The sequence below is a fragment of the Streptomyces daghestanicus genome, assembly GCF_020521275.1.
GTDB classification, from domain to species: domain Bacteria; phylum Actinomycetota; class Actinomycetes; order Streptomycetales; family Streptomycetaceae; genus Streptomyces; species Streptomyces griseoviridis.
Genome location: NZ_BNDX01000002.1, coordinates 1,303,423 through 1,358,618, shown reverse-complemented (window position 1 = coordinate 1,358,618; position 55,196 = coordinate 1,303,423). Strand labels below are relative to the sequence as shown.

Here is a 55,196-nt window from a genome sequence, read left to right as displayed (position 1 = left end):
AGACCAGGGAGGCGTGGGCCGGCTGGTCGGGATGGTGGTCGCCGGTGCGGACCAGCGCGTGCGCGGGGGTGCCGGGGACGGTGCGCAGTTCGAGGTCGTTGCCGTTGCCGGTGCGGTCCCGGAACACCGTGCCGGCGGTGACGTCGGTGCCGGGGGTGCCCTCGTCGAACCGCCAGTAGGCGAGGGTGCCGGGCAGCAGCATCCGGCGGGCGGGGCGTGCCTTGCGGGGTGCGACGGGGGCGAACCCGGAGAACCGCTCGGTGAAGTCGATCTCCATCGAGAAGCGGTCGACGGCGGAGGTCAGCTCCAGTTCCCGCGCGGCCAGTTCGTTGAGCTGTCCGGCGGCGGCCAGTTCACGGACCCACGGGGAGAAGGTGGCGACGTCGATCCGGCCGCGGTCCAGGTCGAAGCGGTAGGAGCGGACCATGCCGGCGCCGCCGTAGTACCGGTCCTGGTAGTTGGTGATGTGCAGGTGCACGTCGTGGCCCGCGTCGTTTGTCATGACGGTGCTGCCGGGCGGCCAGTAGTGGCCGTTGAGGGTGAGGAAGATCTGGTCGTTGCCCTTGATGAGCCGGTCCCACATGCGCTGCCCGTACTCGGACAGGCCGGCGGTGCCGTCGTCGCGGGAGCCGACGATCTCGTGGGTGGTGACGATCACCGGCAGGGTGGGGTTGTCGGCGATGACGGCGTTCGCCCAGGCGAAACCGGCTTCCGACAGCCGCCAGTCGAGGGCGAGCAGCAGCCACCGGCGGCCACCGGCCGTGAAGATGTGCGCGGTGTTGTAGCCGTCCGGGCTGGAGGCGTGGTGGCTGGGGCGCTTCCTGGCGCGGGCGACGCTGAAGGTGTCCAGGTACGGGGTGGCGCCGCGCTGGTCGTCCTCGCCGACGTCGTGGTTGCCGGCGAGCACGCCGTAGGAGGCGCCGGCGCGGTCCAGGAGGCCGAACACCTCGGTGGCGGCGGCGTACTCCTCGGGAAGGCCGTTGTTGGTGACGTCCCCCAGGTGGGCGAGGAAGACGATGTTCTCGTCGTTGCCGCCGGCCCGGCCCTCGGGGTCCAGGACCCAGCGGAAGGACGCCTCGACCGGGGCCGGGTGGATGCGGTCCTGGTCGAACAGATACTGGGTGTCGGGCATCACGACGACGGTGAACCGGGGGCTGTCCGGGTCCGGGCGCCAGGTGCCGCGCCGGCCCCGGCCGGTCGTGGCGCGGCCGTAGGGGTCGTCGTCGCCCCGGTCCGTCCGGGCGGCGCCGGCCGCGTGGGCGGGGGTGGTGAGGGCGGGAGCCGCGAGGAGTCCGGCCGCGCCCGCGCCGACGCCGAGCGCGCCCGCCCGCTGGAGGAAGGCCCGGCGGCCGGCGGCGGCCGGCCCGTCACCGTCGGGGTCCGCGGTGACGGGGCACGCGCAGCCGGCGGCGGCCGGGTCGCCGGGGGTGTGGGCGTCGAGGGGTCCGTGCATGGTCGCTCCCGTACTCGTCGTTCGAACGGGCGCACGCTAACGACCGCGGGAGAACGCGGAGCCGTGGATCGGGTACCGGATACCGAACGCTCCCCCAACAGCGACGGCACCTGCCCTCGCGCGGGCCTCAGGCCGGGGTCGCCGTGCCGTCGTCGACGGGGACGCCGAGCCGGGCGGCGACGGTGGTGAGGGCCGGGCCGAGCGGGAGGGCGACGCGGGTGACGGCGTGCTGGTCGCCGCGGGTCGGGTCCCGGTTGACGATGAGGACGGGGGTGCCGGCCCGCGCCGCCTGCCGGACGAAGCGCAGTCCGGACATCACGGTCAGCGAGGAGCCGAGGACCAGCAGCGACGTGGCGGCGCGGACCAGTTCGCGGCAGTGCTCGACGCGCCGGGGCGGCACGGCCTCGCCGAAGAAGACCACGTCCGGTTTGAGGATGCCGCCGCAGATCTCGCAGGGCACCACCCGGAAGTCGCCGACCTGGTCGTCGGTGAGGTCGGCGTCGCCGTCCGGGTTGATCCCGGCGGCCACGGGGGCGAAGCCGGGGTTCGCCTCCTCCAGGCGCCGGGCGAGGTCGCGGCGGGCGCTGCGGGCGCCGCAGGAGAGGCAGACGACCCGGTCCAGGCTGCCGTGGAGTTCCACGACGTCCTCACTGCCTGCGGCCTGGTGCAGGCCGTCGACGTTCTGTGTGATCACCCCGGTCAGCAGGCCCTGCCGGCCGAACGCGGCCACCGCCCGGTGCCCGGCGTTGGGGAGGGCCCGGCCGAAGGTGCGCCAGCCGAGGTGGCTGCGCGCCCAGTAGCGGCGCCTGGCCTGCTCGCCGGCGGTGAAGTCCTGGTAGGTCATCGGGGTGTGCCGGCTGAGGCTGCCGCCCTCGCCCCGGTAGTCGGGGATGCCGGACTCGGTGGAGAGGCCCGCTCCGCTCAGCACCAGCACTCCCCCGGCGCCCAGCAGGTCGGCGACCGGTCGCGGGTCCGTGGTGCCCGGTGGAAGTTCGCCGGCCGGGGTCCAGCTCAGGGTGGGGCGCATGCGCATGCCTGCCAGGGTACGAGACCGCCCGGCGGGTCCGGGGTGCGTGTGTGTCCCGGCCCCGCCGCGGTGGGCGGGGCCGGGACCGGCCGGCCGGTCAGCCGGTGAGGCCGGCGGCCCGCACCACGGTCTGGGTGACGGTGTCGCCCCGGCTGTCCCCGGCGTGGACCCGCAGGGTCACGTACCGGGCGGACCGGGGGGCTTTCAGTACGGTGCTGACCTTGCCCTCACCGCGCCCGCTGAGGCGGGCGGTGGTCCAGGTGGCGCCGTCGTCGTAGGACACCTCGACCTTCCGGGTGTGCAGCGCCGCGCGGGGCCCTCCCGCGAGGTGCAGCGGGGTGACGGTGAGGGTGGCGCCCCGGGTGGCGGCGCCGCTGTCGTCGGTGGGCAGCGTGTAGTCGAGCTGGACGAGCGGCAGCCGGCCCGTCCCGCCGGGGTCGCGGGGTGCGGCCGAGGTGAACGTCCACTCGGTGCGGGTGGCCGTCGAGTACGGGAATCCGGTGGTGGCCGTACGGGTGGCCGTGTGGGTCAGCCGGTAGGTGCCCTGGGCGGCCGGGACGGCGGCGGCCACGCCCGAGGAGCCGGCGGCGAGCAGGGTGCCGCCTCGGTACAGCCGCGTCTTCTCGCTGGTCCCGGTGCTGCCGAAGGGGGTGTGGTTGGCGTGGTCGCCGCCCGAGTCGCCCCAGGCCGGGACCGTGACGTCGATGCGGTCGGCGGTGCGGGTGGGCGGGGCGGTGTCGGTGAAGCGCGGCCGGGCGACCGTGCCGAACCAGTGGACGTGGGTGGTGCGGCCCGCCGGGTAGCGGGCCGGGCCGGAGGTGCTGGAGACGGCCTGGTGGAGCAGTCCCTCCTCGGTCCAGGTGAAGGCGGCGTCGGTGGTGACGTAGTCGGTGCGGTGGGCGCCGGCGGTGCTCAGGCGGGCCGTGGCGACGCTGTACTCCGTCCACGGGTGGATGTCGTAGCGGTTCTCGTACACCTCCCGGCCCTCGGGGTTGCGGTAGTACGTCTCCACGCGGGCGAGCTGCTTCTCCCGGGGCGCGTAGGTCAGGTCGGCGGGGACGCGTCCCCGCCAGGTGCGGACCAGGTCGTAGAGGTAGTCGGTGTCGGGGTGGGAGGCGGCGCGCAGGGGCACACCGCCCGAGGGGCCGGCGTCGACGCGGGCGATCAGCTTCTCGCCCTCCGTGCGGGAGAGGCCGGCCACCTCCATGGTGGTCCGGATGACGGGCAGGCGCAGCCGTCCGTCGAGGTCGTGCACGAACAGCAGCAGTTTCACGCCCGCCGCCTGGGCGGCCCGGATCTGGTCGTCGGCGGTGTCCTCGTCGTCGGAGTCCCAGCGCACCACGGCCGCCTTGCCCGCCGCGTCGACGCCCGCGTAGTCCTCGGCCAGGCCCTCCCCGGGGTGGACGAGGTCCAGGTCGTGGCGGCCCTCGGGGAGTTTCGCCGAGCCGGGCAGGACCCACAGGTCGTCGAAGTCCTGCGCGCCTGAGGTCACCGACAGCAGGGGCTGCTGCTCGCGCCAGCGGGCCGTCAGGTACTGCTCTCCGTCGTCGCCCGCCGCCACCGGGGCCGTCCACATGCTGTCGTAGCCGTCGCCGATCTCGGCGCTGTCGGTCACCCGGGTGCCGTCGTCGAACCGGCGGTGGTAGTCCAGGCGGCGCGCGGAGTTCTCCGTCTTCTTCGGGGTGACGGCGCTGATCTGACGGAGTTTCGTGCCGTCGAAGGTGAGGTCGGTGTCACCGGTGACGTCCACCTGCGGCAGGACCATGCGGGCGTAGCCGGCCGAGGAGGCGCCGTGGGTGCCCTCCACGCGGAAGTCGGCGTGGACGGTGTAGCGGCCGGGCGGGAGGAGGTCGTCGGAGGCGCCGCCGCCGTAGAGGTAGGTGTCCGCGTACTCGTCGCCCTTGCGGTAGAAGGTGAGGATGCCGTCGGTGGGTTCGCCGGAGCGGCCGGTGACCGTGGTGCGGACGTGGACGAGGCGGTTGCGGGTGCTGACGCCGAGCAGGGTGCGGGTGCGGACGGTGCCGTCGGTGGCGGCGGTCAGCCGGCCGGTCCAGCGCGCCAGTTCGCCGGCTTTGCCGAGGTCGGTGGTGACGGTGGCCCGCGCGGTGCCGTGGGCGGGGATCTCCAGGCGGTCCCGGTCGGCGGTGAAGACGCCCGCGGGGACGCCGGGCGCGTCCACGGCCAGGTCCACGGTGACCGGCTCGTCGGCGGTGTTGGTCCAGGTGACCGTGGAGTCGACGGTGCCGCCGGTGCCGGGCGCGTGGATGCCGGCGTCCGCGGTGCCGGTGGCGGTGAGGGTGCCGGTGGCTGCCGCGCGGGCGTCGACCCGGCCGTTGCCGCCGTCGTCGGCGGTGATTCCGGGGGTGGCCTTGACCGTGCTGACCAGGGCGTCCTTGATGCGGCTGCCGGTCCAGTCGGGGTGCGCGGCGGCCACCAGCGCGGCGGCGCCGGCCACGTGCGGCGTCGCCATGGACGTACCGCTGAGGCCGATGTAGGGGCCGCTGCCCTCGGCGGCGTACCGGGAGCGGGCGGCCAGGATGCCGACGCCGGGAGCGGTGATCTCGGGCTTGAGGGCGTCGTCGCCGTAGCGGGGGCCGCGGCTGGAGAAGTCGGCGATCTCGTCGGCGGAGTCGACCGCGCCGACGGTCAGGGCCGCGTCGGCGGTGCCGGGCGAGCGTACGGTCCGCGCGCCGGGGCCGTTGTTGCCGGCGGCGATGGTGAACAGCGCGCCGGTCTCGTCGCTCAGCGCGTCGACGGCGCGGGCGAGCAGCGTGTCGCCGTCGGCGTTCTCGCTGCTGCCGAGGCTCATGCTGACCACGCGGGCGTGCGCCTCGCGGGTGGCCCACTCCATGCCGGCCAGGATCCAGGAGTCGTACCCGGAGCCCGCGTCGTTCAGCACCTTGCCCACATGCAGGTCGGCACCGGGCGCCACGCCCTTCTCCACGCCGTCGGAGGCGGCGCCGCTGCCCGCGATGGTGGAGGCGACGTGGGTGCCGTGGCCGTTGCGGTCGGTGACGTCCTCGCCGGGGACGAAGCCGGCACTGTCCTCGACGGCGTCCTTCAGGTCGGGGTGGTCCGGGTCGTAGCCGGTGTCGAGGACGGCCACGTCGACGCCCTCCCCGGTGTTGCCGCCGGCCCAGACGCCGGGGGCGCCGATCTGCCCGGCCGAGTCGGCGAGGGTGGCCTCCGCCCTGCCGTCGAGCCACACCTCGGCGACGCCGTTCCTGAAGGCCGGCTCCGCCGCCGGGCCCGTGCCACCGCCGGTCAGGGCGGACCACAGGGTGCCGGTGTCGTCCCGGTCCGCCGCCAGCGCGACGCCGTTGACGCTGGTGAGGGCGCGTACGCCGGTGATGTCGCCCGGGATGGCGCGGCCCCGTGAGCGCAGGGTGGCCGCGCCGGCGTCGGCGCCGCCGTAGGTGACGATCAGGGGCAGGCGGTCGAGGTGGGCGTCGTCGTAGCCGTCCGCCACGAGACGGGTCACGTTGAACAGCCGCTGGTCCAGGGCGCCGGCCGCCAGGTAGGAGCGGGCGGAGTCGGGATAGACGTAGGTGTCGCCGCCGACGGTCAGCACCCGCGCCCCGGCGGGCTGCCCGTCGGGGCCCTCGACGGTGACGGTGCCCGGGGTGTCGCCGGCGCGCGGGGTGAGGGTGACCTTGTCGCCGGTGAGCAGGGTCACCTCGGACGTGGCAACGATGTCGGCGGGGGCGGCGGGCGTCGCGCCGCCGGCCCGGGGGGCGTCCGCGGACGCGGCCACGTGCGGGGTGGCCGCGGTGACCAGGAGGGCGGCGGCGAGCACGAGCAGGCGCCGCCGTCTGCCGGGTGGCTGGTGTGTCAACGGGATTCCCTTGACTCGGGGAGCGGTGGCTCGGACGGGGAGGAGGACCGGATGGCCCCCGGACCGACGGAATGTAAGTCGCCGGCCGCGATCTTGGGAAGAGGCCGCGGTGCCGGTAGCCGACCGTCAACTCGCGCGATACACGGGCGACTTGTGGCCGTGGTCGGCCGGTTCGACGGAGGACCGGAGGAAGCGCGTGCGGGCCGCTCGGCCAGCGGTGGCCTGACTTCGGGGGGAAGGGGTGCCGTATACGGCCCGCGGCCGGTCCCGGGATGCGGACCGGGAGCCGTCGTCGCGCGACGGCCCGCACCGGCTGCGAAGTCTGCACGGGCGGACAGGGATCGTGCACGGACCGGCGGCCCTCGCCCGCCGTGCTCCGCCGGGTGGGCCGCGGGGCTGTTCCCTCAGGCGCAAACCCCCGTGCGTCCAGCGGCGATCCGGCCCCGCGGCGGAACCTAGGCTGCGCCGTGCCCGTCGATTCGGACCGATCGCCGCGAGAGGCTCATGGACCAGCGTTCCCGCACCGCCCCCCGTACGCCGCCGGCCGGCCCGTGCCTGCGGGCCGGGCGCGGCGTCCCCTCCCCCGGCGCGGAGGTGGCCTTCGTATGAGTACGCACACCGGTGGGGCCCACGACCGTGTCCCGGCCCGCGGGCAGGACGTGACGGCGTGTGTCCCGGCCGTCCTGGCGGCCGGTGCGTCCCGGGGGCGCGCCGTCTCCCTGCGCTGCACCTACGTGCCCAGGGACCCGTTCGCCGTGATGCTGGAGTTGCCGGGGGACGCGGCGGCGGACGGTCTGCGGTGGTACTGCGCGCGCGATCTGCTGCAGTCGGGCCTGCGCAGGCCCTCGGGCGAGGGCGACGTACGGGTCTGGCCGCCGTGCCGTCGCGGGGGCCGCGAGGAGGTGCGGGTCCTGCTGCGGGACGGTTTCGGTTCGTTCCTGCTGGAGGTCCCGGCGCAGCCGCTGCGGAACTGGCTGGTCCGCACCTGGGAGGCGGTCGCTCCCGGCCAGGAGGACGACTGGAGCGACTGGGACGCCTGGCTGCTGAGCCTGCTCGACGGGTGAACCGGGGAGGCTTCTTCCCCGGTTCACCCGTCGGCCGGCCGTTCCGGTCGCCGTCGGGTCCAGGCCGTCCTCAGGCCGTCCTCGGGTCCGTCCGCCGGCCCACGAGGCGGTCGCCCAGTTCGCTGCGGAGGTAGAGCACGGTCCGGCCCTCCCTGCGGCGCGTCACCAGGCCGCAGGCCGCCAGCCGCGCCAGGTGCTGCGAGACGGCGCTCGGCGAGACGCCCAGGGAGCGGGCGAGCGCGACCGTCGTCTCCGGGGCCGAGAGGGTGGTGAGGAGGGTCGTCTTGGCACGGCCGATCAGGTCGGTGAGCGCCTCGGGGGTGGGGGCCGCGACGTCGTCCCAGAGGGCGGCGGCGCCCCGCGCGGGATAGGTGATCCGCGGTCCCTCCCCACCGGGTGCCGTCCCGCTGGACGCGTGCTCGTCCGGCACGGTCGCCCGGAGGGCGAACACCGACGGGCAGAGGACCGGCGGGCCCGCCGTCCGGAGCCGGTGGACGGGTCCGGACGCCGACAGCCGGAGCGCGCCGGCGTCCCACTCGGCCCCGGGGTGCAGCGACGCGACGAGCCCGGCCGTGCCCCGCGCGGCGAGCACGCGGGCGCGGTGCGGCACGTCCGCTTCGAGCACGGCCCGGATCCGCGGCCAGTACGGCTCCATGACGGTCGTCCAGTACGTCTCCAGGGCGGTGACGAGCCGGCCGTGCAGGGCGGTCGCGTCGCCCCGCAGCACCGCCGGCGGGCGCGCGTCCCGGTGGGTCGCGCCGAGGTCCCGCAGGACCTCGGCCGGGTCGGCGCGGCGGACGGCGGACAGTTCGTCGCGTACGTCCGCGTTGCGTGTCCGCGGGCCCTCGGTCAGGAAGCGCGGCAGCCGGTGGCCGTCGCCGGTCAGGGCCACCAGCAGGTCGGTGTCGAGGCGGGGTGTGAGGGTCCGCAGCCGGCGCAGCCAGGGCAGGTGGTGCGGATAGTGGCCCGGGTCCCGCAGCGTCCACAGGCTGTGCCAGGTCTCGCGCAGGGGTGAGAGGACGAACCGGACGGTGCCGGGACCCTCGCCCTCGCCCTCGTGCACGTACTCGTACTCGTACGCGTACTCGTACTGGACCACCGTGTCGTTCCCGTGTCTCTCACTTGCCTCAGGACCCGATCGGAGCCTACGGGCGCGGGCCGGTGCCGGTCGCGTCGTCAGGGGTGGTTCTGCCCGTTCGGACAGCCTCCGGCGCTGACCGGGCGGCGGGCGGCACACCGGCCGGTTCCTCGTCCGGGGGCCCGGCCGTGACCACCGGTCCGGTGGCCGCGCAGAAGGCGTGGGGTCACCTCGGGCGCGGTACCGGGTGCGAGCAGCCGGCGGGCGGTCTCCTCGAAGCGGCGGTCGGTGGCCGTGGGCCGGGCGTGGTGCTGGGCCAGGTGTTCCGACCGGGAGGCGATCAGACAGTTCTCGACGAACCGGTCGGGGGCGCCGACGTCCTGATGCAGCACCCGGGTGAGGGCGCCGGTGCGGCGCCGGGACCGGGCGACGTGCCGCATGGCCTCGGTGACGCGGTCCTCTGCGCCGGGGCGACCCGGTAGGTGACGGAGACGAGTACCGGGCCGTCGGCCGGGCCGGGTTCGAACACGAGCGGCGGCGCCGGCCAGTGGTCGGACAGGACCGGGCCCCCTCGTCCGTGGCGAGGAGCGGCCGGCGCCGGAGGCTCAGGGCACCGGCCACCAGCGGCGCGGAGCCGGCCAGCAGGGAGACGGTGAGGCCCAGCCGGTCGGCCAGCACACCCCACACGGGGCGGTGAGCGCCTGTCCGCCCTGGAACACCACGAGGTGGACGGCGAGTCCGCGGGCCCGGACCCAGCCGGGCAACCGCTGCTGGAGGGCGGCGTCGAGGGTGGACAGCACGCCGATCCAGGCCAGGCCCGCGGGCAGCGGGGCGGCGGCCGGCCGGCCAGAGCGTGCGGACCGTGGCCAGCACCACCAGGGCCGCGGCGAAGACGGCGGCGCCCGCGGCGAGGATGCCGTCGGGGCCCGGCGCGCGCCGGAGCGCCGGCAGGGCGAAGGCGCCGCCCCACCGCCCCCGGGATCTCCTGGCTCGGGCCGGCCCTCGTCACCCCCGCCGTCATCGGGGCGTACCTGTGGATCTGGACCGGGTTCGCGATGGTCCTGATCGGCGCGGGCCTCGCCGCCCTGCAGGTCTTCGACCTCGTGTACGTCATCGCGCCCGGCCCGGTGCAGGAGGACGCCACCGTGCTCGCGACGCAGATGTGGCTGGTGTCCTTCGGCGGCGGCAACGACCAGGGCATGGGCAGCGCGCTGGGTGTCCTGCTGCTGCTCGTGGTCCCCGCCATGGTGTTCAACGTCCGCCGTTTCCGAAGGAGTCAGCGATGACCGCCGTACGACGCCTGCTGGGCAAGGGGCTCGTCCAGGCTTTCCTCGTCCTCGTCGCCCTCGTCTGGCTCACCCCGCTGGCCGGCCTGTTCCTCCGGGAGATGGCCAGTGACGCGATGGCCGGCTTTCCCACCGGCAGGATCAGCTGCGCGAAGATCCGCCACTCGCCGCCGCCGTCCGTCCGGGCCTCCTGCGGGTGTCCTCGGCGGCGGGGCGCCCGGCTGCCCCTGCTTCACCGCGCGAGGCGTCCGCCGGTTGTCCGGGCAACCGGACGTGCGCGGACCGTTGACGCCCGTCACTCGTCCACCTATGTTTCCGTCGACTCCACGAACGGCGTTCGAAATATCGACCTTAGGCCGTGCTCGCTCCGTGTCGGTGTACCACTCCCGCGTACGAGAGGATCACCATGTCCGAGTCCGTCAGCAGGAGGCGCGCCCTCACGCTCGCGGGTACCGCCGTCGCCGCCTCCGCCGCCGGTCCCCTCCTCGGCAGCTCCGCGGCGCGTGCGGCGGCCCTCCCGCCGGTCCGCGCCGACTTCGGGACCGAGGCGCTGCCCTTCGGCCTCGGCCAGGTGCGGCTGACCGCGAGCCGGTGGCTGGACAACCAGAACCGCACCGCCGCCTACCTCAGGTTCGTCGACGTCGACCGGCTGCTGTACAACTTCCGCGCCAACCACGGCCTGTCCACGAACGGCGCCGCCGCCACCGGCGGCTGGGAGGCGCCCGACTTCCCCTTCCGCAGCCACGTCCAGGGCCACTTCCTCACCGCCTGGGCGCAGTTGTACGCCGTGACCGGGGACACCGTCGCCCGGGACAAGGCCCTGTACATGGTCGCCGAGCTGGCCAGGTGCCAGGCCAACAACCGCGCGGCGGGCTTCACCGCGGGCTATCTCTCCGGCTACCCGGAGTCCGACTTCACCGCCCTGGAGGCCCGCACCCTGCGCAACGGCAACGTGCCGTACTACACGGTCCACAAGACCCTCGCCGGCCTGCTGGACGTGTGGCGCCACCTCGGCAGCACCCAGGCCCGTGACGTGCTGCTGGCCCTCGCGGGCTGGGTCGACACCCGCACCGGCCGCCTCACCGCCGCACAGCGGCAGGCCATGCTGGAGACCGAGTTCGGGGGCATGAACGCGGTCCTCACCGACCTCTGCCTGCACACCGGTGACACCCGGTGGCTCACCGTCGCCCAGCGGTTCGACCACGCCGCGGTGTTCGACCCGCTGGCGGCGGGCCGGGACGCCCTGACCGGGCTGCACGCCAACACCCAGGTGCCGAAGTGGATCGGCGCGGTACGGGAGTACAAGGCCACCGGCACCACCCGGTACCGCGACATCGCCACCCACGCCTGGAACCACTGCGCCGGCTCCCACACCTACGCCATCGGCGGCAACAGCCAGGCCGAACACTTCCGCGCCCCGCACGCCATCGCCGCGTACCTGACCGACGACACCTGCGAGAGCTGCAATACCGTCAACATGCTCACCCTCACCCGGGAGCTGTTCACACTGACACCGGACCGGGCCGAACTGTTCGACTTCTACGAGCGGGCCTGGCTCAACCACATCATCGGCAACCAGAACCCGGCCGACCCGCACGGCCACATCACCTACTTCACCCCGCTCAGGCCCGGCGGCCGGCGCGGGGTCGGCCCGGCGTGGGGCGGCGGCACCTGGAGCACCGACTACGGCACCTTCTGGTGCTGCCAGGGCACCGGCGTGGAGATCCACACCCGGCTGATGGACTCCGTCTACTTCCACTCCGGGACCACGCTCACCGTCAACCTGTTCGTGCCGTCGGTGCTCACCTGGACCCAGCGCGGCATCACCGTCACCCAGACCACCTCGTACCCGGCGAGCGACACCACCACCCTGCGCGTCACCGGTGCGGTGGGCGGCACGTGGGCGCTGCGCGTCCGCATTCCCGGCTGGACCGCCGGCGCCACCGTCAGCGTCAACGGCGTCGCCCAGGACATCGCCACGGCCCCCGGGAGTTACGCGACCCTGACCCGGTCGTGGAGCTCCGGCGACACCGTCACCGTTCGCCTGCCCATGCGGACCGTGCTGCGGCCGGCCGACGACGACCCGGGCGTCGCCGCCGTCACCTACGGTCCGGTCGTCCTGGCCGGCGACTACGGCAGCTCTGCCCTCGGTTCCCTCCCCGCCCTCGACCCCGCCTCGGTCCGCCGCACCGGCTCGACCGGGCTGGCCTTCACCGCCACCGCCGACGGGCGCGAAGTGGCCCTCAAGCCCTTCCACGACGCGCACGGCCACACCTACACCGTGTACTGGCGGACCGGCGGCCCGTCCTCCGTCCGCGTCGCCAACGCGGCCAGCGGTCTGGTGCTGGGCATCCAGGACATGTCCACCGCCGACGGCGGCCGGGCCCTGCAGTGGAGCGACAGCGGAACCGCCGACCACGACTGGGAGCTGGTCCCGGACGGCGGCGCCGTCCGCTTCCGCAACGTCCACAGCGGCAAGGTGCTCGGCGTGCTCGGCATGTCCACCGCCGACGACGCAGCCGTCGTGCAGTGGGCGGACAACGGCACCGCCGACCACCGGTGGACCCTGCTCGACCAGGGCGACGGCACCTGCAAGATCCGCAACGCGCACAGCGGGAAACTGCTCGCCGTCGCGGGCGGCTCCACCGCCGTCGGCGCGTTCGTCGTGCAGGCACCCGACGACGGCACCGCCGACAACCGGTGGCGCATCCTGCGCTGACCCCGGGCGGTACGCGAGGAGAGCGTGGTGCCGCGCGCCGTCAGTCGCCGAAGCGGCGGCGCGCGCCCTCGATGTGGCCGAGGTACTGGTGGGTCCAGCCGCACAGGGCGTCGACCGTGGCGCGCAGCGCCCGGCCCGGCTCGGTGAGGGTGTACTCGACCCGTGGCGGCACGGTGGGGTACACCTCGCGGTCGACCAGGCCGTTGCGCTCCAGCATGCGCAGGTTCTGGGTGAGCATCTTGTGGCTCACTCCCTCGACCTCCTTCCGCAGTTCGCTGAAGCGCAGGGTGCCCTCGCCGAGCGCCTCGATGATCAGGAGCGCCCACTTGTTGGCGACGTCCGAGAAGATCTCCCGCGCCAGCGAGTCCGCGCGCCTCAGGTCGGCGTCCTCGGGGAGGCCCTTGAGCAGTTGCTTGGTCACCATCAGGTTCCTCAGTCACCGAAAAGTGCGTTCTTCCAGGTCGCCGGTCACTCTCCTACAGTTTCCGAGTAACCACAAGAGAGCTTAAAGGAAGGGCGGGCCCATGGCCGTCATCGATGTCTTCCAGTACGGAGTACCGGCCGAGAGCGACTTCGGCTACGCGCAGGCAGTCAAGTCCGGCGAGCTGATCCATGTCTCCGGGCAGCTCTCGCTGGACGAGGCGGGCGAGTTCCGCCACGCGGGCGACTTCGCCGCCCAGCTCACGCAGACCCACGCCAACGTGGACAGGGTCCTGCGCCACTACGGAGCCACCCGGAACCAGGTCGTCTCGCAGACCCTGTACGTGGTGGACCTGCGGCAGAACGCCGCGGCGACGGCGGAGGGCAATCGCGCGTACTTCGGCGACCACCGCCCGGCCGCCACGGTCCTCGGCGTCACCGAACTGACCTTCCCGGGCCAGGCCGTGGAGATCAGCCTCCTCGTCGACACGAGGCTGCCCGCCCAGGGCCTGTCGTCCGGATCAGGTCGCGGGGAATCGGCTGCGCCTTCCTCGCGCCGGTGAGCGGGGCCTGGCGCGTGCGGATGCGAGGCGGAGGAGGGAGTCGACGCGGAGCGTCGGCGAGTGACGACAACGCGGCAGGTGCGCGCACCAGGCCCCGCTCACCGGCGTTATCCGAACGACAGGCCCTAACGGGCCGGTGCCGTGCGGACCGGCGCGCCGCCGTCATTCCGGCGGGACGCGGAATTCCAGCTCGGGGCGGTCCCACGGCACGGCGGGCGGGTTCGCGGGCACGGTCCCGGTCCGCACCGCGCCGACGCGGAGGTAGAAGCCTTCGGCGGGAGGGTGCGAGACGACCTTGACCCGGTCGAGTCCCGCGGCACGGGCCTCGGACCGCAGGTGCGCGACCAGCAGACGCCCGATGCCCCGTCCCTGCGCCGCGTCGGCGACGAACAGCAGGTCGAGCTCCGGCGGCACGAGGACGAGTGAGTAGAACCCGAGGACCGGGCCCGCGGGAGCGTCGGCGTCGACGGCCGCGAACACGCGGTGGGCGTCGAGGTAATCGGGACCGACCCGGTAGCCCGCGACGACGCTCGCGTACTGGCCCGCGTAGGCGCCCGAACCCCGCACGAGCCGGGTGAGCCGTTTGGCGTCCCGCGCGACGGCCCTCCGGATCGTGACCGGCCGGCCGGCCGGTGACGTGCGTGCGCTCATCCGGAGAGTATGTCCCACTCCGGAGGGCGCCCATGCGGGGGGGGCGGGCCGCTCCGGCGGCACACCCGCCCGCGACGCGGGGTGGGCTGCGTGCGCGCCCGAGCCCTCCGGCACCCCGGCCACCCGCTGACGGTGGCCGATGGGACGGACAGGTCAGAGCTTCCGGGCCGGCGCGCAGACGCCGGTGAGACGTTCGGCCTCGGTCCACAGACGTGCCGCGACGGTCTTGTCCCGGGCGCTGCGCGGCAGGGGCGTGGCCCTGGTGGGGCCGACCATCGCCCAGCGCGGTCCGTAGTAGCCGCGGGGTGCGGCGTCGGGGCTGGTGGCCGCGTACAGCAGGGGCTCCGCGCCCTGCTCGACCCCCTGGGACGGCACGATCCTGTACAGCAGTGATTCGATCCGGCCGGGCCGGCCGCCGTCCAGGGTCGGGCCGGAGGTCGTCAGGTTGGTGCGGGTGTAGCCGGGGTGCGCGCCGGCCGACAGCAGCGGCCAGCCGTGCTGTTCGGCGAGGTCGGCGAGGTGCAGCATCATCAGCAGATCGGCGAGCTTGGACTGGGCGTAGGCCCGGGTGGGGCTGTAGCCGCGGGTGGACTGCAGATCGTCGAAGTCGATGCGCGCCCGGTGGGCGGTGCCGCTGCTCATCGTGGCCACCCGCGGCGCGGGGGCCGCCAGCAGCAGCGGCAGCAACTGGGCGGTCAGGGCGAACGGGCCGAGGAAGTTGCTGGCCAGTTGGAGTTCGAAGCCGTCCGGGGTCTGGGTGCGCCGCGGCACGTTCATGACCCCGGCGTTGTTCAGCAGCAGGTCCAGTGGCCGGCCGTCGGCGACCAGGCCGTCGGCGAAGCCGCGGACCGAGGCCAGGTCGGCCAGGTCCAGGCGGCGGACCTCCACCTCGGCGCCGGGGTGCGCGGCGAGGATGTCGCCCCGGGCCTGTTCGCCCTTGCCCGGCGTGCGCACGGCGAGCACGACCCTGGCTCCGGCTCCGGCCAGCCGTTTGGCGGCCTCCTTGCCGGTGCCGCTGTTCGCGCCGGTGACGACGGCGAGTTTTCCGTGCTGGTCAGGAACCTGGTACATGACGAACCCCATAACGGACTGCCGGTATCTTGTCTCCCGTCACCGTAACGGACCACCGGTACTTAATCAAAGTACCGGTGGTTTGTAATATGGGGAGGTGACCTTCCAGCGAGCCCGCACCGACGAACAGCGCAGCCAGCGACGACGCCACATCCTGGACACCGCGGCCGCGATGCTGACCGAGATGCCGGTCGCGGAGCTGAGCCTGAACAAACTGAGCCGCCGCGTCTGCCTGGCCAAGGCGAACGTGCTCCGCTATTTCGAGTCCCGCGAGGCGGTCCTGCTCGAACTGCTCGACACCGAGACCCGGAGCTGGCTCGACGAACTGCGCGAGGAGCACGCGGCGAGCGAGGGCGCCGCGCGTGCGCGCGGGGACCGGCTGGCGGATCTCCTGGCCACCTCCATGGCGCGGCGGCCGGTGCTGTGCGACCTGCTCAGCGCGCAGGGCGCGGTCCTGGAACAGAACATCTCCACCGAGACCGGCATCCGCCACAAGCAGGCGGCCCGGCAGTCCCTGCGGGACCTGGTCCGGATCGTGCTGCGCCACCTCCCCGAACTCGGCCCCGACGGCGCCGCCGCGCTGGCCGAATCGACCCTGCTGACGGCCATGGCGGCCTGGCAGTGCAGCCGCCCCTCCCCGGCCATGCTGGCGGTCTACGCCTCGGACCCCGAACTGGCGGCCATGCGGCTGGACTTCACCGACCTGGTCCGGCGCACGACGGCGGTGACCGCCGCCGGCCTGCTGGCCCGGCGGACCGAACAGAGCGGCGCCGCCCCGGCCTCCTGAGCGCCGGTCGCGCGGCACAGCGCAGGAGCGTCCGCGGAACGGGCGGTTTCTTCAAGAGCCGCGCATGCGCGCGCCGGAACCGTGGCGCCCGCCCGTGCGCCATGCGCCACCGCGACGCCACCGGCCGCCAACGCGAGGCGAGCGCATGGAGAGCGGGTACGTGACGCGGCAAGCGGCACTCGATCGACTGACCAGAGGCCACGAAGAGAAGCGAACCACGCCCCGCGCCCAGGCCGATCTCAAGCGGGAGATCGGCCAGCAGCGCTTCGGGCACCACACCTCCACGCGGCCGACCCGGCAGCGTCACCATGCCCCGGGGAGCGCGCGCCCGGACACGCACGTACTCAACGGCCGGATCCTGACCCTCTCTCCGCATGGCACGGACCTTCGGTTTTACACACGGACAAGTGAAGCGGCCGAGGGCCGAGGCCGTTCGTCAGCGCGTCCGCAGGCAGCGGCCGAGGGATCAGGGGAGGCGGTGACGGCCGAGGGCCCGCACGACACTCCGGACGCGGTCATGGAACGGACCGGCCTTCCTTCATGCGCAGGATCAAGGTGATCGCGTCCTCCGAGCGGGTTCCGGGGGTCAGCACTTCCTGCAGGAGGAGGCCGCGAATCGCGGCAATGGTGGCGTCGGCCACATCGCGCGCTTCCTTCGCGCCGAGTCCCTCGCGTTCCGCGAGTGAGGCCAGCATCACGGTCAGGTCGCCGATCGAGTCCACGAACTCCCGGAAGTCCTCGGGCCCGTACGCGGCCAGTCCGACGACGTAGAAGAAGCCGCGGGCACGCGACAGCCGCTCCGGTCGGGTATAGGTGCGCCAGATCGCCACCACGAACTCGTCGAAGGTGCCCCGCTGGGCGGCCTCCAGGAGTGCCTCGTTGTCACGGGTCCGCTGCGCCGTGAGCAGGGCGGCCAGGACTCCCGAGAGGGACCCGAAGTGGTAGCGCAGCAGGGCGTGACTGGTCCCGATCCGGGCGGCGATCTCACGGAGGGACGTCTCCGGTGCGGGAAGGGCCTCACCGAAGGCGTCGAGAAGCCGCGCCAGGAGTCGCTCGCGCGCGCCGCCCCTGCGTTCCGAGGTTGACAACATCACTCCCACGGTTTATCCATTGGAAAAGAAGGATGCGGTTCGTGTTGCTTCACACATGGTCGCAGTCAGCTCGCAACGGCGAAGGATCGACCATGGGACCTGCTCATGTAGTCGGCGCGGCGGTCGTCGACGGCACGGGACGCGACCCCCGCAAGCTCGACATCAGTGTCGAGAAGGGCCGCATCACCCGACTCGGTGCCTCCAGCGCGCACGGCGAGCGTCTCGACGCCGGGGGGTTGACGATGACACCCGGCCTGATCGACGCTCACGTCCACCTGGGCCTGTCGAGTCCGATCCGGACGCACTTCTCGTTCGGGATGAGCGCTGCCGAGATCGCGGCGGACATCTTCGCCACGGCCGGCGCGGCGCTCGACGCCGGCTTCACCACCGTTCGCGACACCGGAGGGATCGACGGCGGTGTCGTCACCGCGATCGCGAGGGGCAAGGTCAGAGGGCCGCGTGTCCTGTCGTGTGGACCCGTTCAGTGCCAGATCGGCGGGCACGGCTACTACGGAGCCGAATGGGAACCCACCGAGCTGTGGAGCAGCCACCACATCCCGGGCCTGTGCGCCCTGTCCATGATGGCGGGCAACGCGGACGAGCTTCGGCACAACGTCCGGGAGGCATTCCGCCGCGGAGCCTCCTTCCTGAAGCTCTGCGTGACCGGCGGAGTGGTGGGCGCGCATGACCGTCTGACCGACACCCAGTTCACCGTCGAAGAGATCACTGTCGCCGTTCAGGAAGCTGCGGCACGGAACACCTATGTGACGGTTCACGCCCACAACAACGACGGCATACGCAATGCGGTCGAGGCCGGGGTGCGCTGCGTCGAGCACGGCACCAGCCTCGACGAGTCCACCGCGGCCCTGATGGCCGCTCGCGAGGTCGCCCTCGTGCCCACGTTCGCCGTCATCGAGCAACTGCTGCGCGACACCGCCGGGGCCGGCCTCGCCGAGTCGACCCGCGACCGGGTCGAGGGCGCACGCGAGCGGATGACGACGGCGCTCGCTGTCGCCAAGCACGCGGGAGTACGGGTGGGGCTGGGTTCCGATCTCATCGGTCCGGCCCAGGAACGTCGCGGCGAAGAACTCAGCCTGCGCGCGGCCCTCGAGACGCCGATGGAAGCGCTCGTGGCGGCGACCCGGACCAACGCCGGCATCCTCGGTCTGTCCGGCCGGGTGGGTGTCATCGCCCCCGGAGCGCAGGCAGACCTCGTTCTCTGGAACGGCGATCCGCTCGAAGACCCGGAACTGTTCTCCGACCCCACCAACGCCGTCCTCGTCATCCAGGCCGGCCAGATCGTGAAGGACCTCAGATGAGCACCATGTGGCAGGGATGCCTCGCCCACACCGACTACTTCGAGATGCGCTCCAGCGGCGGACACGACTACGGCGTCTGGGTCACCACACCACCGAACTACGACCGCGCCACGGCGCAAGCACCTGTCGTGTACGTCCTCGACGGCAACTGGACCGTGGGCATGACTGCCCCGCTCATCATCACGCAACTGGACCCCATGCAGTCGATCCAGCCCTACGTCCAAGTCACGGTGGGCTACGCGAGCGAGGAAGCGGAGCACTGGGAACAACTGCGCAACCGCGACCTCGTGCCTCCGGGCGAACCCGTCGCGGAGGAGTACATCGATGCGGTGGAGACGGCGGTCGAAACAGGCACGATGACTCGCGGACAGGCGGACGCCTACCTCACCGAGCTGAGCGACAGCCGCGCGGACATGTTCCTGAACTTCCTCACCGACGACCTGCACCCGCGCATCGAGAGCGACTACGGCACAGCCCCGAGCGGCCACGGCCTCTTCGGCTACTCCTACGGCGGACTCTTCAGCCTCTACGCCTGGCTCACCAAGAGCACCTTCTTCGACAGCATCGGCGCAGGCAGCCCCGGCATCGTCACCGCAGACAGCCAGGTCTTCGCCCTTCTTCAGGCCATGGGCGACACCCTGCCCGCCACCAAGCTCCATGTGACCTTCAACGACCGGGAGATCCTCGGAGACATGGCGGTCTACCAGAACCTCGCGAAGAACGCGGCCACGTTCCTTCATCACCTCACCTCACGCAACGGAGCCGTCACCAGCGCACTCATGCACGAGACCCACGTGACCGGATTGCAGGCATCGTTCCTCAGCTACCTCAGGACCTGCCGCGCCCGGTAGACCTGGACACCGCGGCGCTGCCCGACCGCCGTCCTGGTCGGCGGTGCTCCTGACCCGCACCGCCGCCCCGATCGCCCGGCACCACCCGCCGAACCCGACCGGTAGGCGTGCCGGGCCCGAACCGGTCGAGCCGGGAAGCGCGGCCCCCGCAGGGAGGAACGGAACGGGGCACGCACATCGTCCACGAACCGACTGCCCGGCAGCGCGGGCGCCATCGGCCGTCGTGTGCGTCAAGGGCACCGCCGAGGTCCGGACCGTGGTTCGTGCGTGCCTGGAGCAAGGCGCCCCGTTGGTCGCACGCGGCGCGGTATCCGGATTTCCGGGGGCGCCCATGCCGTCGAAGGAGGCGTGATCCTCGCGCTGGACGGCATGGATCGGGTGCTGGCAGTCATGGAACACCGCTTCACCAGCGAGGCCGAGTGGTGGTCGCGTCTGCCTGCCGACGCCGACGGGCGTGACATCCTGCGGGCCATGGTGGCCGCCGCCATCTCGCCGAGCCCGGCCTCATCAGACTGTTCGTCCTTACCTCCGCCGAGGCTGCGGACCCCACCAGCGCCGCGCACACCCTCTTCGCCGAGCGTTACCAGCGCGCTGCCGACGAGCTGGCCCAGACTGCCCTTTCGGTGCGCTGCCCGCTGATCGGGGGAAACTCCGCGCGTCGCCGTGCCGGTTGCGCCACGGACTGTGATCTTTGGTCGGGTCCCCCGCTTCTGGTGGCTGCTCCGGCGGCGTGGTCGTGCCCTGACACCTCGCCGTCGCCCGTCCTGGATACGGGTCCGCCCTTGCGGGCTGCGGTGCCCTGTCCGCGATGCTGAAGGAGCTGTGATGCCCGACACCACCGACCGACGCGCCACCGTTGTGGTGGCAGACGCAGACCGCTGGTCGGCACAGGACTTGGCCGAACGGATCGAGCGCTATTTCGCCGGTGCCTACGAAGTGCTGAGCGCGGCTACACGCGCTGAAGCCGAGCGGGTACTGGAGGGCGCTGCGTCGGCTGGACGGCGTGTCGCGGCCGTGCTGGCGGCGGAGGACCTGTCCGACGGGTCGGGCTTGGACCTGCTGCGGGAGACCGGCGCGGTTCCGCCGGCCGGGCGCCTGCTGTTGTCCGACCGCGGCGCCCGGGCCGGTGGTGAGGGCCGGGACGGCATGAAGGTGCTGCATGCCCGTCCGGAAGAGGACGACCTGTGGCCGCAGCTGGAGCGGATGCTCTACGACACGGCCCCCGAGGGTCAGCAGACGGTACTGGTCGTAGGCGACCGCCGTGAGGCCGCTGTGTACCGCGTGGTCCGATTCCTGCTGCTCAACCACGTAACGTTCGCCGTCCAGGACGGCCCCCCGGGGCAAACGGGGGTCATCGTGAGGATCGACGGGCGACAGATGCGGAACCCGCCGCTGATCTCCCTGGCCGAGGCGCTGCACCTGACCAGGTACAGCGGCGGCACCGACTACGACGTGGTCGTGGTCGGCGGTGGGCCGGCGGGGCTGACCGCGGCGATCAACCACGCCGGCCTGTTCGGCCACAAGGTGCTGATCCTCGAGAACGAGGCGCCCGGCGGCGCGGCCGGCACCGCCGTCAACGTCATCGACAACCACTTCGGCTTCCCCGACGGCATCGCCGCCGGGGTGCTGGCCCAGCGAGGACTTCGCCAGGCGCTGAACATGAAAGTGGAGTGGCTCCCCGCCTGCCAGGCCGAGAGTCTGTCGACGCTGGAGAACCGCGAGGCCGGCGACGGGCAGCCCCCGCTCAGACGACTGAAGGTGGCGGAGCGTCACGATGACGGCCGGTCGGTGGAACTGAGCGCTGCTGCCGTGGTGCTGGCCTGCGGAGTGACCGCACGCCGCCAGGGCGGGAAGCACGAGCGCGACTACGAGAGTCGCGGCGTCTACTACATGGCCCTGCCCGCGGACGCCGGGCAGGTCTCCAAGGACGATTCGATCGTGGTCGTCGGTGCCGGCGACACCGCAGGTCGCGCCGCGCTCATGTTCGCGCAGAAGTCCACCAAGGTCACCCTGCTGGTCCGCGGCACCCTCAAAGACTCAACGATGCTGCAGCCACTGAAGGACCGAATCAAGAAATCCGGCATCGCGGTCCGCGAGAAGACCGAGATCGCCGAGTACGTGGGCGCGAAGGGGCGGCTCACCGACGTGCGGCTGCGGACGCCCAACAAGCCCCTGGAGACCCTGCCGGTGCGCGCGGTCTACGTGCTGATCGGCGCCGACCCGGACACCGAATGGCTGCAGAGGGCAAACGTCCAGTTGACCAAGGGGTACGTGGCCACGGGTACCGACGTCGGCCCGGAGGTGCCGTCGTACGCCACCAGCGTGCCGGGGGTCTTCGCCGTCGGAGACGTGCGGTACCGCGGGGTGCGTCGCATCGCCATGGCTGCGGGTGAAGGAGCGGCGGCCGCGCTGGCCGTCCACAACTACTTCCTCGGCCGTGCCCAACTACTGCAGATGGACGGCGACACGGCCAACGCGGCGCTGAGCGCCTACTACGCCTGACCAGGCCCGGACTCCCGTCGGACGCGGCATGGCACGGCTGGAGTCCTGGCGGATCTTCCGCAGGTCACGCATCAGCCCCGAGCGTATGACCGTCAACGCCAAAGCCGCCCTCACCCTGGTGAGGTAACGCCGAAAAGGCGCACTGATTACGCCCGAACGGTGGATTCACCGACAAGATCCTCAGTGCGGCAGAGCGCAATGGCCGCCTCTATGCAAGCCTCGTACTGAGGCCCTTCCCTCGATCCCTCGCGGATCAGCGAGCGGCGTCAGATCTGTCAATCGCAAAGCGGAGGGTGATCCTCGTATGCGACGTACACGGACGTTCCGACGACGCGGCGAGTGGCCGCGGTTGGCGGCGGGACCCGCTGGGATCACGGGAAGCCCTCAGCGGTTCATCGGTGGGCGCCGCGATGCTCGCTTGCCTTAGTTCTCCAGCTTGAACCCAAAGCCCGAGCTGGTTCTCTTTGCTGGTGGCAGGGGCGGCCTTCGGCAGTCATTCGATCACCGTCCGTTATCGCGGCTGGTCAGATCTGTCATCGGCCTGTTCTGCCCATAACCGGGGTGAGGTCACCCCCAGACGCGACAAGGGGCATCAAAGATGTCTTACGACGATACGGACCAGGTGATCTTCCCGGCCGGTGCCGCGACGCAGACCAGTGCCGCAGAGGCTGCGCAAGGCGAGTGGGATGCCGTGGTCGTCGGTGGTGGCATGGCAGGTTGCATCATCGCCGAGCAGTTGGGCCAGGCAGGCTACAAGGTGGTGATTCTCGAAGCCGGCCCAGGTAAAGACATGGACCTCGCGGAGTACGAGTCGTACCTGTCGCGGTTCTACGGCGCAGTCGTCAAGGACAACCAGTCTCCCTACCCGTTCAACCCGAATGCCCGGATGCCCAGGAGCACCGATACCATGCCGGTGAATCCGGGAACACCCCGGGACGACTTCTACCTCGTGCAGGAGGGAAAGTACTGCACGGATACCACCTTCACCCGGGTCCTCGGCGGCACCTCCATGCATTGGGAGGGGAAAGCGCTGCGCATGCTTCCCGAGGACTTCGACCTGCGGACCAAGTACGGCCAGGGCCTGAACTGGCCGCTCAGCTATGACGACCTGGAGCCCTATTACCGCAAGGCCGAGGCCGAACTGGGCGTAGCCGCCGAAGTCGAGGACCAGGCGTACCTGGGCATGCATTTCCCGAAAGGACTGGCAACTCGTTGACGAGGACACTCTCATCAGTCCTGTTGAGCGTGTGGACGGCACTACGTCCTGAGGCGCGATGACACTGAGACCGTGTCCTACGTGGTGAGGCGGACGAGTCGTTTGTAGCAGCACAGGCCGGCGGCGAGGCCGAGGAAGGCCAGGTAGTTGCGGGGGTTGCGCTCGTAGCGGAGGCTGAGCCGGCGGTAGCCGGACAGCCAGGACATGGTGCGCTCGCTGACCCACCGGCGGCGTCCCAGTCGCTCGCTGGACTCGATTCCCTTGCGGGCAATGCGTACGCCGATGTGCTTGCCCCAAAGCCATTTCCGCAGGTGGGGAAGATGGTACGCCTTGTCCGCGTGCAGTTTCTTAGCCTTGAAGTGCCGTCCGCGGTAGGGGTCGTGTTGCGTTTGGTGGCCCTCGACCCCAGGCTTCAGCCCTTCGCTGTCGTGGACGTTGCCGGCCGGGACACCGACGACGAGGGGCAGTCCGTTCGCGTCCGACAGGATGTGCATCTTGGAACCCGGTCTGCCCCGGTCCACGGGGCTCGGACCTGTGTGTTCGCCCCTTTTTTTAGCGCGGACGTGCGCGGTGTCCAGCACGACGCGAGAGACATCGACGAGGTCGGCATCGTCCAGCCGGTGCAGTACGGCCTCGTGCAGCCGGCCCCAGACGCCAGCTCTCGACCACATCACGAACCGTCGGTGAGCCGTCGACTTCGATATCCCGAAGCACGGCGGCAACGCGCGCCAGGCGCAACCGCTCACCAGGACATGGACGATCGCCGCGAACAGCGTCTCATCGGGTGTGTCCTGGGTCCCGCCACCCTGCGGCCGTACCCTCGACGGCGGGATCAGCGGCTTCGCGATCTCCCACAGCCCATCCGGAACAACCCAACTCCAGGTTCCCCGCCCCATACCCGGGTCAACGTCCGCCTCACCACGTAGGACACAGTCTGAAGGTCGGCGTCACACCGCGGCGCTCAGGGGAAGGCACCTCGGATAGATCTCGCTTCCTGGGCTACCGTCGATGCAGGCGCGGGGCCTTACGCGGTCGAGGATCGACCGCACGCGAGCCTGGGAGGACTCATGTCTATAGGCCGCGTCAACGCAGCCGAGTTCATCTCGCGCTATCTCGGCGAACCGCACGACAGCGATGTCGGCGGCGAGGCGGGCCATCAGCTCTTCAACGCGGCCCACGCCGACATCTGCTGCCCACCGACAGGACATCGCATCAGCTGGAGCGAGCGACTGCTACAGCGGTACCGACATGTTGCCCCTGACGTCAAAGGCTGCTCTGTTCATGGAGTCCGACGGTGAGCCGAGCCCACTGCCGCGCCACCTGACGGAGAAGCATCGGGACCGGGCGCTCAGGGCGCAGAAGCTGGCCACATGGATCCGGCACGAGGCCCACCGACGGAACATCCACTAGAGGGCGTCTGAAAAGCCGGTCAGCGGCCATGTGTCTGATAGCGGGGCGGTGGCGCACTTTCGGGAGTTGGGGTGTGCGGGCTGCGTTCCCGTTACTCGACGGACCTGTCCGATGCGGAGTGGGAGGTCCTTCATCCGTTGGTTCCGGCGGTCAAGTCCGGTGGACGGCCGGCGATACACGCGCGGCGCGAGATCCTGAACGTGTTGGCGTACTGACTGCGGGCCGGCCGCGCCTGGCGACTGCTGCCGCGTGACCTGCCGCCGTGGCAGACGGCCTACCACTACTGGCGGCGATGGCAGCAAGAAAGTGTGCGGGAGCGGATGCTGACGGCGCTGCGCGAACGCGAGCGGGTGCGACTCGGCCGGGATTCCGCTCCCAGCGCGGCCATCGTGGACAGCCAGAGCGTGCGGACCGGTGAACGCGGTGGCCTGCGGGTACGACGGCGGCTCGAAGATCAGCGGCATCGAGCGCCACCTGGTCGTCGACACCCGCGGCACCGTGCTGACCGCTTGCGTGAGCAAGGCGAACGTCGGCGATCGCGACGGCGCCGCAGTGCTGTTCTCCCGGGCCGCCGACGCCTTCCCGCGGCTTCGGCACGTGTGGGCGGACGAGGGCTATCGCGGCGTCGCCTTTTCACGCTTGGGCGCGAGAGACCACCGGCATCAACGTCGAGGTCGTGCAGCGCCGCGACGGCGGATTCCGCTCGCCCTGGGCGAAGTCAGGGGCACTGCCTCCGGCCGCGCCCCTCCTCCCGGTGGTCCCGCGGCATTGGGTGGTGGAGCGGACGCTCGCCTGGCTGGGACGGTGCCGCCGTCTGTCGAAGGACGACGAGTACCCGAGCGCGTGTTCAGAGAACGCCGTCTACCTCACCATGGTCATGCTCCTTGTGCGTCGCCTCGCAAGACCAGCCCGCTGACCGGCTTCTCAGACGCCCTCTAGCCTAGAAGGGGGCGAACTCGTCGTACTCGCGCTGCGCGACATCGCGCTCGTGGCGCCGTGCCGCGGTGGGACGCGGTGCCTCCAAGCGGTCGTCCTTGCCGCGTCGGCCCAGCATCTCCGCGCCTGCGGCCATGGTCGGCACCCAGTCGAAGACGACCGCGTTGTCCTCGGCGCCGATGGCCACGCCGTCGCCGGCCTGGGCACCCGCCTTGCGCAGCTCATCCTCGACGCCGAGGCGGTTGAGACGGTCGGCGAGGTAGCCGACGGCCTCGTCGTCGTTGAAGTCGGTCCGGCGGATCCAGCGCTCGGGCTTTTCGCCGCGGACGCGGTAGATGCCGTCCTCCTCCGCGGTCACCGTGAAGCCGGCGTCGTCGACGGCCTCGGGACGGATGACGATCCGGGTCGACCCCCCTTTCGGCTTGGCGGCCCGCGCCTCGGAAGACGATCCCGGCGACAGCGTACGAGAGTTCGTTGAGGCCCTTGTGCGCGAGGGCCGAGACCTCGAAGACGCGGTAGTCGCGTGCCTCCAGGTCCGGGCGGATCATGTCGGCGAGGTCCTGGCCGTCCGGGATGACGACCTTGTTGAGGGCGACGATGCGCGGGCGATCCTCCAGGCCGCCGTACAGCCGCAGTTCCTCCTCGATCATGGTGAGGTCCGAGAGGGGGCCGCGGTCCGGTTCCAGCGTCGCGGTGTCTAGGACGTGCACCAGGACGGAGCAGCGTTCGACGTGGCGCAGGAAGTCCAGGCCGAGGCCCTTGCCCTGGCTGGCGCCGGGAATGAGCCCAGGGACATCGGCGATGGTGTAGACGGTGGAGCCCGCGGTGACGACTCCCAGGTTGGGCACGAGGGTTGTGAACGGGTAGTCCGCGATCTTCGGCTTCGCCGCGGAGGGCACCGAGATCAGCGAGGACTTGCCCGCGCTCGGGTAGCCGACAGGGCTACGTCGGCGACGGTCTTGAGCTCCAAGACGATGTCCCGGCTCTCCCCCGGCTCACCGAGCAGCGCGAAGCCGGGCGCCTTTCGGCGGGCGAAGGCCAGCGCGGCGTTGCCGAGGCCGCCGCGGCCGCCCTGGCCCGCGACGAAGGTGGTGCCCTGACCGACCAGGTCGGCGAGGACATTCCCGGCCTTGTCGAGGACGACGGTGCCGTCCGGAACGGGGAGCACGAGGTCCTGGCCGTCCTTGCCGGACCGGTTGTCACCGGCGTCGGGCTGGCCGTTCGTGGCCTTGCGGTGGGGGCGGTGGTGGTAGTCCAGCAGCGTGGTGACAGCCTGCTCGACGACGAGGATGACATCGTCGCCGCGTCCGCCGTTGCCGCCGTCGGGGCCGCCGAGCGGCTTGAACTTCTCACGGTGCAGGGAGGCCACGCCGTGGCCTCCCTCGCCCGCCGAGACATGCAGCTCGACTCGGTCCACGAAGGTCGTCATGGTGGAGCCTCCAGATACTGCAGAGAAATACGGGAATGCTTGGAATGTGTCTCGATGCAACGCGCCGAGGACGGACCGCTTCCCCGGTCAGCGGGAAGCTGAGATCCGCCCTCGGAAGCGGAACAAAACCAGTCCGCAGACGGACCCCGGTGGCCGGTTGTCACCCCGACGTAGTCTTCATGACGCGGGGGTCGGGGCCGTACTGCCTGGGTACGCCGAGGTTCTCCCGCAAGGTGGTCCCGGGATACTCGGTGGGATAGATGCCGCGTGCGCGCAGGATCGGCACGACCTCGTCGACGAACGCGTCGACGCCGTCCTCGTAAATGTCGGGGGAGAGCCAGAACCCGTCGGCCGCACCCGCCTCGAACCACTCCTGCAGGTGATCGGCGTGCACCTCTGCGGGGCCGACCGTGGTCGGGTGGTAGTCGATCACCCCGTGGGCGAGGATGTCGCGGGGCGACCAGCCCTCGCGCGCGACGTCCAAGGCGATCCCGGAACGCGGATCCATCGGAGACGCGTAAGCGGCGGCCAGCTGGTCCGGGGTGAGGGGCTCGTCGTAGCGCTTCGGATCGATGTGCAGTCCCAGCAGCGCGCCGAGGTGCGGCAGGCGGGCCTCGATGACGTCACCGGCCAGGGCGAGGCGGCGGTCGAGGCCCTCGCGCACCGTCGGGGCGACCGTCGTCATCAGCCCCGCGAAGTACTTGATGTCGTCAGGGTCGCGTCCGGCCTCCCGCGCGGCGTTGCGCACCATCTCTCGCTGTGCGCGGGCTTCCGCGATCGTCCACACCTCGGCGATGAAGCCGCTCGCGTAGCGGCCGGCGAGTTGGAGCAGGTGGGGGCTGGGCCCCCCGGAGGTGAAGATCACCGGCTGGCCCTGCTCCGAGGGCGGGATCGCGAGAGGCCCGCGGGAGGCGACGTACTCGCCTTCCAGGTTGATGGGCCGAAGCTTCGAGGCGTCGAGGAAGCGGCCGGAGGTCTGATCCTTGATCCAGGCGTCCTCCTGCCAGCTGCCCCACAGCGCCTCGACGACCTGGATCGACTCATGTGCGCGCTGGTAGCGCACGGCGCGCTCCACGACGGGTCTGCCGTAGTTCGCCGACACGGCCGGATCGCTCGTCGTGACGGCGTTCCATCCGGCGCGGCCGTGGCTCATCACGTCGAGTGCCTTGAACTGGCGTGCGGTGTTGAACGGCTCCTGGAAGGTGGTGGAACCTGTCGCGACAAAGCCGATCCGGGAGGTGGCCTGCGAGATGGCGGCCAACTGCATCATCGGGTCCATGATGTTGCTGATCGTCGAGTGCTCGACGTCCCCGCGTACGGCGGGAAAGTCCGGGGTGAACAGGAACGTGAATCCGCCGCGCTCGGCGGCCTGCGCGTAGCGGATGTTCGCCTCGATCCTGGCGTAGTTGTCGGCGTCGACATGGGGTGCGCGCCAGGCTCCGGCGAGGTTGCCGTAGCCGTCGGTCAGTGCCATGCCGAGGATCATCTTCTTGCCTGCCATGCGGGCGTTCCTTTCAGTGGGAGAGCGTGTGGGTCGTGCTGCCGAAGAACACCAGCGGACGCTGTGTCTCGTCCCTGTGCAGGTCTTTCACCTTGAGCAGCACGAGCGTGTGGTCACCGGCCGCCATGGCGGTGCGGAGAGTGACGGTGATCGTCGCGAGAGCGCCCGGGACGAACGCGGCACCGTCATCGATGTGCATCTCGATACCGCCGAAACGTTCAGCGGCGGGCCGCCGAAGGTCCCGGAGCACCTGTTCCTGCGCTTCACCAAGAACACTGATGCCCCAGCGCGGCGCGCGGCGCAGGACGGGCCAGGTCGTCGACGTGTGTGCGAACGCGAGGGACACAAGCGGGGGGTCCAGCGACACCGAGGCGAGCGAGTTGGCCGGCATGCCGACGATCTGTCCCTCGATCTCGGCGGCGACGACGGACAGGCCCGTCGCGAAGCCCGCGAGGGTGTGCCTCATCGCCGCCGGCGTCACGGACGGTGTGGTTGTCTGCGTCATGAGACGCAGACTCCAACCTTCACACCCATGTTAATGTCAAATGGGAGCCGTCACAGTGACGCTCGCCACCGACCCGGAACAGCCCACGGCCACGGCCCGGAGAACGGGTGCCTGAGATACACGGCAGGCCGGACGCGGTGGCATCGACGACCATCTCGACGAGGAGGAGGCATGCGTATCGGGGAATTGTCCAAGAGGACCGGAGTCCCCACTCGGATGCTCCGGTACTACGAGGAGCAGGGGCTCATCACACCGCGTCGTCTCGACAATGGGTACCGCGAGTATGACGAGTACCTGATCGACCGCGTACACAAGATCCGCGGGCTGCTCGACGCGGGCATCCCTACGCGCATCATCGGCGACATGCTGCCCTGCCTCAACCAGGGCCCGGAGATCGTGGTGACCGACCCGGACCCGGCGCTGCGCGAGATGCTGGTCGCGCAGCGCGACAAAATGACCGAGCGCATCGCTTTCCTGGAGCAGAACCGCGAGGCACTCACCCGTTACATCGAGGCGATGGACATCGCCGGAGAGGTGCTGCATACGAGGGGCGCACGGTGAGCCGCCTGCGGATTTCATGACCGAGGTCGATCGGTGCCGGAACCTAATGAATCCACCACGTTCCACGCTTCCGGGAGATCGCCGCGGCAGAATCACAGACGAAGTCGTCCTCGTGCACGATGTTGAACTTTTGGCAGTCCGGACATCACCGGAACACCATCTCGCGGGCGAAACCGGAGGGCCGCCCGCGCCCTATAGGTCCAGAGCACGGACGACTGCCGACCAGAAGGCCACGTCCGGGCAGCAGCCGGCGGATCGGCCGCTGACCGCGCCCCAGGTCCGCCAGTCCATCCTTTACGCCCGAAGGTGATCTCGCTGGCACACAGAACCATGCCTCCGTCGGCACAGACCTCGTGCTCGCTTCGCCGCGGCACCAGCCGAAGCAACCCGTCCGTGTCGACCAGGAAGGTGAACAGTTCCGTCCGTTCCACCACCAATCGCCCAGCAATCCAGCCACCAAGCTGATCTGGCACCCGCCACTGCCAGACCAGACCACTGCCTTCGGCTCGACCGGGCCGACGTATCGGTAACGCGGCCCCGCCCACTCATTCGAACAGACCTAGATGTGTTGTCCCGGGACGTTGGTGACACGCGTGCTGGCCTGACGGATGAGGCGGGGGCGTTGATCGCTCCGGTCCTGGCTCCGGACCGGATGAGCCGGTCTGTGCGGGACCGGCGCCAGGTGGTGAACGGGATCTTGTGGAAGGTGTCCACCGGGGCTGCCTGGCGTCATTTGTGGTCCCGCGACACGGGCTGGGCGTTACGCGCTCTTCGGAGTCTCCGCACGGCGCTGCGCCCGGCCTCAGGGACGGGGCGCTCGCCGCGAGCCATCGCGGTGAACGCGGTGCCCGGGCGGAACACGATCCGCCTGCCTGCGGGGACCAGGACTCCTTCACCGGTCTGCGGATTGCGTGCCCGGCGCGCGGGGGTGTGGACCGCCTGGAGCCTGCCGAACTCGGTCACGGAGACGGCGTCACCGTCCAGGACGCGCCGGACCAGAGTGTCCAGCACCGCTTCCAGGGCTTCGGCGGCAGCCGACTCCGTACCGGCAAAGCCGTTGATCACCTCTTCGGCCGGACATAGGTTCCGTCGTATGACGAATCTCCGGATCGGTGTGATGTACGACCGCGACTGGGTGCCCGAGGAGTTGCCCGCCTTCGCGCGGCGGGCCGAGGCGCTCGGCGCGGACGACCTGTGGGTGGTGGAGGACCTGCGCTGGAACGGCGGGGTGTCGGCGGCGGCCGTGGCGCTGGGCGCGACCAAGCGGCTGCGGGTGGGCATCGGGATCGCCCCCGCGCCGTTGCGCAGCCCGGCCCTGCTGGCGATGGAACTGGCCACGCTGGCGAGGGTGTTCCCCGGCCGCCTGGTGGCCGGGATCGGCCATGGCGTCCGGGAGTGGATGGAGCAGGTCGGGGTGGCGCCGCGCTCTCCGCTGGCCCTGCTGGAGGAGACGATCACCGCTGTGCGGGCGCTGCTGCACGGGGAACGGGTCACGGTGGACGGACGGGAGGTGCGGATCGACGGCATCGAGCTGGTGCATCCGCCCGCCGAGCCGCCGCCGCTGGTGGCGGGGGTGGTACGGCCGCGCTCGCTGGAGCTGTCCGGGCGGGTCGCGGACGGCACGCTGATCGCCGAGGGCCACGGCCCGCGGGACCTGGTGCACATCCGGGCGCTGCTGGCCAAGGGCGGCGCGGGTGACGGCCACACGCTGAACGTGTTCGCGTTCGCCTGCGTCGGCGACGACCCCGAGGAGGTCGCACGGACCCTGCACCCGCACACCGAGGGGCACGGCGCCTGGCTGGGCCGCCCGCAGGAGGAGGTCTTCACCGTCTCCGGCGACGCCGCCGGGGCCGCGGCACGGATCGACGCGCTGCGGGAGTCGGGCGCCGACACCGTCGTCCTCCGGTTCGTCGGCGCTGAGCCGCTGCGGCAGATGGAAGCGGTCCTGGAGGCCGCCCGGCGCTGACTCGCCGTGCGTCGACACGCAGGTCAGCGGGCTCTTCTCGCTCCGGACCGGCTTCGCCGTGGACGACCCGGCCCTAGTGATCTGAGTCGGAGATTCGTCGGCAGTAGGCGGCGACTTTGTCTCACCTTCATTGCTGTCGTATGGGCTTTATAAGAAGTATGCGGTGTTTCTATACGGAAGAGGCACGTGCGTGAGCAGGGTGACCAAATGCGCCATGCCGCCGTCGCAACGTTGGCAAGGGCACTGCGGCAACGGGAGGACTTCTTCACAGAATGGCACGATGGCACGCAGGACCGGGAAGCCCTCACCCGCTGGGGCGGGCACTCCGAGCAGCACTGACCGCTGGCGAGGCGACCGGTCAAGCAGGAGGAGCGAGTAGTGAATACTTCATCGCTGATCGGTGGGCGTTACAGGCGAAGGGGTGGGCCCACCAGTGGCGCCATGGGAGGTGTGTGGATTGCTGAGGACACGAAGCTGGACCGCATCGTGGCCATGAAGTTCCTCGCTCACCGCCGTCTCATGCAACAGGGCGCCCCCACGGATTTTGCCGAGTCGACCGCGAGAATGTTCCAGCGGGAAGCCCGTGCCATGGCTCGGATAAATAGTTCACGCGTCGCCCACCTCTACGACAGCGACGAACACGAGGGCGACGTCTACATCGTCATGGAGTATGTCGAGGGAGAATCGCTCGCCGAGCACCTCAGGACCGGGCCTAAGCTTCCGCTCGAGCGCACCGTCCGCTGGACACGCCAGATCTGCGAAGGCCTCGGCGCCAGTTCGACAGCCTCGTCCGGATTTCCTTGGCGAAGGACCCAGCCGACCGTCCCAAGAACGCCCGCGCGGCTGAAGGTGCAGTAATCGAACTGTCGCATCTTTTGGACGCAACAGACGACACCGTCGAACGCTGCGAAGTACCCGACACGCCCGGCAGTAGCACCAGCCTCTCCCAGCACATCGAGGCACTGGACTTGCGTATCTTCGAACTGGAAATCCTTCACGACCGTGGCGATCAACCTCTGATCGAAGGGCGCACCGAACACGCCGAACTCACCGGCCAGTCAGGTGACACCCGCGGAGCAGCCGCTCTGTACGACCGACTCGCCCGTGACTGCCAGGAGTTGTTCGGCCCCTACGATGTTCGTACGCTAGACGCTTTCGAAGGTCTCGCCCGGTGGAACGGCGCAGTGCGAGCGAACTGAAGAGCAGGATGTGGATCTTGGCGCCGGGTTCGCCCCGGTCGAGCGAATTCGACCATACGAGGCCCTCCCTTCGCCTCCCCCGTGACACAGTCGACCAGAGCAGCGGACCAGTCGAGGCGCCATATCCCCTGCCCGGGCTCCATGCGCGCCGCGCCGGGGGACAGAGGAACTTCGCTCTGGAATCCGCCACCGACGAGGTGGTGCATGCCATCGGCATGCACCCGCTGAATTCCGTCTGCGTAGCCCGCAGGTCTGCCTCCAGACACCCCTGCACACGCGAGAGCGGCAGGCAGTCCGAGACGCTGCCACGACAGCGGATGGACTTCCTGCTGCTGGCGCCGGATTACTCCCGCATCGTCCTTCGGTCGACCGGGTTCAACACTGCGGCCGGCCGAACCGGCCCGACGAGAAGGGGTGGGTCACGCAAACCGTGGTGCCGCGCATGTAGGGGGAGACGGTCGCCAAGAACCGCCGACTCAGGCTCGGCGGGTACGGGGACTTCTTCATCACCCTCCTTACACGACACCAGAAGGCGACACTGTGACACGGGGACCTGCCCTGGCCCGACAGGTAGCAGCGCTGCCAAGACCCCGGTGGGTTTCGCAGGCGTGGTACAGCGCTGGGTGGGATCACCAAGGGCAAGGTGCGAAGGTAGGGGTGTTTTGTGACGGTGGAGTTGAACCGGGTCGGGCAGACGGGGTTCGGCAGGATGGTCGCAGCGCTGGTGCACCGCTTGTACGACGTGTCCGCGTGCGGAGGTGGTTCACGGGTGCGGCGGGGACCAAGCCATCGGCATCAAGGCCACGCACGGGCCCGGGTGCGGATCTTCTTCCAGTGAAGTACCACCTGAACGGTTCCCCGACCACGGCGCACACGCACGTCAAGCATGCTTGGACAGTCCACCAGGGGTCATCTGCTCAACCAGCGACCTGCTGGCCAAGGCCCACAAGACACCAACATCCGGCAAGGCCGTTTCGGGACCTGGGCGCGCCGATGCTGTTCTCGCGCGTGACCTTCGCTGCCGCAAGGCCGATACTGCCGACAGCAGGGATCCCGACCACGCCGCACCCGACCGTCCGACGGACCTGACGAGCCGTCAGCGAAGTCAGCAGTGAGTCAGCATCAGTACCGCCAGAACCCGCTCCAAGCCGTCACGGAGCACCAAGATCGAAACCCGCTCCCACCCACTCTGACCAGCACAGACGCAGGTCACTGACTGACCTGCTAGCCATTCCAGGAGGTACCCGTGAAGATGCTGATCAACGTCCCGGAGACCGTCGTGGCGGACGCGCTGCGGGGGATGGCCGCCGCTCATCCCGAGCTGACCGTGGACGTCGAGAACCGGGTGATCATACGGCGGGACGCCCCCGTGCCCGGGAAGGTCGCCCTGGTGTCCGGGGGCGGTTCGGGGCACGAGCCGCTGCACGGGGGGTTCGTGGGGCCGGGGATGCTCGCGGCGGCCTGTCCGGGGGAGGTGTTCACCTCGCCCGTGCCGGACCAGATGGTGCGGGCGGCGGCCGCCGTGGACAGCGGGGCGGGCGTGCTGTTCGTGGTGAAGAACTACACCGGCGACGTGCTCAACTTCGACATGGCCGCCGAGCTGGCCGAGGACGAGGGCATCCAGGTCGCCAAGGTGCTGGTCGAGGACGACGTGGCAGTGACGGACAGCCTGTACACGGCCGGGCGGCGCGGGACGGGCGGCACGCTCTTCGTGGAGAAGATCGCGGGCGCCGCGGCGGAGGAGGGGCAGCCGCTGGAGCGGGTGGAGGCGATCGCGCGGCAGGTCGCCGGGGCGTCCCGCAGTTTCGGTGTCGCGCTGGGCGCCTGCACCACCCCGGCCAAGGGCAGCCCGACCTTCGACCTCCCGGCCGGTGAGCTGGAGCTGGGCGTCGGCATCCACGGCGAGCCCGGCCGGGAGCGGCGGCCGATGATGACCTCCGGGGAGATCGCCGAGGCCGCCGTCGACGCGGTCCTGACCGACCTGGAGCCCCGCAACCCGGTCCTGGTGCTGGTCAACGGCATGGGCGCGACCCCGCTGCTGGAGCTGTACGGCTTCAACGGCGAGGTGCAGCGGGTGCTCGCCGAGCGGGGCGTGGCGGTCGCCCGGGTCCTCGTCGGCAACTACGTCACCTCCCTCGACATGGCGGGCGCCTCGGTGACCCTGTGCCAGGTCGACGAGGAACTGCTGCGGCTGTGGGACGCCCCGGTGCGCACGCCCGCGCTGAGGTGGGGCATGTGACGGACCGGCCGGCCACCCGTCCCGTACCTTCCAGGCAAGGAGGCGATGTGCTCGACGCCGATTTCTTCCGCCGCTGGATGACCGCGGCGGCCGCGTCGGTCGACCGTGCGGCCGACCGGCTCACCGAACTGGACTCGCCGATCGGCGACGCCGACCACGGCAGCAACCTCCGGCGCGGTTTCACGGCCGTGCGGGCCGCGCTGGAGGAGGAGAGCCCGGACACTCCCGGCGCGGTGCTGACGCTCGCCGGGCGCCGGCTGGTCTCGACCGTGGGCGGTGCCTCCGGACCGCTGTACGGGATGCTGCTGCGCCGGACGGGTAAGGCCCTCGGGGACGCCGCGGAGGTGAGCGAGGAGCAGTTCGCCGGCGCGCTGCGCGTCGGGGTGGACGCGGTCCGGGCGCTGGGCGGTGCGGCGCCGGGCGACAAGACCATGATCGACGCGCTGGCGCCGGCGGTGGACGCGCTCGGCGACTCCTTCGCCGCCGCCCGGTCCGCCGCCCTCGCGGGTGCCGAGGCGACGACGCCGCTGCGGGCCCGCAAGGGACGGGCCAGCTACCTCGGGGAGCGCAGCGTGGGTCATCAGGACCCCGGTGCCGCCTCCGCCGCCCTGCTGGTGGCCGCGCTCGCGGAGGTGGCCGGTGAGTGAGGGCGGGCAGGTCGGCATCGTCCTGGTGTCGCACAGTGCGGAGGTGGCCGCTTCGGTGGCCGCCCTGGCGAAGGCCCTGGCGGGCGGCGGCGCCGCGGTACCGGTCGCGGTGGCCGGCGGCACGGAGGACGGCGGGTTCGGCACCAGCGCGGGGCTGGTCGCGGGGGCCGCGGCGGCCGTGGACCGGGGCGCCGGTGTGGCGGTCCTCGCCGACCTCGGCAGCGCGGTGCTGACGGTCCGGGCGCTGCTCGCCGAGGGGGACGAACTCCCGCCCGGCACGCGCCTGGTGGACGCCCCGTTCGTGGAGGGGGCGGTGGCCGCGGTCGTCACGGCGGCGGCCGGGGCCGACCTGGCGGCCGTGGAGGCGGCGGCCGGCGAGGCGTACACCTACCGGAAAGTTTGAGGCGCCGGGGCTCGGCGCCTTCTCCCCCGGGTTCTCAGCCGAGCCCCGCCGCCGCGACCGTCAGGGCCTCGCGCAGCGCTGTGGCCAGCCGGGCCCGTGCCGTCGCCGGGTCGGCGGGGGCCCCGGGGTCCGCGCCGGCGGTGTGCCAGGCGTGGTGTTCGACCGCCGCGCGCAGCGCCGCGTTGAACATCGCCGCCTGGACGGCCGGCCGCAGGTCGTCGGGGGGCAGCCCGGCCCGGTCGGCGAGGGCGCGGGCGAAGGCCGGTTCCGCCTCGTCGTGCATCCGGAGCCAGACGGCGCGCAGTCCGGGTTCGGTACGGGTGAGCCGTACCAGCGCGCCCACGTCGGCGCCGTCCGGTCCGGCGAGGAGCCGGTCGCCGGTGGCGGGGTCCTCGTCGAAGTCGAGGGCCTCCGTCAGGGGCCGGCCGGGGGGCCAGCGACGCAGCGCGGCGGCGAGCAGTTCGATGCCGGCCGTGAGCAGCGGCCGTACGCAGCTCTCCTTGCTCGGGAAGTAGCGCCACACGGTGCGCGCGGAGACGCCGGCCGCCTCCCCGATCTGCTCGCCGGTGGTCGCGGCGACGCCCTGGGTGACGAAGAGGCCCACCGCGGCGCGGGCGATCTCCAGACGGATCTCGGCCTTGCGCTCCTCGGTCAGGGGTGGTCGTCCCGTCCGTCCGCGGCCTGCGGTCATGTGTTCCTCCGGCGCCGGTGATCACTGCACGGGGATTCTCCCCCACGACTTTCTGTCATCCAGTGACACAAAGTTGTAGAGTGCGGGTGGGGGGCGGTCCGACGCCCCCTGTTCATCACGCGCGGAGGAGCACCACATGGCCGGCGGACGCGGTGTCGTCGTCACGGGAGCGGGATCGGGTATCGGACGGGCGGCGGCGCTGGCCTTCGCGGCGGGCGGGGACCGGGTGGTGGTGGCCGACATCGACGCCGCGCGCGCCGAGGCCGTCGTGCGGGAGATCGAGCAGGCCGGCGGCACGGCGGTGGCCGCCGCCGGCGACCTGGGCGACCAGGCGGTCGTGGACCGGGTCGTGGCGACGGCGGTGGAACGGTTCGGCGGAGTGGACGTCCTGGTGAACAACGCCGGGATCATGGACCGCATGTCGGCGCTGGCCGACGTGAGCGACGCCGAGTGGGAGCGGGTGATCCGGGTCAACCTCACCGCGCCGTTCCTGCTGAGCCGCGCCGTGCTCCCGCACATGCTGGCCGCGGGCAGGGGCGCCATCGTGAACACCGCCTCCGAGGCCGCCCTGCGCGGCAGCGCCGCGGGTGCCGCCTACACCGCGTCCAAGCACGGCGTGGTGGGGCTGACCAAGTCCCTCGCGGTGATGTACCGGGGGCAGGGCATCCGGGCCAACGCCATCTGCCCGGGCGGCACGGCGACCGCCATCGCGGTCGACGCCGACCAGGGCGCGCGCGGTCCGGCGACGGTCGGCGCGCACCACGTCAACATGGGCCGGCTGTCGCGGCCCGAGGAACAGGCCGCGGCCATCGTGTTCCTCGCCTCGGACGCGGCGAGCAACATCAACGGGGCGATCCTGCCCGTGGACGACGGCTGGTCGGCCGTCTGACCGGCCGTCAGGGACCGGGCGCGCGCAGGAAGTCGCGGGCCAGCCGCTCCCCGGCCCGCTCGGCGGCCCGGCGGTCCTCCACGGGGTCCACCCGGCCGCCGTCGAACACGATGTACGTGACGCCGGAGGGCACGCCGCCGCCGCGCGGGTCGGGCCGGATGCCGAGTTCCTCCGCCAAGGCGTAGGACCCCTCGCCGATGACACCGCGCGGGCCGATGTCGCCGACCACCGCGTACCGCACCCGGTCCCGGTGGATCACGGCCGCCACCGACCCGCCGGTGACGCCGTCCGCGCGGTGGTCCCAGGCGGGGCCCGGCGAGGGCACGACGATGTACGGCAGCCGGGCGGCGTCCAGCGGCCGCCCGTCGGACTGCGCGAAGGCCGTGGACGCGGTGAAGACCGGATCCGTGCGGCGGTTGCAGCGGGGTCCGGGCCGGCCGTCGCAGTCGATGTCCAGGTCGGCCTTCCAGAAGACGGCGCCGGGCGTCCGGCACACCGGCACGTCGGCCGGCTTCCCGGCGTCGCCGCGGTGCCGGGCGGACGAGACCGGGTCGCAGTCGCGCACCCTGGCCAGCAGACCCTCGGCGGTGACGGCGTCGTCGCCGGGTTTCTCCCGGACCTCCGCGAAGGCGGTCCGCGCCGGCGACCCGGCACCCGGTCCGGGCGGCGGCGGGGCGGCGGGCGGGGCGGCCGGGGCGAGCAGGGCGGCGCTCGCCGCGACGAGCGTGAGCGACTGGACACGCACCATGGGGCTCTCCAGGGGACCTCGGCGGAACCTGACGGACACTCAGGCCAATCTGGGACCCGGCCCGCCGGACGGCCACCGGAGGAGGGCCGGACGGCGCACGCCCGGCCCGGGCGAAGAGACGGGCGGCCCGAGCCTCGACCGGCTCGGGCCGCCCGTGCCGGCGCGGCACAGCGACGACAGCATTGCGCGCCACCGGCCTAACTCTCCCGGTCGACCGGGGAGTTGGGCCGTCACGCACCTCAGCATACGTAACTCTTCCGGGTGAGTGCGCCCTCCGCCCTCTTGATGTGATCGCGTCAGCCGGTCCATATTGGTCCGGACCATTGCCGTCAGGCCGTCCGGGAGGCAGCGCCGTGCCAGACGTATCCGCTCCCGCCGTTTCCCCGCCTCCGTCCCCGCGCCGCCGTCTGCGCCGCGCCGCGCTGCTCTGCGCCGGCTCCGCGCTGGCCGCCTCCTGCGGCTGGGGGTCCGCCGCGGCTGGCGGGGGCGAGGCCCCGCCGGGGGCGCCGACCGGGGTCACCGCCGAGGCCGGCACCGCGACCAGCGTGCACGTGATGTGGAACACGGTCGCCGGGGCCGAGGCGTACGAGGTGTACCGGGGGCGGACGAAGGTGCGGGAGGTGTCCGGCGCCGAGCGCATGGTGGACGTCCCCCGGCTGCGTCCGTCGACCGCGTACGCCTTCACCGTGCGCGCCCGCGACGAGGACGGCCGGACCGGGCCGCCCAGCCGCGAGGCGCGGGCGACCACCCCGGCCGCGGCGGCCGAGGACCGCACCTCGCCCGCACCGCCCTCCGGCGTCCGGGGACGGGCCGCCGGCAGCCGCGCGGTCCAGCTCTCCTGGTCGGCGGGGCCGGCGGTGACGGACGGCACCGAGGTGGTCTCCTACGACATCGAGCAGGGCGGCACGAAGATCCACAGCGTGGGCGGGAACCAGACGGCGGCCGTGGTGACGGGACTGCGGCCCGGCCAGGACTACGCGTTCACGGTCCGGGCCCGGGACGCGGCCGGCAACGTCTCCCCCGCCGGCCGGGCCGTCCGGATCACCACACCGGGCGCCGACGACGGCCGGGCCACCGCCCCCACCGGGCTGCGCGCGGGCACCCACCGCGCCGACGGGGCGTACCACATCGACCTCAGCTGGGTCCCGCCGGTCACCGACGGCGTGATCACCGAGTACCAGGTGCAGCTCGACGGCAGCCCGGCCACCGCCCTGGTCTTCGGCGGTGACGCCCCGCGCGACCGGGCCGAGCACACCTTCTACGCGGGCCGCGAGGCCGGGGTCACGCACCGGGTGCGGGTGCGGGCCAGACTGCCCGACGGCACCTGGGGCGGCTGGTCGGCCGAGCGGACGGTGACGACCGGGAAGTGAGGGTCCGCGCGGGCGGCACACCGCCGGTCACCTGCCCGGCCGCGCCCCGCGTGCGGGCCGGTCCGCCGCCCTGTTGGCTGCCCGTGAGGCGGCACGGGCCTTTCCTGATTCGGCGGCGCAAGGGATGTGCCACCGGCCGTGCTGCCGAAAGGGCAGTCACATGCGCATCTCTCAGCCGCTTCTCCGCTCCGGCCCGATCGTGGCAGCCGCCGCGCTGCCCCTCGCCCTGACCGCCGGCCCGGCCGCCGCCGGCCCCGGGATCTCGGTGAGCACCACCGGGTCCACCGTCTCGGTGACCACCGCCGCCTGCGCCCAGATCAACGGCGCCTGGGGCACGGCCTCCCTGCTCACCAGCGGCCAGGCGTCCTTCGCCCAGGGCCGCCAGGTGGCCCTCTCCGGTACGAGCACGAGCCAGACGGCCGCGTGGTCCGGCGTCAGCCCCGGCACGTACACCGTCGTCGTCATGTGCTCGAACAACAGCACCGCCGGCACCCAGACCGTGATCGTCTCCCGGTCCGCGGCCCCCACGCCGACGAACCGGCCGACCATCTCCGCGACGGCCTCGCCGTCCCGCGGGGTCATGGGCGGCGTCGGCGGAGCGGTCAGGGACTACGGCACGGCCACCCTGGTGGTGGGCGGCGCGCTGGTGGGGTCCGGGGTCATCGCGACGGCCTGGTTCCTGCGCCGCCGCTCCAAGCCGTACCGGTTCTGATCAGGCGGCCGGGTCCGGCAGCTCGGGGAAATCGGCCAGGGCGTGCCGCAGCCACTCGGTCCAGAAGGTCTCCAGGTCGATGCCGGCCCGCAGCACCAGGTGCCGCAGCCGGTCCTCGGCGCCGTCCCGGCCGGGCGGGAAGTCGCGCCGCTCGATCTCCCGGTACTCGGCCAACTGGGCTTCGTGCAGCTCCAGATGGCGGCGCAGGTCGGCCTCGATCCCCTCGGTGCCGACCACGGCGGCGGCCCGCAGCCGCAGCAGCATCGTGTCCCGCATCGGCCGGGGGTCCTGCGCGGCGGCGGTCCAGCGGGCCAGTTCGGCGCGGCCGGCGGGCAGGACCTCGTACGCCTTCTTCTGGCCGCGGGCGGGCTGTCCGGCGGGCAGTGCCCGGATCAGTCCCGCCTCCTCCAGCTTGCCCAGCTCCCGGTAGATCTGCTGGTGCGTCGCCGACCAGAAGTAGCCGATCGACCGGTCGAAGCGGCGGGTCAGCTCCAGTCCCGACGACGGCTTCTCGAGCAGGGCGGTGAGGATCGCGTGCGGGAGTGACATGGACCCATCCTAGGGACGGCGGCCGGACGCCCTACAGCCTCGCCGCCAGCTCGGTGCCCTGGGCGATGGCGCGCTTGGCGTCGAGTTCGGCGGCCTCGTCGGCGCCGCCGATGAGGTGGGCGGGGCGGCCGGCGGCGATCAGCTCGTCGTAGACATCCCGGCGGGGCTCCTGGCCGGTGCACAGGACGACGGTGTCGACCTCCAGGACGGTGCGCTCGCCGCCGACGGTGAGGTGCAGCCCGGCGTCGTCGATCCGGTCGTAGCGCGCTCCCGGGACCATGGTGACGCCGCGGTGCTTCAGCTCGGCGCGGTGGATCCAGCCGGTGGTCTTCCCGAGCCCGGCGCCCACCTTGGTGGTGCGGCGCTGGAGCAGGTGGACGGTGCGGGGCGGGGCCGGGCGCTCGGGGGCGGTGAGGCCGCCGGCGGCTTGGTAGGCGGTGTCGACGCCCCAGTGCCGGAAGTACGTCTCCGGGTCCTCGTGCGCCTTGTCGCCTGCGTCGGTGAGGAAGGCGGCGACGTCGAAGCCGATGCCGCCGGCGCCGAGGATCGCGACGCGGTCGCCGACGGGGGCGCCGCCGTACAGGACGTCCAGGTAGCCGACGACGCTCGGGTGGCCGGTACCGGGGAGGTCGGGGACGCGCGGGGTGACGCCGGTGGCGACCACCGTCTCGTCGTAGCCGTCGAGGTCGGCGGCGGTGACGAGGGTGTTCAGGCGGACGTCCACGCCCTCGTCGGCGAGGCGGGTGCGGAAGTAGCGCACCGTCTCGTCGAACTCCTGCTTGCCGGGGACCCGCCGGGCGACGTTGAGCTGGCCGCCGATCTCGGGGGCGGCGTCGAACAGGGTGACGTGGTGGCCGCGTTCGGCGGCGCTCACCGCGCAGGCGAGGCCGGCCGGTCCGGCGCCGACGACGGCGACCCGCTTGACGCGCCGGGTCGGGGCGAGGACGAGTTCCGTCTCGTGGCAGGCGCGCGGGTTGACCAGGCAGGAGGTGATCCGGCCGCTGAAGGTGTGGTCGAGGCAGGCCTGGTTGCAGCCGATGCAGGTGTTGATCGCCTCGGGGCGGCCGGCCGCGGCCTTGGCGACGAAGTCGGGGTCCGCGAGCATCGGGCGGGCCATCGACACCATGTCGGCGGTGCCCTCGGCGAGGAGCCGTTCGGCCAGGTCGGGGGTGTTGACGCGGTTGGTGGTGACCAGCGGCACGGACACCTCGCCCATCAGCCGCCTCGTCACCCAGGTGTAGGCGCCGCGCGGCACCGAGGTGGCGATGGTGGGGACGCGGGCCTCGTGCCAGCCGATGCCGGTGTTGATGATCGTGGCGCCGGCGGCCTCGACCGCCCGGGCGAGGGTGATCACCTCGTCCAGGGTGGAGCCGTCGGGTACCAGGTCCAGCATGGAGAGGCGGTAGATCACGATGAAGTCCGCGCCGACGGCCTCGCGCACCCGGCGGACGATCTCCACGGGGAAGCGCATCCGGTTCTCGTAGGGGCCGCCCCAGCGGTCGGTGCGGTGGTTGGTGCGCGTGACGATGAACTCGTTGATCAGATATCCCTCGGAGCCCATGATCTCGACGCCGTCGTACCCGGCGGCGCGGGCGAGGCGGGCGGTGCGGACATAGTCGTCGATGGTCCGCTCGACCTCCGCGTCGGTCAGCTCGCGGGGAACGTGGGCGCTGATCGGGGCCTGGAGGGGGCTGGGCGCGACCAGGTCGCGGTGGTAGGCGTACCGGCCGAAGTGCAGGATCTGCAGGGCGATCCGGCCGCCCTCGCGGTGCACGGCGTCGGTGACGGTCCGGTGCCGTTCGGCCTCGGCCTCGGTGGTGAGCTTGGCGCCGCCCTCGTACGGGCGGCCCTCGTCGTTGGGGGCGATGCCGCCGGTGACGATCAGGCCCACTCCGCCGCGGGCGCGGGCCGCGTAGAAGGCGGCCATCCGCTCGAAGCCGCGCTCGGCCTCCTCGAGGCCGACGTGCATGGACCCCATGAGGACGCGGTTGGGCAGCGTGGTGAAACCCAGGTCGAGCGGGCTCAGCAGATGGGGGTAACGGCTCATGGGCCCTCCGTGCGCGGTGACGTGCCTCTGTTGTAGAGGACGCCCGCCCCTTTTTGCAACTAGTTGCATAAAGCGGGGGCGGGCGTGGAGGGCCGGACCGGTGTCAGCGGTTGCCGAGGCGGACGTGCAGTTCCCGCTCCTGGTCCCCCGAGGCCGTGCTGAGGTCGCGCACGGCGAACAGGGAGTCGAGGGTGGTGCGGAACCGGTCGATCGCCCAGTAGCCGCCCTGCACGTCGGCGTCGACGGGGGCGCCCAGCCGGGACGGGCGGTGGGTGCCGTGCCGGTCGTCGGAGACCTCGAAGGTCCCGAGCCACACGGTGGGCCGCACCTCGTGGCAGTCCCGGGGGACGTCGTCCGCGCACCGGTCGGACGTGAAGCACGCGCACAGGGTGTCGAAGACGGTCCGGGCGTCTTCCTTGCTGCATCCGCTCAGCTCCACCGAGACGGATTCCGGGTGGGTTCGCTCGGCGTCCATGGTGATCGCTCCTCTCGGGCCGTGCCGCGGCCCGCGGGCGCTCCGCGGAACCGCGCCCCCCTCACCCACCAAGAAAAGCACCACCCCGGGCGGAGCACTACCGCGCGCCGCCCGGGGTGGCGCGCGGCGGCTCAGCCGCGGGTGAAGCGGTACGTCTTGCTGTCGGTCAGCACGCAGAAACCCGGCGAGACGACGATGACGCGCAGGGTGCCGGTGCGCCGGTCGTAGTCGATGCCCTCGGCCTCGAAGCTGCCCGAGCAGCCGCTGCGCAGGGGGAGCTGGCGCAGGGCGGTGACCCGGCCGGTGACGTCGGCGGCGCCGGTCGGGGCGGCGGAGAGGTCGACCTGGAGGAGCGGCTTGGTGACGCCGAAGAGGGTGCCCGCGGGGTCGTCGGAGGAGCACAGCAGCCGGGTCGCGGTGACGAAGTCGCAGCCCTGGACGTCGCGGACGGGGCGGTCCAGGCGGACGGTGGCGGCCTGGGGGAGGTCGGCGGAGGGCGAGGTGGCGGGGTTGACGCCGGGGGTGGGGAAGACCAGCAGGCGGTCCATCGTGCCCCACTCGCCCGACAGCATCCACTGGCCGTCCGGGGAGACGGCCGCCCAGGAGTTGTTCAGCGCCTCGCCCGCGTCCAGCGTGTGGACGTACTCCGACCACGTGCCGTCCGGCGCCTGCACGCGGTACATCTTCGCGCCGCCGTCGTCACGCTGGTACGGCTCGATGTAGTGGCCGTCGTAGGAGGCGTCGGGGTCGCCGACGTGGTTCCAGCCCCGGGTGGACAGGGAGAGCGGGACGGTGCCGATGCCGGTGTAGCGGTTGGGGCTGTTCGCGGGGACCTCGACGGAGGCCAGCCCCTGGCTCTCGGTGAGCGGGTCGGCCCGGTCGGAGCCCGCCTCGGTCCAGGTGTCGGCGGTGGCGGCGGCCGTCGCGGACGGGGCGGCGGCGAGGGCGGCGGCCGCCGCGAGGGCGAGGGCGGCGACCCCGGAGAGGTACGTCCGACAACGTTGCCGTACGTCGCGGGGCAGGGGCAGGGGACGGCGGCGCGGTTGCCGGGGCATGGGGCTCCTCGGTGGGGGGCACGGGGCGGCGGAGGCCGGAGGGACGCTCGGCGCACAGTCTGGCGCGGCCCGGCAGGGCATGTACAGACCAAGCCCGCGCCGCGCACCCCACGAGTCGGTGAACGTCCGGCTACGCGACCTGGACCCGGACCCCCGTCACCACGTGCGCGTACCGCTCCTCCGACACCGCGAGCCGGGCGCGCAGGCCGGCGCGGGTGAGGACGTCGAGGGCGGCGGGGGCCTGGCGTTCACTGGTCTCGGTCAGGAGGCAGCCGCCGGGGGCGAGCCAGCGCCCCGCCTCCCCGGCGACCCGGCGCAGGACGTCCAGGCCGTCCGCGCCGCCGTCGAGGGCGAGCCTCGGCTCGTGGTCGCGGGCCTCGGCGGGCAGCAGGGGGACTTCGCCGGTGGGCACGTAGGGCACGTTGGCGGTGAGGAGGTCCACGCGTCCGCGCAGCGCGCCGGGCAGCGCCTCGAACAGGTCGCCCGCGTGGACCCGGCCGCCCGCCGCGGCGAGGTTGCGGCGGGCGCAGCGCACCGCGGCCGGGTCGATGTCGGCGGCGTGCACCTCGGCCCCGTCCAGCGCGGCGGCCAGGGCGGCGCCGACCGCGCCGGAGCCGCAGCACAGGTCGACGACGACGGCGGCGTCCGGGGCGTGCGCCAGGGCCTGTTCCACGAGGAACTCGGTACGGCGGCGGGGGACGAAGACGCCGGGTTCGACGGCTATCCGCAGCCCGCGGAACTCGGCCCAGCCGAGGACGAGTTCGAGGGGCAGGCCGGTGACGCGCAGGTCCACCAGGGCGGCGGCCTCGGCGGGCGTGCGGGCGGTGGAGAGGATCAGCTCCGCCTCGTCCTCGGCGAAGACGCAGCCCGCGGCGCGCAGCGCGGCCACGACCCGGTCACGGGAGGCGGGAGAGGAGGAGCCGGGGAAGGCGGGGGACGGTGAGGTCATGGAGGTCGAGGGCCTTTCGGGAACCGAAGGGCGCTCTCGCGGTCATCCGCCGGAGGATGTCCGGGGGCCGGAGAAGAGGAACGCCCGTGCCGACACAGCGGTGATGGGTCCCACCTCCTCGCATCACGTGCGGCCGGGACGTTCCGCGGCCGCCGGTCACCCTACCCCAGGGGTCCGGCCCGCAGGGGTCCTCCGGCGGTCCCGCTCGGGCCATTAAGTTGTATGATGCAACCAAGTAGGTGGAGGAGGTCCCCGTGACAGCACCCGGCAGGCCCGAGGAGCCGGCCGTCGTCCGCGGGGCGGGCGCGGCCGAGGAGGTCATCCACCGCGAGCTGACGGCCTTCGCCCGGCGGGCGCGTGCCTCGGCGGGCCGGATGCACCCCGAACTCTCCCTGGTGTCGTACACCCTGCTCGGGCACCTGGAGGAACGGGACGGCTGCCGGGCCACCGACCTGGCCGCGCACTACGCGCTGGACAAGTCCACCGTCAGCCGCCAGGTGAGCGCCCTGGAGCGGGCCGGCCTGATCGAGCGGCGCCCCGACCCGGACGACGCCCGGGTGCAGGTGCTGCACCTGACGGAGGCGGGGCGGCGCATCCTCGCGCAGGTCACCGAGAGCCGGCGCGCGGCGTTCCGGGAGCGGCTCGCGGGCTGGCCTGAGGACGACCTCGTACGGTTCGCCACCTACCTGGCGCGGTACAACGACCACCGGGAGACACCGGAGCAGGGCGCGGGAGCGCGGGCGGGCGCGGACGCCGGGGCCCGCCCGGCGGCGGGGGAACCCGGGCCACGTGCGGCGACGGACTGCGGAGCACGTACGGTGGAGGACTCCGACCCGGTTCGCACGCCGCCCGCCACGGGCGGTCCGAAAGGCACCACCGCATGAACGTCACCCGAGGCTTCACCGGACGCGCCCGCACCGTCCGTCCGGGGCTGCCGCCCGGCCAGTACGACGCGCGCGACGACTGGCCCGTGCTCTCCGCCGAGGTCACCCCCGGCCTGGCCGCCGCCGACTGGTCCTTCCGCGTCGGCGGCCTGGTGGCCGAGCCCCGCACCTGGACGTGGGAGCAGGCCCACGCGCTGCCGGGGTCGGCGTACGAGGGGGACATCCACTGCGTCACCGGCTGGTCGAAGTTCGGGACGCGGTTCGAGGGCGTGTCCCTGGACTCCTTCCTGGCGGCGGCGGGCCCGCTGCCGTCCGCCACGCACGCCCTGGCCCACTCCCACACCGGTTACACGGCCGGCCTGCCGCTGGCGGACCTGACCGGCGGGCGGGCCTGGATCGTCTGGTCGTCCGACGGCCGGCCGCTCGCCCCGGAGCACGGCGGCCCGGCCCGGCTGATCGTGCCGCACCTGTACTTCTGGAAGAGCGTGAAGTGGGTGGCGGGCCTGGAACTGCTCGACCACGAGGAGCCGGGCTTCTGGGAGCGCAACGGCTACCATCCGCGCGGCAACCCGTGGGAGGAACAGAGGTACGCCGGTGACTGAGACGACACTGCCCCGGGCGGGCGCGGGTTTCCCGCCGCGCACGCGGTTCGCCGTGCCGGGCCGGATCGCCGTGGACGAGCAGGTCGCGGCCCGCTGGCAGACCGCGACGCTGACCGAGATCCGCCCGGAGACGCCGCGCGCGGCCACCTTCCGCTTCGCCGTGCCCGGCTGGGCGGGGCACCTGCCCGGCCAGCACCTGCTGCTCCGGCTGACCGCCGAGGACGGGTACACGGCCCAGCGTCACTACTCCCTGGCCTCCGCGCCCGACGGCTCCGGGCACATCGAGCTGACCCTGGACCGGGTCGCGGACGGCGAGGTGTCCGGCTGGTTCCACACGGTGGCCCGGCCCGGCGACCGGGTGGAGGTGCGGGGGCCGCTGAGCGGTTTCTTCGCCTGGCCGGGCGACCGGCCCGCGCTGCTGGTCGGCGCCGGTTCCGGCGTCGTACCGCTGATGTCGATGGTCCGGTACCACCGGGCGCGGGGCCTGTCGGTGCCGCTGCGCCTGGTGGTGTCGGCGCGCGGCCCCGAGGACCTGCTGTACGCGCGGGAGTACGGCGCGGAGACGACGCGGGTGTTCACCCGGAACGCCCCGGCGGGGACCCCGGTGGGCCGGCTGTCGGCCGCGCACCTGGCTCCGCTGCTGGCCGAGCGTCCGCCCGGCGGCTGGGAGGCGTACGTGTGCGGGTCCAACTCCTTCGCCGAGCACGCCACGCGGCTGCTGGTGGCGGCCGGGCAGCCCGTCGACCGCATCAGGGTGGAGCGCTTCGGCTGATCACGCCCCCGGGTCGCTGCGGTCTGCCGGTCGCGTCGTCCGAGGGGCGGCCATGATGGTGCCGGACAGCGGCGACCGCGACGAAGGCGGCGTGACATGGCGTATGGCCACATCGGTTCGTTGAAGGCCCGGCCCGGCAAGCGCGCCGACGTGGTCGCGATCCCGCTCTCCGGAGCGGGCGGTCTCCGCGAACTCGGCTGTGGCAGCTGCGTGGTGGGCCCGGCCGTCGGCGACCCGGACACGATCGTGGTCACGGAGGTCCGGGAATCGAAGGACCACCACGACGCGTCCCCGCGGTCGCCCGAGGCCAAGGAAGCGGTCGCTGCCGCCATGCCCATGCTCACCGGCGAGTTCACCGGTCGCGAACTGGTGGTGGCCGGCGGTCTCGGCGCCGGCGACTGACGATCACCGGTCGAGCCGGCGGGAGACGGCTGCGCCGTGGGGGGCGTGGAAAGGTGAGGACGCCGCCGGCTCCGTACGCGGGGAGACGGCGGAGCCGGCGGGCGTTCGGGGCCGGACGGTCAGGCCGACGCCAGTCCCGCGCTGTGGCTGGAGAACAGCGGGCAGTACGTCGTGCCGTCCGGGACGTCGGTGGCCGCCTCGCTCCGGGAGCGCGCGTGGGCGGCTTGGATCCCGGCCCGGTCGTCTTGTGGGCTGCCCGGCCGGGCCGACGCGCCGGGATTCGCGCGCCGCACCCGTGCCGGAGCGGGTGTGGCGATCCGGTACAGCAGCGTGTGCGCCGCCACGGGGGGCACGATCTGGCATGCGAGGGCCGGGGACGTCCTGGGGCTGTCGGTCCCCGGCGCCCGGCCGCGCGGAGCCGTCGTCGACAGCACCGAGGACACCGGCGTCTTCCGCTTCACGGCGGTGACCGGCGCCCCCGACCGGGCCGCCCTGCGGCTGTGCTTCACCACGGCCGGTGAGACCGGTCCGGAGTGCTTCCCGCACGACGGCCCGGGACGTGACGGGGGCGGCTCCGTCGCCCGCCGTGTTTCCGCGACGGCGTCGGGCCCACCGGAACCGGGAGGGTCGTGGTCCGCGTGGTCCGCGCCACCCGGGGGGGCGCACGACCGAGAGAGTTCCGCCGTCCCCGCCGCCGCGTCCGGTGGCCGGGCGAGCGAAGCGGCGCAGCCCGGCACCGGGCGCGTCCGCGTCCCGGGTCGTGTGTTCCGCTGCCACCGCCCACCGGTCGCGCGGTCCCTCCCGCCGGGGAGCGCGTGCCAGGCGTCGCGGGACGGCCCGGGCCCCGGCGGTCTCCTCCCCGCCGGGCCTGGCACCTGGGCGGCGGCGCGGAGGGCCGCCCCGGCCGTCATGGCCCGGACGGAGCGGTGAGCGGGATCGGCCGGACGGGGTACCAGACCTGTGCGGGCACGCGTGCGCGTGCGTGAGGCGGAGGGACCGGCGGTCCGGTGGCCGGAGGCGCGGTCCGCCGTGCGGCCCTTCGGCCGGGGCGACGGCGAGGAGGACGAGATGCGAACCCGGGTGCGCGGCTGGCGCTGGCGGCGCAGTCCGCTGCGGCGCCGGTCGGACGTGATCGAGGCGTGGACGGTCCTGGCCGTGGCCGTCCTGCTGCTGCTGGGCGCCCCCGCGCTGGGCTCGGCCGCCGGATGGTGGGCGCACGGCCAGGCACAGGCGGTGGCCGCCGAGCAGCGGGCCGAACGCCGGCAGGTCCGCGCCGAGGTGGTCGGCACGACCCCCGACGCGCTGCCGTCGGTGCAGTCCGGCGGGCAGCACTCGTACCGGACGACGGTGCGCTGGTCGGAGCCCGGTGAGGCGCCCCGGACGACGACGGCGCGGCTGCCGGCCCGGACCCGGCACGGCGAGACGGTCACGGTCTGGGCGGACGCGCGGGGGCGGAACGTGCCGCCGCCGGCCGACGCCGCCACGATCTGGCGGCACGCCGCCACCATGGGCGCGTGCGCCACGGCCGGGTCGGCGGCCCTGATCCTGCTGGGGCACTGTGCGGTGCGCCGGGCGGCCCTGCGGCGCCGGATGGCCGAGTGGGACGCCGCCTGGGCCCTCACCGAGCCGCAGTGGACCCGGCGCAACGCCTGACCACCGGCCGGCGTGGCGTCGACACGCACCGCCGAACCGCCGGTATGCGTCGCCACCCCGTGACGCCCTGATCAGCCACCCCTCCGGGCGCACCGTGCCGCCCGGTCACCCGATCATCTCGGCCGTCGAGCCTCCCGCCCGCCCGAGCCGTCGACGCGCATGGAACGCCCTGACCAGCGTTGTTCCCGCCCAGCGATCGATCGACGCGGGGGTGCCCGCAGGAGAGCCGGACGGGGATCTGGCGAGTCCTCCGATCACTCGCGTACGGTGTGATCATCCGGACGGTCCGGCGCCCTCCCTCACCCGAAGGCGGTCCTCGATGCCCCTGTTCGACCTTCCGCTCGACGAACTCCGCGACTACCGCAGCGCGTCTGCCGAGCCGGAGGACTTCGACGCGTTCTGGAGCAAGACGCTCCAGGAGTCCCGCGAGCACGACCTCGACGCCCGTTTCGAGCCGGTCGACACGGGGCTGACCACGGTACGGACGTACGACGTGACGTTCGCCGGGTTCGGCGGCCACCCGGTGAAGGGCTGGCTGACCGTGCCCGCCGGCGCCGACGCGCCGCTGCCGCTGATCGTCGAGTACATCGGCTACGGCGGGGGGCGCGGCCTGCCGCACGAGCACCTGCTGTGGGCCTCCACCGGCCGCGCGCACTTCGTGATGGACACCCGCGGCCAGGGCAGCGGCTGGGGCGGCGGGGGCGGTACGGCCGACCCGGTCGGCGGCGCGCCCGCCTACCCGGGATTCATGACCCGGGGCATCGACGCTCCGGAGAACTACTACTACCGCCGGGTCTTCACGGACGCGGTCCGCGCCGTCGAGGCGGCCCGCTCGCACCCGCTGACCGACGCCGCGCGCACCGTCGCCATCGGCGGCAGCCAGGGCGGCGGCATCACCCTCGCCGTCGGCGGCCTGGTCCCGGACCTGACCGCGGTCGCGCCCGACGTGCCGTTCCTGTGCGACTTCCCCCGCGCGACCACGCTCACCGACCGGCACCCGTACCGGGAGATCGGCCTCTACCTGAAGACGCACCGGGGCCGCGCCGACGAGGTGCGGCGGACCCTGTCCTACTTCGACGGCGTGCACTTCGCCGCCCGCGGCCGGGCCCCCGCGCTGTTCTCGGCCGCCCTGGAGGACCTCACCTGCCCGCCCTCGACGGTCTTCGCGGCCTTCAACGCCTGGGCGCACGAGGACAAGGACATAGAGGTGTACGAGTTCAACGACCACGAGGGCGGCGGCCCCTACCAGGAGGCCGCCAAGGCGCGCTGGCTCGCCGGGCGGCTCTGACGCACCACGTCCTCAGGGCCGGCGGGCGGTGACCAGCCGGGCGCGCGGAGCGCCGTCGGGCCGCCGCCCGAACTCCGGCAGCGGGCTCAGCTCCACCGCGAAGCCGGCCCCCGCCAGCGCACGGCGTACGGCGGCCAGGCGGAACGTCCGGTAGTACATGACGAACGGCGGCCGCCACAGGGCGTTGCGCACCCGCATGGCCGCGTCGAAGCCGAGCAGCGCCCAGTACGCCCGCGAGCCGGGGCGGGGCGGTGCCGCGAGCGGGAAGGCGAACCGGCCGCCCGGCCGCAGCACCGTGTACACCCCCGCGAAGAGGCCGGGCAGTTCCCGGGGGAGGAAGTGCCCGAACGCCCCGAAGCTCACCACCAGGTCGAAGGCGGCCGTGAACGGCAGCGCGCGGGCGTCGGCGCGGACCAGGGAGACGGCAGGCCCGGCGGCCCGCCGCGCCCGCGCGAGCATGCCCGCGCTGAAGTCGACGCCCGTGACGCTCCCCTGGCACAGGCGGGTCAGCACGTCCAGGCCCGCACCGGTGCCGCAGCACAGGTCGAGGCCGGCGTCGAACGGCCCGAGCGGCGCGAGCGCCGAGGCGACGGCGTCCAGGACGCGGTCCGGGGTCCGGTAGGGGGTGCGGTCGAACTTCGGGGCGAGCAGGTCGTAGCCGCGCTCGACGGACGACAGCGCCTGTACGGCGAGTTCGCGCGGGGTGGGCGCCTCGGGGCGGGACATCCGGTCAGCGTAGCGGTGCGCGGACGCCGCCCGGCCCGGAACAAACCTCGGTGCGCCGGCGTTCCTCCCGCCGACGGACCGCTCCCCTGTTCCACCACCGCCACCCTGTGCTACGGTGCGGTGAGCACATGCGTACGCCCCCTTCTCTTTCCGGGGCGCCGGTGCGGTTCTTCTCCCCCTTCGCCGAAAGGCCCGCCCTTCCCGGTCGGTCCACCGGCTTTCCCACACCGCCTCGCTCTCGCCGAGGTGCTGTTCCCGCCGTCCGCGGGCGCGTCAGCGACGCCCCTGCCCGTACGGCCTCCCCCTCCCCCGCGCTTCGTCGCCCGCCGTCCGTGAAAGGACCCCTCCCTCATGACCACCACACTCGAACACCCTCCCGTACGGCAGGCCCCGGCCGAGACCGTCACCGGCGTCCTCGACCTCGACGCGAGCGGCAAGGGGCACCTGCGCACCGCGGGACTGCTGCCCACCGCCGCCGACCTCCAGGTCTCCCCCGCCCTCGTCCGCCGGCACGGCCTGCGCAAGGGCGACCTGGTCGAAGGCGTACGGGGCGACCGGGGCGCCCTGGCCGACGTCGTCCGGGTCAACGGGCGCGCCCCGGAGCGGCCGGCCGCGCGGCGGCACTTCGCCGATCTGACGCCGCTCCACCCGCACCAGCGGCTGCGCCTGGACCACCCGGCGGCCGGGCTCGCCGGACGGGTCACCGACCTGATCGCCCCGGTCGGCAAGGGACAGCGCGGGCTGATCGTGGCCCCGCCGAAGACCGGCAAGACCGTCCTCATCCAGCAGCTGGCCGCCGCCGTGGCCGGCAACCACCCCGAGTGCCGGCTGATGGTCGTCCTCCTCGACGAGCGGCCCGAGGAGGTCACCGACATGCGGCGCTCGGTGCGCGGCGAGGTGTACGCCTCGACCTTCGACCGGACGCCCAAGCAGCACATCGCCCTGGCCGAGCTGGTGATCGAACGGGCCAAGCGGCTCGTCGAGGCCGGTGAGGACGTCGTGATCCTCCTCGACTCCCTCACCCGGCTGTGCCGGGCGCACAACAACGCCGCGGGGCCCGGCGGACGCACCCTCAGCGGCGGCGTCGACGCGGGCTCGCTCATCGGCCCCAAGCGGTTCTTCGGCGCCGCCCGGCAGGCCGAGGAGGGCGGTTCGCTCACCGTCCTCGCCACCGCGCTGGTGGAGACGGGCTCCCGGGCCGACGAGTTCTTCTTCGAGGAGCTCAAGAGCACCGGCAACATGGAGCTGCGGCTGAGCCGCGAACCGGCCTCCCGCCGCCTCTTCCCGGCCGTCGACATCGACGCCTCCGGCACCCGGCGCGAGGAACTCCTGCTCACCCCGGCCGAGTCGGCGGCCGTGACCGGACTGCGGCGGGCCCTGCGCGGCAGGGAGGGGCAGGGCGGTCTGGAGACCCTGCTGGCGCATCTGCGCGAGACACCGGACAACGGGGCCTTCCTGCGCCGCGTCCGGCCCACCCTGCCCACCGGCTGACGGACCGGCGTCACCGGCCGAACGCTACGGCGGCCGACGGCCACGGGCGACGGACCACACGGCCCGCCGACGAGCACCGTTGACGGACCACCACGGCCCACCGACGGCCACCGCTGATGGACCACCACGGCCCACCGACGAGCACCGCTGACGGACCACCACGGCCCACCGACGAGCACCGCTGACGACTTGGCCGACGGGCCGCCGACAGGCACCGCTGACGACCTGGCCGACGGGCCGCCGGGGGCACACGCGGCGGCGCCGTGCGGCATCCGGGTGCTCGGTCGCGCCGCCCGGCCCTGGCAGCGTGGCGCCGGACGGACCCGTTCCTACGTTTGCGGTATGACTATCAGATTTCCATCCCGGCTGGTTCTGTCCGGCTGCGCGCTGTGCGCGACGGGGCTGCTCGCCCTCGCGCCGGCCGCGGCGGCGGTCCGCACCCGGCCGCCGGACCCCGGCCCGGCGCACGGCGCGCGGGCGGTGGCACCGCAGCCCGGCCTCCTGTACCGCTCCGGCACCCAGGTCCGGCCGCACCCCGGCGCACCCGGCCTCCCCGCGGTCTCCGCCCTGTCCTGGGTGGTGGCCGACGCCGGCAGCGGGCGGGTGCTGGCCGCGCACGACGCGCACCGCAGACTGCCGCCCGCCAGCACCCTGAAGACGCTGTTCGCGCTCACGGTGCTGCCCGTGCTCCCGGGCGGCGTACGCCACGAGGTGCGGCCCGAGGAACTCGCGCAGGTCGGCCCCGGCAGCAGCCTGGTCGGGGTCGTCGAGGGCCACAGCTACCGGGTCACCGACCTGTGGAACGGGGTCTTCCTCAACTCCGGCAACGACGCCGTGCACGTCCTGGCGGCGCTCAGCGGCGGCTGGCGCGAGACGACCGCCCGGATGCAGGCCAAGGCCCGCGCCCTCGGCGCCCACGACACGCAGGTGCGGTCGCCGGACGGCTACGACGCGCCGGGCCAGGTGTCGTCCGCCTTCGACCTGGCGGTGTTCGGCCGGGCGGGGCTGCGCAACCCGGACTTCGCGCGGTACTGCGCCCGCGCCGTGGCCCGCTTCCCCGGCGACGGCGGCGGCACCTACCCCATCGAGAACACCAACCGGCTGCTGACCGGCGCCGACGGGGTGGCCGCGTACCCGGGGCTGGTCGGTGTCAAGAACGGGTACACCAGCGGCGCCGGGCACACGCTCGTCGCCGCCGCCCGGCGGGACGGCCGCACCCTGGTGGTGACGGTGATGAACCCTCAGGACGGCGGCGCCTTCGCCGTGTACGAGGAGGCCCGCTCGCTGCTGGACTGGGGGTTCGCCTCGGCCGGCCGGGTCGATCCGGTGGGCTCGCTGGAGGCCCCGCGGGGGCGGTCGCGGCCAGGTCCGCCGCCGTCGGCGGACCCGGTCGCGCGGCCGGTGGCGGAGCCCGCCGGGGACGAGCCGGGCTGGGCGGCGACCGGGGCGGTCGCGGGCGCGGCCGGGCTCGGCGCGGGGGCCGTGGTGCTGGCGCTGCGGCGGGTGGCGGGCCGCCCGGACGAGGGGTGACCGGCCGGCAGCGCCAGCAGCAGGCCGAGGGTGATCCGCACCGATGCCGGCGTCGGCCATGGCGCCCTGGGCGAGGTAGCTGTGGACGTCCCGGCTGAACAGCGGCGGGGCGAGCAGCGGCGGCACCGACCACACCGCGAGGACTAGCGGCAGGGTGCGCGGCGGTTCGGGCCGCGCACCAGACGGCCCAGCCGGGCCCAGGCCGCGATCAGCAGGACGATGCCGCCGTACACGGCGACCACGCCGAGGGCGGCGCGGCCGGAGCCGGGACGAGCAGGTCCCGCACGGGCAGGGCACCGGCCGTCCCGCCGCCGGCCGCGAGGACGGCGGTACCGGCCAGGCCGAGCAGCAGACAGCGGCGCAGGCCGGCGGGGAGGAGCAGGGGCAGCGCGCGGGCAGCCTGCCGGGGCCGGGTGGCCGGGAGTCGACGCGCCGTTTCCCGCCCGGGAGACGGCGCGGCAGCGCCGCGTGCTTCCGGGTGGCACCATGTGCTCCCGGCTGGCGCCATGTGTTCCCGGGTGGCGCCATGTGTTCCCGGGTGCCGCAGGGGCACCGGGCGCGGCACCGCGGGGGTGGGGCCAGCCCCACCCCGGCAGCCCCACCCCCGCCCGGGGGGCGGGCGCCTCCCGGGTCC

General features: G+C 72.9%; 49 protein-coding genes and 7 pseudogenes (1 of these 56 running past the window's edge). 30 read left to right on the top strand and 26 right to left on the bottom strand.

Annotation, left to right across the window (positions count from 1 at the left end; translation table 11 throughout):
* The 3 genes from Sdagh_RS05995 to Sdagh_RS05985 all read right to left on the bottom strand — a co-directional run.
* On the bottom strand, window positions 1-1,453 hold the 5' portion of the coding sequence (locus Sdagh_RS05995; RefSeq protein WP_190078120.1) for a LamG-like jellyroll fold domain-containing protein. It extends 563 nt beyond the left edge of the window; the window shows 1,453 of its 2,016 coding nt (coding positions 1-1,453); the start codon lies at window positions 1,451-1,453; its stop codon lies off the left edge, out of view.
* A 127-nt stretch (window positions 1,454-1,580) separates the two neighbouring features.
* Window positions 1,581-2,486: an NAD-dependent protein deacetylase gene (locus tag Sdagh_RS05990; RefSeq protein WP_190078121.1), complete on the bottom strand. Its 906-nt coding sequence runs from the start codon at window positions 2,484-2,486 to the stop codon at window positions 1,581-1,583.
* A gap of 91 nt (window positions 2,487-2,577) precedes the next feature.
* The gene (locus Sdagh_RS05985) at window positions 2,578-6,315 is read right to left on the bottom strand and encodes a S8 family serine peptidase (RefSeq protein WP_190078122.1); all 3,738 of its coding nucleotides are present in this window, start codon (window positions 6,313-6,315) and stop codon (window positions 2,578-2,580) included.
* Window positions 6,316-6,920: 605 nt separating this feature from the next.
* Between Sdagh_RS05985 and Sdagh_RS05980 the strand changes: the two genes are divergently transcribed.
* Window positions 6,921-7,379: an SsgA family sporulation/cell division regulator gene (locus Sdagh_RS05980; RefSeq protein WP_189420633.1), complete on the top strand. Its 459-nt coding sequence runs from the start codon at window positions 6,921-6,923 to the stop codon at window positions 7,377-7,379.
* 70 nt (window positions 7,380-7,449) lie between these two features.
* On the opposite strand, the gene Sdagh_RS05975 is transcribed toward Sdagh_RS05980, so the two are convergent.
* The 3 genes from Sdagh_RS05975 to Sdagh_RS05965 form a co-directional block, all read right to left on the bottom strand.
* A complete protein-coding gene (locus Sdagh_RS05975; RefSeq protein ID WP_190078123.1) occupies window positions 7,450-8,478 on the bottom strand; it encodes a helix-turn-helix domain-containing protein in 1,029 nt (342 codons plus the stop codon).
* A gap of 77 nt (window positions 8,479-8,555) precedes the next feature.
* Window positions 8,556-8,897: an MFS transporter gene (locus Sdagh_RS05970; protein ID WP_226534636.1), complete on the bottom strand. Its 342-nt coding sequence runs from the start codon at window positions 8,895-8,897 to the stop codon at window positions 8,556-8,558.
* Window positions 8,898-9,062: 165 nt separating this feature from the next.
* Entirely contained in the window at window positions 9,063-9,257 is a 195-nt protein-coding gene (locus Sdagh_RS05965) for an MFS transporter (protein WP_229879912.1), read from the bottom strand.
* A gap of 111 nt (window positions 9,258-9,368) precedes the next feature.
* Here Sdagh_RS05965 and Sdagh_RS05960 point away from each other — a divergent pair.
* A pseudogene (locus Sdagh_RS05960) lies at window positions 9,369-9,743 on the top strand (sugar ABC transporter permease); the annotation flags it as partial.
* 100 nt (window positions 9,744-9,843) lie between these two features.
* Here Sdagh_RS05960 and Sdagh_RS05955 read toward each other — a convergent pair.
* A pseudogene (locus Sdagh_RS05955) lies at window positions 9,844-9,936 on the bottom strand (carbohydrate ABC transporter permease); the annotation flags it as partial.
* Between the two features lie 213 nt (window positions 9,937-10,149).
* Between Sdagh_RS05955 and Sdagh_RS05950 the strand changes: the two are divergent.
* Window positions 10,150-12,462, top strand: coding sequence for a beta-L-arabinofuranosidase domain-containing protein (locus tag Sdagh_RS05950; RefSeq protein WP_190078687.1), 2,313 nt, complete (start codon window positions 10,150-10,152; stop codon window positions 12,460-12,462).
* A 40-nt stretch (window positions 12,463-12,502) separates the two neighbouring features.
* Here the strand turns inward: Sdagh_RS05950 and Sdagh_RS05945 are convergent, their stop codons facing one another.
* Entirely contained in the window at window positions 12,503-12,886 is a 384-nt protein-coding gene (locus tag Sdagh_RS05945; protein ID WP_189420640.1) for a winged helix-turn-helix transcriptional regulator, read from the bottom strand.
* 100 nt (window positions 12,887-12,986) lie between these two features.
* On the opposite strand from Sdagh_RS05945, the gene Sdagh_RS05940 reads away from it, so the two are divergent.
* On the top strand, window positions 12,987-13,445 hold the full coding sequence (locus Sdagh_RS05940; protein ID WP_189420642.1) for a RidA family protein: 459 nt from the start codon (window positions 12,987-12,989) through the stop codon (window positions 13,443-13,445).
* A gap of 162 nt (window positions 13,446-13,607) precedes the next feature.
* On the opposite strand, the gene Sdagh_RS05935 is transcribed toward Sdagh_RS05940, so the two are convergent.
* Together Sdagh_RS05935 and Sdagh_RS05930 are read right to left on the bottom strand one after the other, a co-directional pair.
* A complete protein-coding gene (locus tag Sdagh_RS05935) occupies window positions 13,608-14,096 on the bottom strand; it encodes a GNAT family N-acetyltransferase (RefSeq protein WP_189420644.1) in 489 nt (162 codons plus the stop codon).
* Between the two features lie 153 nt (window positions 14,097-14,249).
* Entirely contained in the window at window positions 14,250-15,167 is a 918-nt protein-coding gene (locus Sdagh_RS05930) for an SDR family oxidoreductase (RefSeq protein ID WP_189420646.1), read from the bottom strand.
* Window positions 15,168-15,264: 97 nt separating this feature from the next.
* Here Sdagh_RS05930 and Sdagh_RS05925 point away from each other — a divergent pair, with 97 nt between their 5' ends.
* Window positions 15,265-15,954: a TetR/AcrR family transcriptional regulator gene (locus Sdagh_RS05925; protein WP_226534634.1), complete on the top strand. Its 690-nt coding sequence runs from the start codon at window positions 15,265-15,267 to the stop codon at window positions 15,952-15,954.
* 515 nt (window positions 15,955-16,469) lie between these two features.
* On the opposite strand, the gene Sdagh_RS05920 is transcribed toward Sdagh_RS05925, so the two are convergent.
* Window positions 16,470-17,045, bottom strand: a complete 576-nt coding sequence (locus Sdagh_RS05920) for a TetR/AcrR family transcriptional regulator (protein WP_226534632.1) — start codon at window positions 17,043-17,045, stop codon at window positions 16,470-16,472.
* Window positions 17,046-17,137: 92 nt separating this feature from the next.
* On the opposite strand from Sdagh_RS05920, the gene Sdagh_RS05915 reads away from it, so the two are divergent.
* The 5 genes and pseudogenes from Sdagh_RS05915 (at window position 17,138) to Sdagh_RS05895 (ending at window position 22,933) form a co-directional block, all read left to right on the top strand.
* On the top strand, window positions 17,138-18,364 hold the full coding sequence (locus Sdagh_RS05915) for a metal-dependent hydrolase family protein (RefSeq protein WP_189420650.1): 1,227 nt from the start codon (window positions 17,138-17,140) through the stop codon (window positions 18,362-18,364).
* Entirely contained in the window at window positions 18,361-19,215 is an 855-nt protein-coding gene (locus Sdagh_RS05910; protein WP_190078686.1) for an alpha/beta hydrolase, read from the top strand. The genes Sdagh_RS05915 and Sdagh_RS05910 overlap by 4 nt, the downstream gene beginning before the upstream one ends.
* An 825-nt stretch (window positions 19,216-20,040) precedes the next feature.
* On the top strand, window positions 20,041-21,717 hold the full coding sequence (locus Sdagh_RS05905; protein WP_189420654.1) for an NAD(P)/FAD-dependent oxidoreductase: 1,677 nt from the start codon (window positions 20,041-20,043) through the stop codon (window positions 21,715-21,717).
* A gap of 4 nt (window positions 21,718-21,721) precedes the next feature.
* Window positions 21,722-21,844, top strand: a pseudogene (locus Sdagh_RS05900) (IS5/IS1182 family transposase); the annotation flags it as partial.
* A 471-nt stretch (window positions 21,845-22,315) separates the two neighbouring features.
* Window positions 22,316-22,933 (top strand): NAD(P)-binding protein, encoded by a 618-nt coding sequence (locus Sdagh_RS05895; RefSeq protein ID WP_190078685.1) that lies wholly within the window; start codon window positions 22,316-22,318, stop codon window positions 22,931-22,933.
* Window positions 22,934-23,010: 77 nt separating this feature from the next.
* Here the strand turns inward: Sdagh_RS05895 and Sdagh_RS05890 are convergent, their stop codons facing one another.
* Window positions 23,011-23,829, bottom strand: coding sequence for an IS5 family transposase (locus Sdagh_RS05890; protein WP_190078684.1), 819 nt, complete (start codon window positions 23,827-23,829; stop codon window positions 23,011-23,013).
* 880 nt (window positions 23,830-24,709) lie between these two features.
* Between Sdagh_RS05890 and Sdagh_RS36845 the strand changes: the two genes are divergently transcribed.
* Window positions 24,710-25,282, top strand: coding sequence for a transposase (locus Sdagh_RS36845; protein WP_372478414.1), 573 nt, complete (start codon window positions 24,710-24,712; stop codon window positions 25,280-25,282).
* Window position 25,283: 1 nt separating this feature from the next.
* Here the strand turns inward: Sdagh_RS36845 and obgE are convergent.
* The 3 genes and pseudogenes from obgE to Sdagh_RS05865 all read right to left on the bottom strand — a co-directional run bounded on the left by obgE (window position 25,284) and on the right by Sdagh_RS05865 (window position 28,714).
* A pseudogene (gene obgE, locus Sdagh_RS05875) lies at window positions 25,284-26,708 on the bottom strand (GTPase ObgE).
* Window positions 26,709-26,868: 160 nt separating this feature from the next.
* Complete coding sequence (locus tag Sdagh_RS05870) at window positions 26,869-28,209, bottom strand: NtaA/DmoA family FMN-dependent monooxygenase (protein ID WP_190078683.1); 1,341 nt, start codon at window positions 28,207-28,209, stop codon at window positions 26,869-26,871.
* Between the two features lie 13 nt (window positions 28,210-28,222).
* The gene (locus Sdagh_RS05865) at window positions 28,223-28,714 is read right to left on the bottom strand and encodes a flavin reductase family protein (protein WP_226534630.1); all 492 of its coding nucleotides are present in this window, start codon (window positions 28,712-28,714) and stop codon (window positions 28,223-28,225) included.
* A gap of 171 nt (window positions 28,715-28,885) precedes the next feature.
* Here Sdagh_RS05865 and Sdagh_RS05860 point away from each other — a divergent pair, with 171 nt between their 5' ends.
* Both Sdagh_RS05860 and Sdagh_RS05855 read left to right on the top strand, forming a co-directional pair.
* Complete coding sequence (locus tag Sdagh_RS05860; RefSeq protein ID WP_190078682.1) at window positions 28,886-29,275, top strand: MerR family transcriptional regulator; 390 nt, start codon at window positions 28,886-28,888, stop codon at window positions 29,273-29,275.
* Between the two features lie 565 nt (window positions 29,276-29,840).
* A pseudogene (locus Sdagh_RS05855) lies at window positions 29,841-30,032 on the top strand (transposase); the annotation flags it as partial.
* Here the strand turns inward: Sdagh_RS05855 and Sdagh_RS36840 are convergent.
* A complete protein-coding gene (locus Sdagh_RS36840) occupies window positions 30,005-30,286 on the bottom strand; it encodes an HU family DNA-binding protein (RefSeq protein WP_372478413.1) in 282 nt (93 codons plus the stop codon). The pseudogene Sdagh_RS05855 and the gene Sdagh_RS36840 overlap by 28 nt on opposite strands.
* Window positions 30,287-30,368: 82 nt before the next feature.
* Between Sdagh_RS36840 and Sdagh_RS05845 the strand changes: the two genes are divergently transcribed.
* From Sdagh_RS05845 to Sdagh_RS05820, 6 genes are all read left to right on the top strand, one after another.
* Entirely contained in the window at window positions 30,369-31,241 is an 873-nt protein-coding gene (locus tag Sdagh_RS05845) for an LLM class flavin-dependent oxidoreductase (protein WP_226534720.1), read from the top strand.
* Between the two features lie 441 nt (window positions 31,242-31,682).
* Window positions 31,683-32,099, top strand: a complete 417-nt coding sequence (locus Sdagh_RS36835) for a protein kinase domain-containing protein (RefSeq protein WP_226534628.1) — start codon at window positions 31,683-31,685, stop codon at window positions 32,097-32,099.
* Window positions 32,042-32,440, top strand: a complete 399-nt coding sequence (locus tag Sdagh_RS05835; protein WP_226534733.1) for a hypothetical protein — start codon at window positions 32,042-32,044, stop codon at window positions 32,438-32,440. The genes Sdagh_RS36835 and Sdagh_RS05835 overlap by 58 nt, the downstream gene beginning before the upstream one ends.
* 1,246 nt (window positions 32,441-33,686) lie before the next feature.
* The gene (gene dhaK, locus Sdagh_RS05830) at window positions 33,687-34,679 is read left to right on the top strand and encodes a dihydroxyacetone kinase subunit DhaK (RefSeq protein ID WP_189420664.1); all 993 of its coding nucleotides are present in this window, start codon (window positions 33,687-33,689) and stop codon (window positions 34,677-34,679) included.
* A gap of 47 nt (window positions 34,680-34,726) precedes the next feature.
* Window positions 34,727-35,326 carry a dihydroxyacetone kinase subunit DhaL gene (gene dhaL, locus Sdagh_RS05825; protein ID WP_189420666.1) on the top strand — a complete coding sequence of 200 codons (600 nt, stop codon included), beginning with the start codon at window positions 34,727-34,729 and terminating at the stop codon, window positions 35,324-35,326.
* Entirely contained in the window at window positions 35,319-35,729 is a 411-nt protein-coding gene (locus Sdagh_RS05820) for a PTS sugar transporter subunit IIA domain-containing protein (RefSeq protein ID WP_189420668.1), read from the top strand. The genes dhaL and Sdagh_RS05820 overlap by 8 nt, the downstream gene beginning before the upstream one ends.
* A gap of 34 nt (window positions 35,730-35,763) precedes the next feature.
* Here the strand turns inward: Sdagh_RS05820 and Sdagh_RS05815 are convergent, their stop codons facing one another.
* Complete coding sequence (locus Sdagh_RS05815; RefSeq protein ID WP_190010902.1) at window positions 35,764-36,420, bottom strand: TetR/AcrR family transcriptional regulator; 657 nt, start codon at window positions 36,418-36,420, stop codon at window positions 35,764-35,766.
* A gap of 136 nt (window positions 36,421-36,556) precedes the next feature.
* Between Sdagh_RS05815 and Sdagh_RS05810 the strand changes: the two genes are divergently transcribed.
* Window positions 36,557-37,309 (top strand): SDR family NAD(P)-dependent oxidoreductase, encoded by a 753-nt coding sequence (locus tag Sdagh_RS05810; RefSeq protein ID WP_189420672.1) that lies wholly within the window; start codon window positions 36,557-36,559, stop codon window positions 37,307-37,309.
* A 7-nt stretch (window positions 37,310-37,316) separates the two neighbouring features.
* Here Sdagh_RS05810 and Sdagh_RS05805 read toward each other — a convergent pair whose 3' ends face one another.
* Window positions 37,317-38,054 carry a glycoside hydrolase family 75 protein gene (locus Sdagh_RS05805; protein WP_190078494.1) on the bottom strand — a complete coding sequence of 246 codons (738 nt, stop codon included), beginning with the start codon at window positions 38,052-38,054 and terminating at the stop codon, window positions 37,317-37,319.
* A 410-nt stretch (window positions 38,055-38,464) separates the two neighbouring features.
* Between Sdagh_RS05805 and Sdagh_RS05800 the strand changes: the two genes are divergently transcribed.
* Window positions 38,465-39,427 (top strand): fibronectin type III domain-containing protein, encoded by a 963-nt coding sequence (locus tag Sdagh_RS05800; protein WP_190078495.1) that lies wholly within the window; start codon window positions 38,465-38,467, stop codon window positions 39,425-39,427.
* Between the two features lie 160 nt (window positions 39,428-39,587).
* Entirely contained in the window at window positions 39,588-40,139 is a 552-nt protein-coding gene (locus tag Sdagh_RS05795) for a hypothetical protein (protein ID WP_190078476.1), read from the top strand.
* Here Sdagh_RS05795 and Sdagh_RS05790 read toward each other — a convergent pair whose 3' ends face one another.
* From Sdagh_RS05790 to Sdagh_RS05770, 5 genes are all read right to left on the bottom strand, one after another.
* Window positions 40,140-40,688, bottom strand: coding sequence for a PadR family transcriptional regulator (locus Sdagh_RS05790; protein ID WP_189420676.1), 549 nt, complete (start codon window positions 40,686-40,688; stop codon window positions 40,140-40,142).
* 31 nt (window positions 40,689-40,719) lie between these two features.
* Window positions 40,720-42,735 carry an NADPH-dependent 2,4-dienoyl-CoA reductase gene (locus Sdagh_RS05785; RefSeq protein WP_190078477.1) on the bottom strand — a complete coding sequence of 672 codons (2,016 nt, stop codon included), beginning with the start codon at window positions 42,733-42,735 and terminating at the stop codon, window positions 40,720-40,722.
* Between the two features lie 103 nt (window positions 42,736-42,838).
* Complete coding sequence (locus tag Sdagh_RS05780) at window positions 42,839-43,210, bottom strand: hypothetical protein (RefSeq protein ID WP_189420681.1); 372 nt, start codon at window positions 43,208-43,210, stop codon at window positions 42,839-42,841.
* A 131-nt stretch (window positions 43,211-43,341) separates the two neighbouring features.
* A complete protein-coding gene (locus Sdagh_RS05775) occupies window positions 43,342-44,232 on the bottom strand; it encodes a hypothetical protein (protein WP_190078496.1) in 891 nt (296 codons plus the stop codon).
* Between the two features lie 163 nt (window positions 44,233-44,395).
* Window positions 44,396-45,214 (bottom strand): putative protein N(5)-glutamine methyltransferase, encoded by an 819-nt coding sequence (locus tag Sdagh_RS05770; RefSeq protein WP_189420683.1) that lies wholly within the window; start codon window positions 45,212-45,214, stop codon window positions 44,396-44,398.
* 254 nt (window positions 45,215-45,468) lie between these two features.
* On the opposite strand from Sdagh_RS05770, the pseudogene Sdagh_RS05765 reads away from it, so the two are divergent.
* From Sdagh_RS05765 to Sdagh_RS05750, 4 genes and pseudogenes are all read left to right on the top strand, one after another.
* Window positions 45,469-45,918 (top strand): annotated as a pseudogene (locus Sdagh_RS05765) (MarR family winged helix-turn-helix transcriptional regulator); the annotation flags it as partial.
* 176 nt (window positions 45,919-46,094) lie between these two features.
* Window positions 46,095-46,700, top strand: coding sequence for a sulfite oxidase-like oxidoreductase (locus Sdagh_RS05760; RefSeq protein ID WP_190010897.1), 606 nt, complete (start codon window positions 46,095-46,097; stop codon window positions 46,698-46,700).
* 52 nt (window positions 46,701-46,752) lie between these two features.
* Window positions 46,753-47,472, top strand: coding sequence for a ferredoxin reductase (locus Sdagh_RS05755; RefSeq protein WP_190010950.1), 720 nt, complete (start codon window positions 46,753-46,755; stop codon window positions 47,470-47,472).
* Window positions 47,473-47,568: 96 nt separating this feature from the next.
* On the top strand, window positions 47,569-47,874 hold the full coding sequence (locus tag Sdagh_RS05750) for a putative quinol monooxygenase (RefSeq protein WP_190078479.1): 306 nt from the start codon (window positions 47,569-47,571) through the stop codon (window positions 47,872-47,874).
* 119 nt (window positions 47,875-47,993) lie between these two features.
* On the opposite strand, the gene Sdagh_RS05745 is transcribed toward Sdagh_RS05750, so the two are convergent.
* A complete protein-coding gene (locus tag Sdagh_RS05745) occupies window positions 47,994-48,218 on the bottom strand; it encodes a hypothetical protein (protein WP_190078480.1) in 225 nt (74 codons plus the stop codon).
* Between the two features lie 724 nt (window positions 48,219-48,942).
* Between Sdagh_RS05745 and Sdagh_RS05740 the strand changes: the two genes are divergently transcribed.
* The gene (locus Sdagh_RS05740; protein ID WP_190078481.1) at window positions 48,943-49,527 is read left to right on the top strand and encodes an Rv1733c family protein; all 585 of its coding nucleotides are present in this window, start codon (window positions 48,943-48,945) and stop codon (window positions 49,525-49,527) included.
* A gap of 319 nt (window positions 49,528-49,846) precedes the next feature.
* Window positions 49,847-50,815 (top strand): acetylxylan esterase, encoded by a 969-nt coding sequence (locus tag Sdagh_RS05735; protein WP_189420696.1) that lies wholly within the window; start codon window positions 49,847-49,849, stop codon window positions 50,813-50,815.
* 12 nt (window positions 50,816-50,827) lie between these two features.
* Here Sdagh_RS05735 and Sdagh_RS05730 read toward each other — a convergent pair whose 3' ends face one another.
* The gene (locus tag Sdagh_RS05730) at window positions 50,828-51,541 is read right to left on the bottom strand and encodes a class I SAM-dependent methyltransferase (RefSeq protein ID WP_190078482.1); all 714 of its coding nucleotides are present in this window, start codon (window positions 51,539-51,541) and stop codon (window positions 50,828-50,830) included.
* Between the two features lie 351 nt (window positions 51,542-51,892).
* Between Sdagh_RS05730 and rho the strand changes: the two genes are divergently transcribed.
* Together rho and Sdagh_RS05720 are read left to right on the top strand one after the other, a co-directional pair.
* A complete protein-coding gene (gene rho / locus Sdagh_RS05725) occupies window positions 51,893-53,032 on the top strand; it encodes a transcription termination factor Rho (protein WP_190078483.1) in 1,140 nt (379 codons plus the stop codon).
* Between the two features lie 342 nt (window positions 53,033-53,374).
* Window positions 53,375-54,562 (top strand): D-alanyl-D-alanine carboxypeptidase family protein, encoded by a 1,188-nt coding sequence (locus Sdagh_RS05720; RefSeq protein WP_190010893.1) that lies wholly within the window; start codon window positions 53,375-53,377, stop codon window positions 54,560-54,562.
* 42 nt (window positions 54,563-54,604) lie between these two features.
* Here Sdagh_RS05720 and Sdagh_RS05715 read toward each other — a convergent pair.
* Window positions 54,605-54,944, bottom strand: a pseudogene (locus Sdagh_RS05715) (MptA/MptB family glycosyltransferase); the annotation flags it as partial.
* Window positions 54,945-55,196 lie beyond the last annotated feature (252 nt).

Coding starts and splice junctions, on each gene's coding strand:
- rho (WP_190078483.1), top strand. CDS start 51,893: ATGACCACCACACTCGAACACCCTCCCGTACGGCAGGCCCCGGCCGAG.
- Sdagh_RS05720 (WP_190010893.1), top strand. CDS start 53,375: ATGACTATCAGATTTCCATCCCGGCTGGTTCTGTCCGGCTGCGCGCTG.
- Sdagh_RS05810 (WP_189420672.1), top strand. CDS start 36,557: ATGGCCGGCGGACGCGGTGTCGTCGTCACGGGAGCGGGATCGGGTATC.
- Sdagh_RS05785 (WP_190078477.1), bottom strand. CDS start 42,735: ATGAGCCGTTACCCCCATCTGCTGAGCCCGCTCGACCTGGGTTTCACC.
- Sdagh_RS05945 (WP_189420640.1), bottom strand. CDS start 12,886: ATGGTGACCAAGCAACTGCTCAAGGGCCTCCCCGAGGACGCCGACCTG.
- Sdagh_RS05735 (WP_189420696.1), top strand. CDS start 49,847: ATGCCCCTGTTCGACCTTCCGCTCGACGAACTCCGCGACTACCGCAGC.
- Sdagh_RS05770 (WP_189420683.1), bottom strand. CDS start 45,214: ATGACCTCACCGTCCCCCGCCTTCCCCGGCTCCTCCTCTCCCGCCTCC.
- Sdagh_RS05790 (WP_189420676.1), bottom strand. CDS start 40,688: ATGTCACTCCCGCACGCGATCCTCACCGCCCTGCTCGAGAAGCCGTCG.
- Sdagh_RS05870 (WP_190078683.1), bottom strand. CDS start 28,209: ATGGCAGGCAAGAAGATGATCCTCGGCATGGCACTGACCGACGGCTAC.
- Sdagh_RS05760 (WP_190010897.1), top strand. CDS start 46,095: ATGAACGTCACCCGAGGCTTCACCGGACGCGCCCGCACCGTCCGTCCG.
- Sdagh_RS05910 (WP_190078686.1), top strand. CDS start 18,361: ATGAGCACCATGTGGCAGGGATGCCTCGCCCACACCGACTACTTCGAG.
- Sdagh_RS05905 (WP_189420654.1), top strand. CDS start 20,041: ATGCCCGACACCACCGACCGACGCGCCACCGTTGTGGTGGCAGACGCA.
- Sdagh_RS05780 (WP_189420681.1), bottom strand. CDS start 43,210: ATGGACGCCGAGCGAACCCACCCGGAATCCGTCTCGGTGGAGCTGAGC.
- Sdagh_RS05740 (WP_190078481.1), top strand. CDS start 48,943: ATGCGAACCCGGGTGCGCGGCTGGCGCTGGCGGCGCAGTCCGCTGCGG.
- Sdagh_RS05795 (WP_190078476.1), top strand. CDS start 39,588: ATGCGCATCTCTCAGCCGCTTCTCCGCTCCGGCCCGATCGTGGCAGCC.
- Sdagh_RS05815 (WP_190010902.1), bottom strand. CDS start 36,420: ATGACCGCAGGCCGCGGACGGACGGGACGACCACCCCTGACCGAGGAG.
- Sdagh_RS05845 (WP_226534720.1), top strand. CDS start 30,369: ATGACGAATCTCCGGATCGGTGTGATGTACGACCGCGACTGGGTGCCC.
- Sdagh_RS05730 (WP_190078482.1), bottom strand. CDS start 51,541: ATGTCCCGCCCCGAGGCGCCCACCCCGCGCGAACTCGCCGTACAGGCG.
- Sdagh_RS05750 (WP_190078479.1), top strand. CDS start 47,569: ATGGCGTATGGCCACATCGGTTCGTTGAAGGCCCGGCCCGGCAAGCGC.
- Sdagh_RS05930 (WP_189420646.1), bottom strand. CDS start 15,167: ATGTACCAGGTTCCTGACCAGCACGGAAAACTCGCCGTCGTCACCGGC.
- Sdagh_RS05950 (WP_190078687.1), top strand. CDS start 10,150: ATGTCCGAGTCCGTCAGCAGGAGGCGCGCCCTCACGCTCGCGGGTACC.
- Sdagh_RS05915 (WP_189420650.1), top strand. CDS start 17,138: ATGGGACCTGCTCATGTAGTCGGCGCGGCGGTCGTCGACGGCACGGGA.
- Sdagh_RS05865 (WP_226534630.1), bottom strand. CDS start 28,714: ATGACGCAGACAACCACACCGTCCGTGACGCCGGCGGCGATGAGGCAC.
- Sdagh_RS05890 (WP_190078684.1), bottom strand. CDS start 23,829: ATGGGGCGGGGAACCTGGAGTTGGGTTGTTCCGGATGGGCTGTGGGAG.
- Sdagh_RS05920 (WP_226534632.1), bottom strand. CDS start 17,045: ATGTTGTCAACCTCGGAACGCAGGGGCGGCGCGCGCGAGCGACTCCTG.
- Sdagh_RS05895 (WP_190078685.1), top strand. CDS start 22,316: ATGTCTTACGACGATACGGACCAGGTGATCTTCCCGGCCGGTGCCGCG.
- Sdagh_RS05970 (WP_226534636.1), bottom strand. CDS start 8,897: ATGCGGCACGTCGCCCGGTCCCGGCGCCGCACCGGCGCCCTCACCCGG.
- Sdagh_RS36835 (WP_226534628.1), top strand. CDS start 31,683: ATGGGAGGTGTGTGGATTGCTGAGGACACGAAGCTGGACCGCATCGTG.
- Sdagh_RS05940 (WP_189420642.1), top strand. CDS start 12,987: ATGGCCGTCATCGATGTCTTCCAGTACGGAGTACCGGCCGAGAGCGAC.
- Sdagh_RS05980 (WP_189420633.1), top strand. CDS start 6,921: ATGAGTACGCACACCGGTGGGGCCCACGACCGTGTCCCGGCCCGCGGG.
- Sdagh_RS05935 (WP_189420644.1), bottom strand. CDS start 14,096: ATGAGCGCACGCACGTCACCGGCCGGCCGGCCGGTCACGATCCGGAGG.
- Sdagh_RS05860 (WP_190078682.1), top strand. CDS start 28,886: ATGCGTATCGGGGAATTGTCCAAGAGGACCGGAGTCCCCACTCGGATG.
- Sdagh_RS05990 (WP_190078121.1), bottom strand. CDS start 2,486: ATGCGCATGCGCCCCACCCTGAGCTGGACCCCGGCCGGCGAACTTCCA.